The organism is Roseibium sp. TrichSKD4 (assembly GCF_000148725.1).
GTDB lineage: Bacteria > Pseudomonadota > Alphaproteobacteria > Rhizobiales > Stappiaceae > Roseibium.
In genome coordinates this window covers 184,257-240,881 of sequence record NZ_GL476300.1, presented here as the reverse complement: position 1 = coordinate 240,881, position 56,625 = coordinate 184,257, and the positions used below count along the sequence as shown (strand labels likewise).

The following is a 56,625-nucleotide window of genomic DNA, read 5'->3' as shown; positions in this document are numbered from 1 at the left end:
CACTTCCTGCCAGTTGGTCGATGCCGCGAACGCAGAGGTTCCGGTCAGTGTTAGAAATGCGGATATCAGACAACCAAGGATATTTTTCATGATGGAGATAATCGGCACTTTTTGGAGGTTGAATGGCAGTTTATCGTAAGTCTCGATCACCCGGGCCTGACAGAATGGTGAACAGCGACAACTTGTACGTGCTCTGTGAGTTAACAAGTATGCAGAGAGACGCTAGCATGGAATACAGGCTGCACGGAACGACCGGCGCCGGAGAAATCGAGGAGTAATCCATGACTGAGACGGGACGAGCCAACTCGCTTGAAGGTCAGATGTTGATTGCCATGCCGAATATGGAAGACGGCCGGTTCGATCACTCCGTCATCTACATGTGCTCCCATTCCGAGCAGGGGGCCATGGGGCTGGTGCTAAATCAGGTCGCTCGGCACCTGTCTTTTGAAGACCTCCTCCTTCAGCTGGATATCGTCAATGACGAAACAGCCATTCGTCTGCCATCAGGTGTCCGTGAAATGAGCGTGTTCAAAGGTGGGCCGGTTGAAGTTGAACGCGGGTTCGTTCTGCATTCTGATGACTTCGTCATCGACCGTTCGACGTTGCCCATCGACAATGGCATTTGCCTTACAGCCACACTAGAAATTTTGAAGGCTATGGCTGATGGCAGCGGACCGGAGCATGCCTTGCTTGCGCTTGGATATTCCGGATGGGCTCCAGGTCAGCTTGAGAGCGAGATTCAGGCCAATGGTTGGCTGACAGCTCCGGCTGCTCCTGATCTGGTTTTTGATGCTGACACAGGAGAGAAGTGGCAGCGCGCCATGATGTCGATCGGAATTGATCCGGCTATGCTTTACGGAGAGGCTGGGCACGCCTGAGCAGCGGAAACTTCAAATCAATCAACTTCGCATAAATGCCGACGACAATGAGTTTAATTTGCCGTCAGTATAGTCTAGTGTGCGCCGGAATGGCCGTGTGGCCCAACAAGTTTAATTCCGGAGGCAATGAACGCGGTGAAATACTTCAGCACCCGCGGTGATGCACCTGTACTCGAGTTTTCCGACGTACTTCTTCAAGGCTTGGCCCGTGATGGTGGCCTTTATCTTCCAGAAAGCTGGCCGACATTTGATGCCGAAAAAATCGCATTCTTTGCCGGACGTCCTTACGCTGATGTCGCTTTTGAGGTGATACAGCCGTTCGTTGGCGGTGAAATATCAGATGCTGATTTGAAGGCCATGATCGATGATGCGTATGCAGGCTTTCGTCATGATGCCGTAACGCCGCTCGTTCAATTGGCACCGGGTCGATTTGTCCTGGAGCTTTTCCATGGTCCGACCCTGGCGTTCAAGGACGTGGCCATGCAGCTGCTTGGTCGGATGATGGATCACGTTCTGACTGAGCGCGGGCAGCGGGCAACGATTGTTGGTGCGACGTCAGGAGATACAGGCGGCGCAGCGATTGAAGCGTTCCGTGGCCGTGATCGGACAGATATCTTCATCCTGTTTCCTGATGGCCGTGTATCCAACGTCCAGCGCCGGCAAATGACCACGCCGACGGAAGACAACGTTCATGCTCTTGCCTTGACTGGTAATTTCGATGATTGCCAGCACATCGTAAAAGGCATGTTCAACAATTTCCCGTTCCGCGATCGTGTTGCACTATCCGGCGTCAATTCGATCAACTGGGCGCGAATTCTCGCGCAGATCGTCTATTACTTTGTGGCCGGGGCTGCTGTCGGCGCGCCGCATCGCAAGGTGTCATTCACGGTTCCTACCGGTAACTTCGGGGACATCTTTGCCGGATACGCGGCCAAGATGATGGGTCTACCAATTGACCAGCTGGTTGTCGCCACGAATGTGAACGACATTCTTGTGCGGTGTCTTGAGACCGGACGCTATGAAACGCGCGGCGTTTCTGCCACGACCTCTCCGTCAATGGACATTCAAGTTTCTTCCAATTTCGAGCGATTGTTGAGCGCAGCAAGCGGTCGCGACGGCGGAGCGGTGAAAACCATGATGGATCGCCTGCGCCAATCTGGAAGCTTTACAATTGAAGGACCGGTTCTGGAGAAAATACACCAGTCCTTTGCTGCTGGCCGCTGCTCGGAAGAAGATACGGCGAGCACAATCGCCTCAACCGTGACGGACAGCGGTTATTTGCTCGACCCGCACACGGCCATCGGTATTCATGTTGCCAAGGCGTATGAGACCGCGGATGTACCTATGATTGTTCTCGGGACTGCGCATCCGGCCAAGTTCCCGGATGCCGTTGAAGCGGCCTGCGGTGTCCGTCCGGAATTGCCAAGCGAATTGCAGCCGATGATGAGCGCTGAAGAACGCCAACATGTTGTTGCTGCCGAGCAGGGCGCAGTGGAAGCCTTTGTCGAAAAGCACGCGCGCGCCGTGCGTAGCGGAGTTTAAGTATGGATGTAAGAACGACGGTTCTGGATAATGGTCTGACGGTTGTGACAGACCGCATGCCGCACCTGAAAACTGCGGCGCTCGGGATTTGGGTCAAGACAGGCTCAAGATCCGAGCGGGTGGAGCAAAATGGCATCACCCACCTTCTGGAACACATGGCGTTCAAGGGAACAGCGCGCCGAAATGCACGGCAAATTGCCGAGGAGATCGAGGCCGTTGGCGGCGAGCTGAACGCTGCGACCAGCATTGAGCATACGAACTACTATGCGCGTGTATTGGCGGAAGATGTTCCACTCGCCGTCGATATGCTGTCGGACATCTTGCAGAATTCGGTGTTTGATGGCGAAGAGCTCAAGCGCGAGCAACATGTCATCCTTCAGGAAATCGGGGCAGCCGCTGACACGCCAGAAGACAAGGCGTTTGACCTTTTTCAATCAACCGCTTGGCCTGATCAATCCATCGGTCGTCCGATCCTTGGTACGCCCGAGGGTGTTCTCGGCTTCACACCGGATGCGCTCAATCAGTATCTTCACGAGCGGTATCGTGGTCCCGACATGGTACTCGCCGCAGCTGGAGCCGTGGATCACGATCAGCTGGTGGAATTGGCGGCGCAGAAATTTGGCGCAATTTCTCAAGAGGCCGCTGGGCAGGGCGAACATGCATCCTACAAAGGCGGCGAAGTTCGGATCGAGAAAGACTTGATGGAAGCGCAAATCCTGATCGGGTTTGAAGGTCGGCCTTACAAGTCCAAGGACTATTATGCGATCCAGATTCTCGCGTCCATCATGGGCGGCGGGATGTCTTCGCGCCTGTTTCAGGAAATCCGCGAGAAGCACGGCCTCTGCTATGCGATCTACAGTTTCCATTGGGCCTTCAGCGACACGGGCCTTTTCGGCCTGCATGCCGCAACCAGTCAGGAAGACCTGACAGCCTTGATGCCCATGATCCTCGATGAGCTTCGCTCAGCTGGAGAAACAATTAGCGACGCAGAGGTGAATCGATCTCGCGCGCAAATTCGGGCAGGGTTGATGATGGCCTTGGAAAGCCCGGCAGCACGTGCTGGCCAGATTGCCCGCCAGATACTAGTTCATGGCCGAGTTCTGCCCATGGATGAGGTGTCAGCCAAGATTGAAGCTGTGACTGCCGCGGAGATCAGACGTGTTGCACAGGAAACTTTCCTCAACGCAGTGCCAACGTTGACAGCCGTTGGGCCGGTCGACAAGCTGATGTCTGTAAATGACATTGCAAACAGTTTGACCTCTCCAGTCCTGAGAGCTGCATCTATATAGAGGTGGCGCGACATGGCACTCTTCAAATCGACCTTGTGCCCGGACAACGAGCCGCGGATTGAGGGTGCCACTCATTTTTTACGCTATCCCGTTATGGCCGACTTTACCGAATGGGCAGAGCTGCGCGAGCAAAGCCGTGCGTTTCTGAAGCCTTGGGAGCCTGTTTGGCCGCAAGATGACCTGACAAAGGCGGGTTTCCGTCGCCGGTTGCGCCGCTACGCAAAGGAAAGGCGTGAAGGAAGAACCTATCCCTTTTTGCTGTTTGAGCGGGAAGAAGAACGGCTTGTTGGCGGTTTGACTTTGTCGAATTTACGCAGGGGCGTCAGTCAATGCGCAACACTGGGGTATTGGATGGGCGCTCCTTTTGCCGGGGCTGGGCACATGACTGACGCTCTTTCGCTGCTCTTGCCATATTGCTTCAGCACGTTGCGATTGCACCGGGTCGAGGCAGCCTGCATCCCGACGAATCAGCGGTCGATCTCCTTGCTTGAAAAGATGGGGTTCAGACAAGAACGATATGCGCAAAAGTATCTGTTGATCGATGGCGCTTGGCAGATCATCTGTTGTTTGCCTGTTTACCTGAAGACCATGCTTCGGCCACATGGGCGCGCTCCATGAGAGCGGGGAGCAAACTGAAAGAGACCTTGTGACAATTCCCGCAACATTATACTGCTTCGTTTATGTCGTATTCGTGGTTTGATTTCTGTCGAGCTTCAAAAGGGCTCCTGTATTGGGTACTTGCGGTCTGCTGCGTCATCTTCAGCGCGCAAACTGTCCATGCAATTGAGCCGATCCCGGTGCCGCCCGATATAGATGCGCTGGAACTGACAGATTCAGTCGATCTCTACAGGGAAGCCGTCCCACGATTGCAGGTGTCCACAGCTCCTGGCGCTGACGGTATCGTGCGCCGGATCGAGGTGCCGTCACGAGATGGCAGCAGCCGAAGCTGGACCGTCTTTGCCTTGGCAAATACCAGTGATGAACAGGTTGACCGTCTGCTGGTCGCACCGTTTTTTCGCTTGGTTGGCTCCAAACTGTTTTGGCCGGAGCTTGGCTCGTCCCGCATCGTAGCAATTACCCCAAGTCAGGGATTGGCCCCTGTTCGCGAACACAGCCTTGAGGCAGATGTCTTCCTGATCACGCTGGACCCCGGAGCCATTGTGACCTTTGTGGCGGAGTTGAATTCTCCGGACTTGCCGCAGCTGCGGTTATGGAAGCCTGAGGTCTACAAGGAAACAATCAACGGCTATACGCTTTATCGCGGGATCATTCTTGGAATCTCTGGCCTGCTTGCCTTGTTTCTGACCATTCTTTTTGTGGTCAAGGGCACAGTCATGTTCCCGGCAACGGCTGCGCTTGCTTGGTCTGTTCTCGCTTATCTTTGCATCGATTTTGGCTTCTGGAGCCTGTTGTTCAAACTGGAGCACGGCGGTGAACCGCTTTACCGCGCTTCCGCAGAGGTCATGCTGACTTCCAGCTTGATCATCTTCCTCTATGCCTATCTGAACCTCAATCGCTGGAATATCCATTATTCCCATCTGGCGCTGACCAGCCTTGTCTTGCTGTTGGGGCTTTTGGGGGTGGCTGTGTGGGATCCGTCCGTTGCTGCTGGGATTGCCCGTTTGGCAATGGGCATTATTGGCATTTTGGGTTTCGTCACCATTTTGGTGCTCGCCTGGCAGGGCTATGATCGTGCAATTCTCCTGATCCCGAGTTGGTTCCTGTTGCTGGCCTGGCTTATTGGCGCAGCGATGACCGTGACCGGGACACTCGCAAATGACATTGTTCAACCCGCGCTCGGCGGTGGACTGGTTCTCATAGTTCTGTTGATCGGCTTCACAGTCATGCAGCACGCCTTTGCAGGCGGAGCAATTGCGCAGGGGCTAATCTCGGATGTGGAGCGCCGGGCGCTTGCATTGACCGGGGCCGGAGACATCATCTGGGATTGGGACATCGACCGCGACCGGATCTTCACCGGGAACGAGGTCGAAGATCTCTTGAACCTGCGTCGCGGAACGCTGGAGGGCCCGGCAAGAGATTGGCTTGACGTCCTCCACCCGCAAGACCGGGATCGGTTTCGGGCAACACTGGATGCGGTCATAGACAAACGCGGTGGCAAGATCGTCCAAACCTTCCGGCTGAGGTCGGAGGACGGCCACTTCCGGTGGTTCCGACTGCGCGCCAGACCTATCGTTGGAGCGGACGGTGAAGTTATTCGCTGCGTTGGCACCTTGTTGGATGTCACTGAGGAACGCACGGCAGAAGAACGACTCCTGCACGATGCGGTTCACGATAATCTGACGGGCTTGCCTAACCGCGAACTTTTCATGGACCGTTTGCGCACTGCAGTCATCCAGACAAATGCTGAACAATCAGGTGTCAAGCCAACTGTCATTATGCTTAATCTGGACCGGTTCAAGCAGGTGAATGACAGCATCGGAATTTCCGCCGGGGACAGCATTCTGCTCACAGTGGCGCGCCGACTGGGCCGCCTTATCGGTCGTCAGGACACGCTCGCTCGGCTGAATGGCGACCTCTATGGTCTGGTTGTTTTGTCCGAGAAGGAACCGGACCGCGTTGTTGCGTTGGCAGATTCCTTGCGCAAGGCCGTTCGGTCGCCGATTACCTTCGGGGAGCGTGAGATTTTTCTCACCTGTTCGGCCGGTATTGCACTGTTTGAAGGCGGCAAGCAGGACGTTGAAGACCTTATGGCCAACGCTGAAATCGCGTTAAACCATGCGCGGCGCCTCGGCGGTGATCGACAGGAAGTGTTCCGCCCGATCCTGCGCCCACTTGGCAAGAACGTTGTCGACCTCGAAGCGGATCTACGCGAGGCGATCAAGAAAGAAAATCTCGGCGTTTTTTATCAGCCGATTGTGCGCCTGGAAAATCAGAGCGTTGCCGGTTTTGAAGTCTTGGCGCGGTGGAAGCACCCGAAACGCGGACAGATCTCACCAAGCGAGTTTATTCCGATTGCCGAGCAATCTGGCCTGATTCATGAACTTGGCATGTATATGCTGGAAAAGGGCGCGCATCAGCTGGCTTACTGGCAACGGGAAATGAAAACGTCAACTCCGCTTTTTGTTTCGGTCAATCTGTCTTCTCGCCAGCTTCTCAATCACGATTTGATCAATGATGTGAAGGCGGTCCTATCTCGCTCTTCTGTTGCTCCGGGAACGCTGAAACTGGAACTGACGGAATCGCTAGTCATGTCCAACCCGGAATATTCGGTGAAGGTTCTTGAGCGCCTGCGTGGGCTGGGGGCAGGCCTGTCCATTGATGATTTTGGCACAGGGCATTCGTCCTTATCGTATCTCCAGCGGTTCCCGTTCGACACGCTTAAAATCGATCAGTCATTCGTGAAGCCAAGCGCGGACAGTTCGCGTTCGATCTTGCTGCGGACGATCGTCGCCATGGGGCATGACCTTGGCATGTCAATCGTTGCGGAAGGGGCGGAAAGCGAAGACGAGGCGTTGGAACTTTACCAGCTGGGCTGCGAATACGCACAAGGCTTCTTCTTTGGTCAGGCGGTCTCCAGTGATGAAGCCACAAAGACCTTGCGCAAAATGCCGAAAGAAGAAGCCGTATCCTGATCAAGAGAAGCAGATCACCAGTGGGACGCAGGTGGTTTTGGGAGTTTGGTCAGGGAACGATCATTTCCAGTGTGATCGACGATATGGAGAGCTCAACAGGCGTCGCGCCAAAAGGGTCGCCGTCGATCTGAACCGCTGCAGTCGATCTGAACCGCTGCAGCCTGAGTGCTGTGCAGCCTCGCGCGCTCAAATGGAATTACACGCACCCCTTTTGTTTTGTGCATGCGGTTGCTGATGAGGGCCAGTGCGAAACGGATTACCGAAAGCACATCATCATTTTCCAGAACCAGTAAATGCAGGCCTGCGCGGCTGACACTCTCATTTGGAGCCACACAAAACGGGCCACCATAAAAACGGCTGTTCGTGGCGACAATCAGCTTGCCTCGATAGATCTCGCCGTCCACTTCTGCCTCAAGGTCCACAGGCTTGCGGGTAAATGCAAGCTTCAGGGCGGTCACTACATAGGCAAGCTTGCCCAAGCGCCGCTTCAACGCCAGCGGAATGGCATGGACGACCTCGGCATCAAATCCGGACGAGGCCATCAGCACAAACGGGTGTCCATTTGCGAGACCAGCATGAAGCGGAATGGTCTGGCCAGCAGTTAGCATTTCAATGATTTTATGTGGCTTTTTCGGAAGCTTGAGCTCGTGGGCCAAAACATTCGCTGTACCGCAGGGAATGATTGCGAGTTTTGGAGTGTTCAGCTGCGCTTGCAGACCGGCCAGCGCATTGTTCACCGACCCATCCCCGCCAGCAATGACCAGAGTGCCAGCATCGAAAGTGGGAGCACTGCAGATCTCGCCCATCTCGCCCGCCTGCGAGGTCAGATGCAAGGTCACATGGTAGCCTGCTTTTTCCAGACCAGCGCGAACCGCTTCCAAAACAGTTCGATCGTAGCCGCCAGCCGTTGGATTGGCCACAATGAGAAGTTTGTCCGGTTTAAGCATCGGGTGTGGGTCGAACCTTGAGCCGTTGAGGCTTAGCTGCCTGATTTGAACGGTGCCATACCGCCCCGCGCCAATTCGTCGGCGCGTTCATTGTCGGGGTGTCCAGCATGGCCCTTAACCCAATGCCAGGTTACGTCGTGACGGTCCCTGGCTTCATCCAGTTCCTGCCAGAGGTCCGCATTCTTGACCGGCTTCTTATCTGCCGTTTTCCAGCCGCGCGCTTTCCAGCCTTTCATCCACTCGGAGATGCCGCTGCGCACATAGGTGCTGTCGGTATAAAGGTCGACTGCACATGGTCTTGTTAGTGTGTTGAGGGCTTTGATGGCTGCCGTCAATTCCATGCGATTGTTTGTGGTTTCGCCTTCACCACCAGAAAGTTCTTTTTCATGCTGGCCAAAACGCAAGATCGCGCCCCACCCACCGGGGCCGGGATTTCCCGAACAAGCGCCGTCTGTGTAGATCACGACCCGTTTTTCATCGCTCATAAGGAAATTCCATATGCTTCGGGGGAGGCGGCGGTTTGGTGGAACCTCAACTTCTTGACGTATTCGATCGGATCTTTCGGGATAACCAAGGCACCCTCGGGCACGTTCAACCAGTCGTACAGTCGTGTGAGCAAGAACCGGAGTGCGGCGCCTCTCGCCAATAGTGGTAGAGCAGAAAATTCCGCTTCGCTCAGCGGTCTGACTTCAGTGTAGCCATTCAATAACGCCTGCGCCTTTGTGACGTTGAAGGAGAGATCATTCTCAAAGCACCAAGCGTTCAGACAAATCGCGAGATCATAGGCGAGGGTATCAGTGCAGGCGAAATAAAAGTCGATCAGACCAGACAACTCGTCCTGCAAAAAGAAGACGTTGTCCGGAAAAAGATCAGCATGAATGACACCGCGAGGAAGGTCTTTCGGCCAGTTGGTTTCCAGAATATCAAGGTCGTCGCGGATCAGCTTTTCAAGACCGGGGCACACAGTATCTGCGCGATCTGCACTCAGGTTAAAGAGTGGCCGCCAACCGGAGACATCCAACGCATTTTTGCGAGACATATCAAAATCCGCCGCAGCCAGATGCATCTTGGCCATGGCCTGTCCGAGCATGTTGCAATGCGGGGCCTGCGGGCGCTTGATCCACATGCCGTCCAAAAACGTGATGATCGCAGCGGGGCGCCCGGCCAGCGTGCCCAGAAGGTTTCCATCTTTTGCAGGCACCGGCTTGGGGCAGGATAGCCCCTTTGCAGCAAGATGTTCCTTGAGTTTCAAAAAGAATGGAAGATCCGCAGGGTCGACGCGCTTTTCATAAAGGGTAAGGATGTTAAACCCACCCTCCGTGTGCACCAGAAAATTGCTGTTCTCAACTCCCTCGGCAATGCCTTTGAAGGAGAGCAGGCCGCCAATGTCATAGCGGTCGATGAAGGCTCCGAGTTCTTCATCTGTGACTTCTGTGTAAACGGCCATAAAAGATTACTCAGCTGCGCTGGCAGGTGGAGGGGCGACGTCCCGCAATTCACGTGGCAGATTAAATGCAATTGTCTCTTCGGCAGTGCGGACGAGATCAACCGAGACGTCAAAGCGTTTTGAGAAGGCTTCAATAATCTCTTCAACCAGTTGTTCCGGCGCAGAAGCCCCAGCCGTCAAACCCAGACTGCTTATGCCTTCAAACTTCGGCCAGTCGATATCGGTCGCCCGTTGTACCAATGCGGAAACACGGCATCCCGAGCGCTCTGCGACTTCTCTCAGGCGTTGCGAGTTGGACGAATTGGGCGCACCGACCACGACCATCGCTTCCACCTGCGGTGCAACAGCTTTGACTGCTTCTTGCCGGTTTGTGGTGGCGTAACAGATGTCTTCCTTGTGGGGGGCGACAATGTCTGGAAACCGGTCTTTCAGGATCGAGACAATCCCGTTGGTATCATCCACCGACAAGGTTGTCTGGGTGATATAAGCCAACTGCCTGACGGTCTTTGGTTCAAAGACTTGGGCGTCTTCTTCGGTTTCAATCAAGGTCACTGCGCCGGGCTCAAGTTGACCCATCGTGCCAATGACTTCCGGATGTCCCTTATGACCAATCAGAAGAATTTCGCGGTCCCGACGATGATGGATTTCTGCTTCCTTGTGCACCTTGGAAACCAGCGGGCATGTCGCATCCAGATAAAACATGTTGCGGCTTTGGGCATCCGCGGGAACAGACTTCGGCACCCCATGAGCTGAAAAGATCACCGGGCGTTCGTGATCAGCAGTTGGAATTTCGTCCAGTTCCTCGACAAAAACAGCACCTTTAGCGCGTAGGCCGTCGACAACAAATTTATTGTGAACGATTTCGTGGCGCACATAGACCGGACGCCCAAACTTCTCTAGCGCCAACTCCACGATCTGGATGGCGCGATCAACGCCTGCGCAGAACCCGCGCGGCGCACAGAGTTTAAGGGTCAATGGCGGTTTTTTGTCTTTAAATTCAGTCATACTTACCCTTGAAGCAGCAGTCTTGCGCAATAAGGGTTGTATGACCCCGTCTGTCAAGGGGAAAGCAGGCCCAGCATTTTTGCAAGCGTCAGCCCAAGTCTCGCCAAGTTTTACAAGACCTGATAAGAACCATCAAAATTGAAATCAAACCGGTTGGAATGCGGATGAAATCGGCAATGAGTGGTTGGGGTTTGCGCGGAGCGCTTGCAGTTGGGCTATTGGCCGGTCTCCTGTCAGGGTGCGGCAGCGTTGGTGAGTCGAGTTCCGAGTTCGCCAAGGATGTGATTGGAGGCGGGCAGGCGCCGCGCGATGTCAGCACAGAAGCCTTTGCAGGCCCGGTTTATTGCCCTCCGATCCAGCTGCAGCGCAACAGTTTCCTCATCATGAAATATGCTCGCGGTCAGCAGGACGACCCGGCAGGCCTGCTCTATCAGGCGACGATTGATGATTGGGCTCGCAGCTGTAAGGCAGATGTCAACGGTCAAACCCGGATCAAGATTGGATTGAAGGGCGATGTAACACCTGGTCCAGCCTGGAAGGGCGGCGAAGTGGTGTTGCCGGTCCGCGTTGCAATCTTGCCAAGCGAAGAAGGTGCAAAGACACTGCTGTCGGAGCTGACGAATGTTCCGGTGACGATTGGCGAAGGGGCTCCCAGCGAGGTCTGGGCGATCGTCGATGACAAGTTTTTGGTGCCGTCAAACACCGAGATGAAGATCGTGTTTGGCTTCGACGAAGGACGTCACAGACGCTGATTCTGCGGCGCGGGTTTTGGGTGAAAAGGTAACAGTGGTTCAAATTCACCTTTAAGCTCAGTGCACTATCGCTGCGTTTTCAATGCCAGTTGCACTGCATGAATGTCTTATATTGACAAGATGAAGCCGCGCTCACACAATCCGCTCCGTCAGGGTCGTCCCCTGACAGCCGTGGGCAGCCACGGTGATGCATATGCGGGAGAGGCCGGGTGAAAAGGATCCTGGCGCCGAAGGAGCAACCGCCCCGGAAACTCTCAGGCAAAAGGACCGCATGGGCTCAACGCTCTGGAAAGCAGTGCTCCGCGTGAGGCGGACTGCTCACCGAAGGAGTAACCTCTGGGCAGGTCCTTGGGCTTGTCAGCGGGAAATCTCTCAGGTTCTGGGACAGAGGGGGCGCGCGCAGGTCAGTCGGCTTGCGTCTAGCGCTAACCCGAGCCCAAGGACTATAAATGGCCGAGCAAGCCACTGCGTCAGACCTTTTACAAACACCGCTAAATGACCTTCACGTCGAGCTCGGCGCTCGCATGGTCTCGTTTGCGGGTTTTTCCATGCCAGTCCAGTATCCGACGGGCATCATGACCGAGCATCTCCATACGCGTGAGCATGCCGGCCTGTTCGACGTCTCCCACATGGGACAGGCGTGGTTAATCGGTCCGGACCATGAAACCACGGCCCGTGCGCTGGAAGCACTTTGCCCGTCTAACATGGTGGAACTGAAGCCGGGGCGTCAGCGGTACACGGTCCTCCTTAATGAAGATGGCGGCATCGTCGACGATTTGATGGTGACCCGTCCGCTGGCCGCAGAGCGTGACGGCCAGCTGTTTATCGTGGTCAACGCCTCGCGCAAGGACGTCGACTATGCGCTTTTGCGCGACAAGCTGCCGGACAATGTGCGTCTGGAGTTGGTCGAAGATCGTGCATTGATCGCCCTACAGGGGCCAGAAGCTGTGGCCGTTGTCGCTTCTCACGCGCCGGCCGCTGCCGAGCTCGGTTTCATGGACGCCGACTTCATGGAACTTGACGGAATTGACTGCCACATCTCTCGCTCCGGTTACACTGGCGAAGATGGTGTCGAAATGTCTGTTCCAGCCGGAGCCGCTGAAGCCATTGCGAAAGCGCTTCTGGCAGATGAGCGCGTCAAGCCGATCGGTCTGGGCGCACGCGACAGCCTGCGTATGGAGGCAGGCTTATGCCTTTATGGCCATGATCTGGATGAAACGACCTCGCCGGTCGAAGGTTCAATCACCTTTGCCATGCAAAAACGTCGCCGCGAAGAAGGCGGATTTCCGGGTGCAGCACACATTCAAAAGGAACTGGCTGAAGGACCGTCCCGTGTTCGGGTCGGCTTCAAGCTGGACGGCAAGGCACCAGCGCGTGAAGGCGCTGAAATTCGCCTGCCCGATGGCACGGTGATTGGCACTGTCACCTCTGGCGGCTTTGCGCCGACCATGGGGGCACCGATTGCCATGGGCTATGTGGATGCCGCCCATTCCGAACTTGGAACCAAGGTCAACCTTGTTGTCCGCAACCGGGAACTCCCGGCTCAAGTCGCCGCGATGCCGTTCGTGCAGCAGCGTTATTACCGCAAACCAAAAAACTAACATTCCAGAGACTGGACCAGACCCATGACGACTTATTATTCCAAAGACCACGAGTGGATTTCTGTTGACGGCGACGTCGCAACTGTTGGCATCACCAACTACGCTCAGGAACAGCTCGGCGATGTTGTGTTTGTGGAATTGCCGGAAGTTGGCAAGACCGTTTCTCAGGGCGATGAAGCCGCTGTCGTGGAATCCGTTAAGGCGGCGAGTGAAGTCTATGCACCGCTCGATGGTGAAGTCGTTGAAACCAACGGCACGCTGGAAGATGAGCCTGCCAAGGTCAATGAAGACCCGGAAGGCGCTGCCTGGTTCGTCAAGATGAAATTGTCCAACACCAATCAGTTGTCCGAACTGCTGGATGCTGACGGTTACAAGGCCTTCATCGCAGAGCTTTAAGGCATTTCAGGATTAGACATGAAAAACCACCTTTACACCGCAGACGTGCATTGGGAGCTCGATGGAGAGTTCCCGCGTGGCAAATATTCCCGAAAACACGTCTGGCGGTTTGATGGCGGTGTTGATGTGCCTGCATCCTCATCTCATCTGGTCGTTCCGCTGCCTTGGTCAGACAAGGCTGCGGTCGATCCGGAAGAGGCGCTGATTGCCTCCATCTCGTCCTGTCACATGCTGACGTTTCTCGATATCGCCCGCCGGGCGAAGCACAAGATCGTCAGCTACAGTGACAAAGCCGAAGGCATCATGGAGGAAATCGCTCCAAAGCGCATGGCGGTGACAAAGGTGACCCTCAACCCCGAGATCGTGTTTGAGGACCAAGCACCGTCTCAGGAAGAGCTAGATGCCTTGCATCACGAAGCCCATGAAATCTGCTTCATCGCCAATTCCGTAAAATGCGAAATCACTGTGGCGCCCGATATCGTGCGCGTCGCTTCACAGTAACAGCAACCGAGGGTTTGATCTCCCGATGCGTTATTTGCCTTTAACTGACACCGACCGCGCCGATATGCTGGCGAAGGTTGGCGTTGACTCAATCGACGATCTTTTTGCCGATATTCCGGAAAAGGTCCGCCTGAAGGACCCGGTGGATCTGCCCAAGCGCGCCAGCGAAATGCAGGTAGAGTGTCAGCTCTCCTCAATGGCCGCCAAGAACACACCGGCCAGTTCCGTGCCGTTCTTTGTTGGGGCAGGCGCTTACAAGCACTATGTGCCGGCAACGGTCGATCACCTGATCCAGCGGTCGGAGTTTCTCACCTCTTACACACCGTATCAGCCGGAAATCACCCAAGGCACGCTGCAGTACCTGTTTGAGTTCCAGACGCAGGTTGCCAGCGTTACCAACATGGATGTGGCCAACGCCTCTATGTATGACGGCTCTACGGGCACTGGCGAAGCCGTGCTGATGGCGCACCGCGTGACCAAGCGCAAGAAGGCAGTACTGTCCGGCGGCTTGCATCCGCAATACCGGGAAGTCGTTGAAGGCCTGTCCAACATGGCCGACGATCAGGTTGTCAGCCTGCCCGCAGACCCGACCGGCACCGAAGACATTCTGTCCCAGATCGACGATGAAACCTCCTGTGTTGTGGTTCAGTCTCCGTCCTTCTACGGCCAGATCATTGACCTGAAGCCGATTGCAGAAAAAGCTCATGAAAAGGGCGCGCTGCTGATCGCCGTCTTCACCGAAGTGGTTTCCCTTGGTCTCATCGAGGCTCCGGGCACCCAAGGCGCGGATATTGTGGTGGGCGAAGGCCAATCCATCGGCAACGGCCTGAACTTTGGCGGTCCTTACGTCGGTCTCTTCGCCACACGTCAGAAATATGTGCGCCAGATGCCGGGTCGCCTCTGCGGTGAAACCGTGGATGCGGAAGGCAAGCGCGGTTTTGTGTTGACGCTGTCCACCCGCGAGCAGCACATCCGCCGCGACAAGGCAACATCCAACATCTGCACAAACTCCGGTCTGTGCTGTCTGGCCTTCACGATCCACATGTCCTTGTTGGGGCAAACAGGCTTGAGCAAACTTGCGCGGATCAACCACGCCAATGCGGTCAGCCTGAAGAAGCAACTGGCTGCCGTCCCCGGCGTTGAGGTGCTGAACAAGGCCTATTTCAACGAGTTCACCGTCAAGCTGCCGAAACCGGCAAACGATGTTGTCGAGGCTCTGGCTGCCAAAGGCATTCTGGCTGGCGTACCGGTGTCCCGCCTGGAGCCGGGCAAGGCAAGCCTTGAAAACCTCTTGGTTGTTGCTGCAACCGAGGTGAACACCGACGAAGACCGCGCAGCCTTTGCCGCTGCCCTGAAGGAGGTGCTGGCATGAGCTTGAACAAGCAGGGTCGTCCGACCCAAGCAGGTGATGCGGGCGACAGCTTCCGCCCAACAACCTTTACCGGAAACCGTGCGCTCGACATGGAAGAGCCGCTGATCTTCGAATTCGGCCGTCTGGACTACACAGGCGTCGATCTGGATGAGCCGGATAGCTTTGAGAGCGAACTTGGCGGTCACGAGCGTAAAACCGAAATCGGTTTGGCCGGTCTCGCCGAGCCGGAAGCCATGCGGCACTATGTGCGTCTGTCGCGCAACAACTACGCGATCGACAGCGGCCTGTATCCGCTTGGCTCATGCACCATGAAGCACAATCCGCGCCTGAATGAAAAAATGGCGCGTTTGCCGGGCTTCGGTGACATTCACCCGCTGCAACCAGCCTCTACTGTTCCGGGCGCGCTGGAGCTAATCGATGAGCTGGCTCATTGGCTGATGGTCACCACCGGCACGTCCGCCGTTGCCATGAGCCCGAAAGCCGGTGCGCATGGTGAGCTCTGCGGGATGATGGCCATCAAGGCCGCGCACACGGCCAAGGGTCGCAAGCCGGAAATCGTTCTGGTCCCCGAAAGTGCGCACGGCACCAACCCGGCAACCGCAGCTCTTCTCGGTTACAAGGTTGTCTCCATCGGGGCAAAGGACGACAGCACCGTCGATCTGGGCGCTTTGAAGGAAACCATTGCCAAGCACGATGGCAACATCGCTGGCATCATGCTCACCAACCCGAACACATGCGGGTTGTTTGAGCGCGACATCATGGAAATCGCGGATCTGATCCACGATGCGGGAGGCTACTTCTACTGCGATGGTGCAAACTTCAACGCCATCGTAGGCAAGGCGCGTCCGGGTGATCTTGGCGTTGATGCCATGCACATCAACCTGCACAAGACCTTCTCCACGCCGCATGGCGGTGGTGGCCCAGGTTCTGGTCCGGTTGTCTTGTCGGATCGTTTGGCGCCCTATGCTCCGCTGCCGTTCATCCGCAAGACGGATGCTGGTCTGGAGCTGGTGGAAACAGAAGATCAGACCACAGACGGCGAACAGCCTTTTGGTCGCATGACTGCGTTCCACGGTCAGATGGGCATGTATGTTCGTGCGCTCAGCTATATGATGAGCCACGGATCAGACGGCCTGCGTCAGGCGTCCGAAGATGCTGTACTCAATGCGAACTATGTTCGCGTGGGTCTGCAGGACATCATGACGCTGCCGTTTGGCGAAAACCCGTGCATGCACGAAGTGTTGTTCGACGATTCCTTCCTGAAGGACACAGGCGTCACCACGCTCGACTTTGCCAAGGCGATGATCGACGAGGGTTATCACCCGATGACCATGTACTTCCCGCTGGTGGTGCATGGCGCGATGCTGATCGAGCCGACGGAATCGGAAAGCCGGGCGGCGCTCGACCTCTTCGTGGCAACTATGCGCGATCTGGTCATGAGTGCCAAACGCGGCGAGACCAAGCGCTTCGAAGGAGCACCTTACCTTGCTCCGCGTCGTCGTCTGGATGAAACCGGCGCCGCCCGCAAGCCGGTCCTGAAATGGACCGAGCCGGCTCCGGCAGAAGTCACCCCAGTCGCAGCCGAGTAATCTCGGCACACTGGAATGAGACAGGAAAGGGCGACCCGATTGGATCGCCCTTTTTCTTTTCACGCGCGTCTTTGTCCTGCGTCTTCCAGTCAGAAGAGTAAAAACCAAAAAGCAATATGCAGGAGGCCCCATGTCCACGACCCCGCGCAACATCATCTATGCTCTCAGTCAGGAAGCGCCGATCAGCGGCATTGTCGGCAGTGATTTCACCCATGTCATCCTCTCGTTTCTGCTGCCCAACCCGGATGGAACAGTGACGCCGAGCAGTGAGCTTGAGGCTCTCCTGCCGTCGCTCGACGACATCTGCGAAGGCGGGAAGCGAAAAGTCTTGGTCTCGCTTGGCGGGGGCACGGCAACGCCGGAAGGCTGGGCCGGAATGGCGGCCAATGCTGATCAGGCGGCTGCCTCCATCATGGCGTTTGTCCGGCAGAACAAGCTCGACGGTGTTGATATCGACTACGAGATCACCGAGGCCTTCTATAGTCCCTCAAGTTCCGAGTATCCTTATGATCCGGTGGTCTTTCTCACCGATCTCTCAACCGCCCTGAAATCCAAGGCAGGAATTGATGGAACACTGGTGTCCCACGCCCCGCAACCGCCTTATCTTTATCCCAATGAATATGCCCAATTTCCCACCGGTCCCTATTGCGAAATTCTTCAAAAGGCAGGGCGGGGCATCGATTGGCTGAACATCCAGTACTACAACAATCCATCCTTCGTGGGTACATCGGCTGAGGAGCAGGCGAGCCTTGTCGCCGGATCGATCGATCCTTCCGCCTTCGCGTCCAGCATTTTGGCTCTGAGCAAGGCTTTCCCGGCTGAAAAACTGGTTCTGGGAAAGATCTCTTCATCTGAAAATGGGGGAAGTGGCTATCTACCCGCAGAAGAAGTAGCTGCCAATTTGGTGGCTCCAATTGTAGGGGAACTCGGCTCGAAATTCGGTGGGGTCATGGCGTGGCAATATGCGCTCAACAATGGCACCAACCAAAACGCCAATGACTGGGCAAGCACCATTCAATCCGCGTTGAATGGACCATCAACTTGATGCTGACCTTTGAGACGGTTTGTGAGAGCGGGATGTGGAAAGGCCCGCTCTACGGTAACGGCATAAAAGGCCTCGAAAATCTGAAGGTCATAAGGCGCGCTTTGAACGAGGCCTGATTTGATTTCATCCGCCAGAACCACCGATGGCGCAATGGCCAAGCCGACATTCTCGCGCGCCAGCAGGCGCACCATCGCCATATCATCTACATCGGCCACGATATGAGGCACGATCTCAAGTCTGGCGACGAGGCTGTCAAATCCGGTGCGGATGGAGCTTTCCGTCGGGACGATAAGAGGCTCGTTCGCCAATAGTGTGGGAAGATCTTTAGTCTGCAGCCGGGAAGGGCAACCATGCAAAAACACGGGCTGCTCTGCCAGGCGGTGCGCCTTATATTCGCCCAAAACGGCGCCTTCTGGCGGTGTTGTGGTCAAGACGACATCGAGGCTCAAGGATTTCAAACTGTCGAGCAAACCACTAGACCCACCTGAGCGCAGGGTGAAAGCAGCCTCTTGGTTTTTCAGTAAAGGTCGTAGGAAATTCAGCTGAAAGTTTCGCGATAAGGTTGATTGTGCCCCGATGCGCAAGGGTGGTGCGGATTGTTTTGAGCGCTGCAAGGTGGCGATCAAATCCTCCCCAGTTGAGAAAATCCGGTCCGCATAGTCGAGAACGATTTGACCGACTTCGGTTAAGTGAAGTGCCCGCCCTGAGCGGCGAAACAGGTCGTGGCCAAGCCGGGATTCCAGCTGCTTGATCTGGGTTGAAAGCGCGGATTGGGAAAGGTTCACCCGTTCCGCATTGCGCGTCAGGTTCCCTTCATGAGCAACTTCCCGAAAATACCGGAGGTGATGATAGTTGAGGTTATCCATGCAAGATCCGTTGCGTGCAAATCGTTCTAATAAATAGAACAAAATTCAGCATAAAATATATTTTTAGAGGATTTCTCGGCGATCCAGCAAAGTGGCGAAGCTGAGATGCCCTTAAGCTTGGACCAGATTGATCGCGTGGCGACGGACTGCCCGACCATGCACACCGACCCGAACTTTTATGAATGAAGATTGCCCCCTGCACCCCAACGATCTGAGCCTCTGCCAGAGCGACGCGCGGGCTTATGAACACCTCTCCATCACCGCTTAGAATTTTAAACCCGGATAAGCCCGAAGGCTCGTTTGTCAATTTCGTAAAAAAATATGCGGCGCGCAACGGCTCTCAACATGCCAGATTGTTGTAATGTCATCATGATGACATGTCATCATGTTGTGTATTTATCAAAGAGCATTTGAAAAGATTCTTCAATCATATCATTGACCGAGCGGCCTTGTTCAATCGCCAGCATTTTAAGCTTACGGCGGGTTTCATCCGAAACAAACGCCCCAACCTGTACCTTGTTGGCACGGCTTGGCGGTTTTCCTTCGGCCTTGGCTTCAAGTTTGCGTATAGGTGTAACGGTCTGTCCTGCTGCGGATTCCAGTGCTGCAATATATAATCGGATATTTCCCAAGTAACTGTGTGTTGCGACGAGGTTGACCGTTTTCACGGACGTTTGCAACTCTGACGGCAGCGTTGTCGGGGCGATTATCGATTTTGACGGTTACGTAAGCGCGGTTTTTGAGCTTTTCGTGGACTTTATCCCGTTTGGGCTGCGACAAGACACAGCTGTGGAGCCGCATTTGTGTTGGTTTCGTTGTTTGGAGCGTCATGCAGGCCTCGGCGGGGGCTTGAGGGCGCGGATTGCGGCGAGGATTCGTCCGAAGACGTAGCCTGATACAGCCACCTCTGCCAGTTGGAACGTGATTTTGCGCGCATGGCGTACGACCTTTGCCCCGATTTTGATGAGGCGGCTCTGGATACTTGTCAGCGACCAGTCGGCGACCTCTTCCGGGAGGTCTAGCCCTTGCAGGAAGACACCAAGGTTATACGCCAATGCGTGAAGCTGAAGCCGGACCTCATTGTCACAGAACCGCTTGCAGGACAGGCGGGTCCAAGTGATGGCGTTCTTGCCTTCTTTGATGTGCTGTTCGGCTGTGCCGCGCTGATTGTAGAAGCGGATGATCCATTCCGGCTCCATCGGCAAGTTGGTGACGACAAAACCCACGCGAGGGAATAGATCACCGGGATACCATTCGATCTTGGCAACCACCTGACGGGGCTTGCTCCATGAAGCAGCCTGATACTCAAAAACCTCATAGAAGCGCTTGATCTTTGTCTTTGAGGGACGTCCCACGGGGCGGGTCAGCTGATGGCTGATCTTCTCTTCCAGCACAGCGTTCTTTTTGAGGCGGATGGCGTAGCGGTACCCTTCAGCCTCTAAAGTCTCGTAAAGTTCCGGAATGGCAAAGGCGGCATCAGCGCGAAAGAAGCGCATGATGTCGCGCTCTGCATAGCGCGCAATGACGGGTATCAGAAGAGCCTTCCAGTCATCCGCGCTGTGGACGCTGCCATTGCGCAGGGCACAGCGTTCCAAGTGGCCAAACTGATTGAAGATGAACAATGGGTGATAGCAGTTGCAGCCGAAATGCCCGTTCCATGCGGTTCCCTCCTGAGCGCCATGGGTGGGGCTGACAGAGCTATCCATGTCCAAGGTGATGTAGTTCAGTCCTTGGCGACCATGCACCGCATCAATCCATTGACCGGGCATATCGGCCAAGGCTTCCCTGTTGGCGGCAGTCGCGAGCACCTCAGTCTCAAAGCGGCCCATCTGGGAGGAGGATGCCGCCTGAGTGTCAACGGCACGGCCCCCGATAATCTGGCGCATTACCGGGTCACGCGACAGACGCACGGCATCATTCACATCTTCATAGCCCGCAAGGCGACCAAATATCGATTGGCGCAGCAGGCCCATCAAGGTGTGAACGCCATTCTTACCTTTGCGGGTATCCCGAAGGAACCGAACCGCTTTGCCGAAAAGGCCAAGGGCGTCATCAAGCTCCCGGTAAAGCAGAAGACCGCCATCAGAACTGATCTTTGAACCGTGGAATTCCAACCGCACCCGAGGGTCAAAATCCAGCCGAAAATCGCTCTCAGAACCCGCACCCGTTGGGTGTGCCATTTTTCAGCCCTCCGTCATCAAGTAACACGCTGTAATATAAAGAGAAAAATAGGATAGAAGAAGCTAAATCAGCTGACTACTTGGGAAATCCGGGATTTTTATTATTTTTCCGAACAAGGCATACAGGTCGCCAAATCAGGATTTTGGAATAGAAAGACGCGCAACATGGCGACGATTGTTGAAGTGGCAACAGTTCTTCTGTGGCAGCTGCAAAAGCCCACAATGGCCTTCTTGATGGGCGGCATGCTCTTGGCAGCGCTTGGCAGCAAGCTGGAAATACCAGCTCCCATCTACAAGTTTGTCGTCTTGCTTCTGCTGCTGAAGGTGGGGCTCGGCGCAGGGATTTCCGTCCGCTCGGCGGATGCGGTGGCCTTGATGGTGCCCGCTTTGGCTGCAGCGGCAATTGGCGTTTTGATTGTTGTGATGGGTGGGAAGCTGTTTTCCTACTGGAGCACAATTCCAAAGTCCGATGCCATGGCGACGGTCGGTCTGTTCGGTGCTGTGTCCGCTGCAACACTGGCCGCTGGTATGGCCATGCTGGATGCTGAAGGGGTCTACTATGAAGGTTTTATCGGCGCACTTTATCCCTTCATGGATGTGGCAGCGCTGGTCACAGCGGTTGTTTTGGCGCGGGTGAGTGAAACCCGGGTCGCGGTTTCTGCAGGGGGCGGAACAGCCGTTTTGGGGAAGGGCGGAATGTCTTTGCGAGGCGAAGGAGAGGGCTCCCTAGTCCGCAGCGTAATTGTCGACACCGCCAAGAGCCCGGCGATTTCCGCCTTGTTGTTGGGTATCGCAATCGGGCTCTTTGCCAGGCCGGAAAGTGTCTACGCCAGTTTTTATGAGCCACTTTTTCGGGGGCTTTTAAGCATCCTCATGCTTGTGATGGGAATGGAGGCTTGGTAACGGCTATCGGAACTGAAGAAGGTTGCGCATGCCTATCTGCTCTACGCGCTTCTGGCGCCACTTACCCACGGTCTTCTGGCCTTTGGGATCGGCTTTGCGGTTCACCAGATAACCGGGTTTTCCGCTGGCGGGGTTGTGCTGTTGTCAATCATGGCAGCGTCCAGCTCGGATGTGTCCGGACCACCAACCATGCGGGCCGCTCTGCCGGATGCGAATCCGTCTGCCTATATCGGCGCATCCACGGGTCTCGGAACACCGGTCGCCATCCTCAGCATTCCGCTGTTTATCATGCTGGCGGATTACACAATCGGCTTCTGAATAGTATCCGGATTGGTTTAGAGCGAGGCGTGGGCAAGCAGCCCGCGCCTCAGCTAGCAAGATCTGTGAGTTCGCCATACATACGGGTTTGATTGCGGCCATGTTCCTTGGCAGTCGAAAGAGCCTTTTCTGCTTGGCGGACTGTCTCGTCGATCCCGCTGGTCGGATTGTCAGGTGACCATTCCGCGATGCCGATGCTGACAGTCACGGCCAGCATTTCGTCCATATATTGAATGACAGTCGTACCAAGGCGCTCACGAATACGTTCGGCCAGAATAACCGCACCGTCAGCGCGGGTCGAAGGCAGAATGAAGCCAAACTCTTTACCATCGGTGCGCGCAACCTTGTCCACATTGGTCCGCACTTGATCTTGCAGGAACTCGGCAACAAATCTCAAAACCGTATCACCTGCCTCCTGACCGTAGTCGGTATTGATTGATTTAAATTGGTCAATATCGAGCATCATGATGGAGAACACATGACCATACCGGCGCGAGCGGTGGAACTCGTGGTTGGCCACTTGCAGGAAGCGATGGCGATTGGGCAGCTCCGTAAGTGAATCGGTAGCTGCCAAATGTTCTAGCTTCCGGCGAAGGGCCCGCTCTTCCGACACATCAACCACCGCAGACACAATTGACGGAAAGGCCTCTCCCTCAACTCTCATCGGCGCTTTGTAGACTATGAAGTCGCGGTCGTTTCGCTCGCCAGGAACGCGGTATTTGATGTCAAAGGCATGCGGCGTACCGGAACCGTTGGCAACCTCGCGATCAGAATCTTCTACCCAGTTCGCAAAGTCGCTGTCGTGGAGATCTCTGGCACTCTTGCCCAACATGTCCTCTGGCTTGATTCCAAAAAGGTCTGCGCTCGCGATGTTGGCAAGATCGGTTTCGCCATGGCAGTTCCTGCGGAATATTCCGATTGGAACAACATCAAGAAGTGTTTGCAGAGAATATCTATCGACCTGAGCCTGTTTGCGAACCTCCGACATCTCAGCCTCGGTCTGGCGCAATCGGGCGGTCGTTCTGAAGTACAAGAAAGTCATCATGCCCAAAAGCAGGGAAATGACTCCAACAATGAGAGCAGTCATGTTGTAGATTTCTTCCTGATAGGATTGGAATAGGGGGTGAGACGGAAGATAGGCAATCTCCCAATTCGAGTTTCTGATTGGAACTCGCGGAACCATTTCGGCCAGGCGTGCCTCGGAAACGGTATCGCCGGTCTCGAAGCTGGCCATCCATCTGTTTGATGTCAGCTGCACTAGATCAGGGCGGCTTGCGTGAAACAGGATCAGCTGATGGGGTTGTAGTTCTTGCGCGGCAATGATCCGGGCAAATTCGGTATTGTTGAACGCAACGAACAGTCGCCCTTGTTCTCCTGTGGAATCAACCCAGTGGGCGTCTAGATCAAAACGGAAATTGCGAGGTTCCAATGAAACATAGGTTTCATTGTTTTCAGCTTCTTTCCAATTTTGGCGATAAGACGCAAAGGAAGCATCGGTGCTGGCCAAGCGGTGTGCACTTGTTTGGCAGGTGCCACGCCAGAAACGGTCGTATTGTTTCGGAACAAAGTTAGTGTCCGTACCGCAAAGAGCAAAAGTTACATGGCCAGGGAAATAGGCCTTCAGTCGCTGAGCAATGAATGTCGCAGTGTTCGCTTCGTGTTCTTTGGACTGAACCAGTTCGGCAAGCTGGTCTGCATGGGCATTAGCAAAAGCTTCAACCAGCGCCCGCTTTTCCTTGATGAAAAAACCGATATGCCGTGCCGCTTCGTCGCTAGAGCGAACGAGAGCAGCATGTTGCTCGTCTTTAAAGGACTGAACATGATGTCGCGCGCCGAATATTATCAGCGAAATTGCAGTCAAGCCGCACAAGTATGAGAGTAAGAGGACTGAATTAAACTTAAAACGCATCAGCTGACCCATTGCCTTCCCATGAGTAAGTGTAAGTGAAAATCGTTACTTATTTGCAATTAAAAAGTGTTAATGATAATTATACAATTAATACTTGGAGGTGTGTTGTGCGGCGTTAGCAGTCATACCTTCCGGTTTTTGCGGTTCAACATAGGTGCTTGACACCTGCCGTTGTTTGCTGGATGTTTGGCACCATGAACACATGGGCAACCACATCCTTCGCGTATTTTTATTACGTCACCGACATATCGGCGGGTGCGTAGGATCTTGTTCTGACAAATCAAACCTCACAAAAGCCGCCGCGTCAGGCGGCTTTTTGGTTTGTGGGCTCCTGGCGCTGCCACCAGGAAGCTGAAAATGACCAAACACATGCTCGAAGCCGGAAAACCGGCAACACCCCTTAAATCCGAAACCCTGCAAGTTCTGCTGGAACGCGGACTGGTAAATCAGGCGAGCGACCTTGAAGCGCTAGACGCCCGTCTCGCGGAAGGACCGGTGACAGTTTACGCCGGCTTTGATGCAACTGCTGCAAGCCTGCATGTCGGGCATCTGATGCCACTCATGACGCTGCGTTGGATGCAAAAGCTCGGTCACAGGCCAATTGCAGTGCTCGGCGGTGGGACGACCCAAGTCGGCGACCCCAGTTTCCGCAATGAAGCGCGGCCGCTTTTGGATGAACTCAAGATTGCGTCAAATGTGTCCGGCATTCGCCGTTGCATCGAACGTCTCGTCTCCATGGACGGGGATGACGGCGCACTGCTCGTTGACAATGCAGAATGGTTGACCGAATTCCGGTTTCTGGAGTTTCTGCGTGACTATGGCTCCCAATTCACGGTCAATCGCATGGTCACGTTTGAAAGCGTGAAGTCGCGTCTGGATACGCAGTCGCCTCTGACGGTTCTCGAGTTCTGTTACATGATGTTGCAAGCTGTTGACTTCCTTGAACTCTCCCGCCGCTACAACTGCGAAATGCAAATCGGCGGGTCTGATCAATGGGGGAACATCGTCAATGGGATCGAGCTGGGTCGAAAGGCTGACGGTCGCAAGCTTCACGGTCTGACGGTGCCGCTACTAACGACAGCTTCTGGTGCCAAAATGGGCAAGACCGCTGCTGGCGCTGTCTGGCTTCATCCCGAGCACCTGTCTCCGTTTGTATTCTGGCAGTTCTGGCGCAACACCGCGGATGCAGATGTTGGGCGTTTCCTAAGGCTCTTCACCGAGCTTCCCATGAATGAAGTTGAGCGCCTTTCAGCCTTGGAAGGGCATGAGCTTAATGATGCAAAGAAAGTGTTGGCAACGCAGGTCACGGCAATCGTGCATGGCCCGGAAGAAGCCCGGAAGGCTTTGGAGCAGGGGGAAGCCTTGTTCGGCGGCGCGGAAGAGCTTCTGGAACCAACGCACGTGTTGCCGCGCATTCGTCTGTCTGAAGGCCTTGGTTTGCTGGAACTCCTGGTGCTCGTTGGCTTTGCAGGCTCAAACGGCGAGGCCAGACGCCTCGTTGAAGGCGGCGGAGTCCGCTTGAACCGGCAAGTGGTTGATGATGCGCGCCGCCAGATCACAGCTGGTAACCTCCAGGCCGACGACCGTTTAGCGCTCGCTGTCGGAAAACGCCGTAAAGCGCTTGTCGGATTTGACTAAAGCTGGCTTCGGATGGTCGTCTGCGGCTTGACATGCAATGGCCTCCGTTACGTCACAAATTCGCCCGTCTATCCTATGACTCTCGTCCTTCAAAGGATGAGGGTATGATGGATAGACGGGCTTTTTTTCTTCTGGGAGGTGCTGCGCTAGCCGCTAGCGCGACCAGATCGTTCCCTTCAAATGTTTGGGCAGATCAGCCTCCGCAACTTGGTTTGTTGGATCCAAGGGCAGCAAATTTAATCGCGGCAGCAAAACGCCAAATTGGCGTTACGGTCATCTATGACCCGGCCTATGTTGGTCTGACATATACAAATGGCGATGTTCCGCGAGATCGCGGTGTTTGTTCAGATGTCATCATTCGCGCCTATCGTGATGCTTTTGACTTTGATCTGCAACAAGCAGTCCATCTGGATATGAAAGCCCATTTCTCTGCTTACCCGACCCGCTGGGGGCTGAAACGGCCTGATCGCAACATCGACCACCGGCGTGTTTTGAACCTTGCAAGATATTTTGAGCGGCAAGGCGCAGATTTGCCGGTTACCGATCAACCAGAGACCTATCTTCCCGGTGATGTCGTCGAGCAGGTTTTGCCCGGCAACCTCCCGCATATGTCCATTGTCAGCGATGAGGTTTCCCGCAGCGGCAATCCGATGGTTGTTCACAATATCGGCGGTGGAACCCGGCTTGAAGACAGATTATTCGCTTTCAAGGTTGTCGGGCATTTCCGCTTTTTCCCAAAGCAAACACCGCGCAGCTAGCGTCACCCGTCACGACGGAACGCGGGATTTAGGGCTAGACCCTAAGCTTCCTCGACTTCAAGCAGGTCGGAGAAAGTCAAAGCGGTCATGCGCGCAGCCTCCCGAATTTCGGCTGAAAGCTCGGGGTTATCGATTGTTCGGGACAGGACCATGCCGCCCACACACATTGCTGAAAGTGCGAGGGCTTTTTGTCGGTTTGCAGCAGCGGCAGCATCGGGAAGGTTGTTTTCAAAGAGCCAGGTCATGGCCTTGAGCAAGGTTTCATAAGAAGAACGCACTTCCGGCGTTGCCCGAGCGACATCTGAAGGCAGGGCAATCATAGGACATTGGCCGTCCAGATCGCCGAGATGCCTTGAAGACAGGTAACTGTCGATCATGGCGCGCACCGAATCCGGTCCCCATTTTGAGCATCCAACCCGGCTTCGTCTCGCCACGCTTTGCCACGCCCATTCAAAAAACTCTGAATAGCCTCCGCATAGACCTCATCTTTGTTTTTAAAGTGATTGTAAAACCCGCCCCGCGTGAGGCCCACTTCGGCCATGATGTCATCGATGGAGACCTCAGAAAATCCTCTTCGGTTGAAAAGGATGCGTGCCTTTTCAACAATTTGCGCACGAATTCGTACCTTGTGTTCTGGACTGTAGGGCATAGGACCTCGCTGTTCTAAGGCACGAATGATAGCCAATATCTAAATATGTTCTTGAACATATTTAGATCGCCGTCACCTTGGAAAAATCACCAAGGCAAGGAGCAAGGTCACGAAGCTTTATAATGGAATGTCTCCAAACGGCGCGCGCGTGTTTGTTTTCCTGCAGGAAAAGGGCATCGAAATTCCGGTCGAAATGATCGACATCCCAGGCGGCGGGACTCGAACGGAGGCGTTCAGTAAACTCAATTCGCTGGGGCAAGTCCCGGTTCTGGAGCTGGATGACGGAAGTCATCTGGCAGAAAGTGTTGCAATCTGTCGATATCTTGAAAGTCTCTACCCGGAGCCCGCGCTCTTTGGGCAAACCGACAAGGAAAAAGCCTTTGTCGACATGTGGTGCCGCCGTATGGAATTGTGGCTCTTTAACGTGGCAGGCGATGTCGGCTTGCACGAAATCCCGTTTTTTGCAGAGGTGGTCAACCAGAACGCTGACTATGCAGCCGACCGCCGTGAAGTCTATTTACACCGCCTTAAATGGCTGAATGACGAATTGGCAGACGGGCGGACCTACCTGGTCAATGACAGGTTCTCCATGGCCGATATCATCGGTATGGGCATGCTGCTCGTGGCAGCCTTCGTCAATCTTCACGTTCCGGAGACCCTGGTCCACGCCAAACGTTGGGAAGCGGCCCTTATGGCGAGAGGGAGTTTCCCCAAAATGCCCGGTTCGGCAGACGCCTCTTAAACTTCAAACTTGCTAGAGGAGCAACCCTGAATTGTCTTGCCAGTCACGTTTACATTTGTCAGTTGCTACGCCATCGTTCTGGTCTGTCTTACGGCATGGATTGGGCTTTACAGGGGAAAGACCAATACCCTTCGAGGGGAGGGGCAGGACCCAGTTCTATTCAAGCGTTCTCGGTTTTATGGCAATCTGATTGAAAATGGGCCTGCCATGGCACTGGTATTAGGGGCGAGTGAGGCGATGGGTTTGTCAGCAATCTGGCTTTGGATTGCGGTCTCCTCATTTGTCGCAGGACGCATCTTGTACTTTGTCCTTTACGATCAAAAAGTCCGAGCAGTTCCGATGATTATGACCCAGTTTCCGGCAGCTGCAATTGGTGTTTGGGTTATCCTGACCATTTGGTCGTGAGGGAGGTGCTGGTGGCCTATGATGAAGAATTGACCAACCGGTTTCGGGATTATGTCGATGGTCTGCCGGGTCTTTCTGAAAAACGCATGATGGGCGGTGTGTGTTTTCTCCTTCATGGCAACATGGTCGGCGGCGCCGATCGGTCAAAGGATGGCGAACCGCGTTTCATGTTCCGGGTTGGAAAGGAAAACGAAGATCGGGCGCTCTCGATGCCTGGCGGTGAACCCATGGTACAGGGAGGACGACGAATGACCGGTTTGTTTTTCGTCAACGCTGAAGACCATGACACGCTAGTGATCGAGGAGTGGGTTCGCCTTGCCGTCGCGCATGCAATGACCCTGCCAGCCAAATGAGCGGTTTCACTTCGCAAACGATATGATTTTTGTGCCGCTGGTAACGGCCTTGGAGGAGGTATTCGGCCAATCAAACTAAAAAGCCCCCGGCGTTTCGGCTGAAACATCCGGGGGCGAGACTTTCGCGGGGATCGCGAAGGCCGTCCTGCTTATGATTGCAGGCGGGATCGTAAATCCTGTCGAAGGCTGTCAATCGGTGTGCGGGTCTTGCCGGACCCCACATGCCAGAAGGTCCAACCATTGCAGGATTGCTGACCTTGCACCAGGGCTCCAACCTTATGAATGGAGCCGGTGTGGTTGCCGCATTTTAAAGAACCATCTGCACGAACCACGGCCAAATGCTGGCCCTTGGCACAGGAAAGCTCCGTGCCCGGTTTCATAAGGCCGGTTTCGAGCAAGCTGCCAAACGGAATGCGTTTCTCCGCCCGTTTTCCCTTTTGCATTTCAAGGGTTTCGGCATCCCCCGGGGTGATTGCTGCAAGGCGAGCTTCCGCATGGCGGATATAATCTTCCTCACGCTCTACACCGACATAGTTTCGGCCGAGTTTCTTGGCGACAGCACCCGTTGTGCCGGTGCCGAAGAAGGGATCAAGAACAACGTCGCCCGGTGTCGAGGACGCTGTCAAAACCCGGTAAAGCAGCGCTTCAGGCTTTTGTGTCGGGTGGACTTTCTGACCAGCCTCATCCTTCAGCCGCTCCCCGCCAGTACATAGCGGAAGCTGCCAATCAGAGCGCATCTGCAGATCGTCATTAAACGTTTTCAGGGCGTCATAGTTGAAGGTCGGCTTGGCGTCCTTCGACTTGGTTGCCCAGATAATCGTTTCATGCGCGTTGGTGAACCGTTTGCCCCGGAAATTCGGCATCGGATTGGACTTGAGCCAAATGATGTCGTTCATGATCCAGAAGCCGAGATCCTGAAGGATCGCGCCAACGCGAAAGATGTTGTGATAGGAGCCGATCACATAAAGAGAGCCGTCCGGCTTCATCACCCTGCGAACAGCCAAAAGCCAAGCGCGGGTAAAAGCATCATAGGCCTCAAAGCTTGCGAACTGATCCCAGTGATCGTCGCAGGCGTCGACCTTTGAATCGTCCGGTCGCATCAGATCCCCGCCCAACTGAAGATTGTAAGGGGGGTCGGCGAATACCAGGTCGACTGATTTTGACGGCAGTCTTTCCAGCGCGGAAACACAGTCTCCGCGGTGAATGGTGTTGAGCCAGGATGGTTCCGGGTTGGAACCTTGGGATTGAAGGGGTGCCGCGAAGGACACCCCAGTACGCTGTACACTCATTGCGACGCAAAACCTCACGCAATTTCGAGTGTCATGGTTACCGGGTTTGGTAAATCAGGAGTTAAGTGGGATTCAGAAAAGAGTCCTATGAATCAATGCTTTGTTTACCAAAGTAAAGCGATGACCTAACGGTATTCATAACTGGCTAACCAAAACTTGCAGAAAACAGCTGTTTTCCTTTGTCCGGTTATTCTTGGGAGGACTCCAAAGGTTAAGGGTATTTTCGAGCGTTGATTCAAAATTTTTCGCCTGTTTGGCATAATTTGCAATCAAAAGAAGAAAATTGAAGCTGTTCATACTTATTGAGTGGGCAGATTTTGCCGAGGTGATTCGAAAATCGCTCCGTCAAACAGCGGCCGTATCTCGATTTCGAAGCGCTGGGGCGGCGTATGACAGCCTCTTCCCAACGTCTAAAACAGCGTTTTTAAATCACCGGACGTGTCTATATGTGCCGTGTACTTGAGGCGAGGACCCGCAGAAATCACTGGCGGGCGATCAACGGAAAGCGCGGCATATCGTTTGCCAATGTCTAATGGCTCAGCATGCTGCATCGCGAAGTTGACCAACCGCGCGCCCAGGTCAGGAATTTCCGCCATGGAGGTCGGCACACCACAATGATCGATTAGTGAAGGAAGCGAACCGTCAAGGGGAAGAGAGCCGTCCTCCGGTATAGCGAATTTGAATTCCGATTTGTCCGGAGGGAGAGGCACTGCTTCGCCGAACAGGCCTAGGAAATGCATCAAGAAGCGTTCTAGACCATCAACATTGGCAACCCACCCCCGCAATCGGAAACCTTCTTCCCAATCCCTTCTGACTTGTTTCTGATTATCCAGACCAAACCAGCGTGCCCGGCCAGGAGTTATACCGTCTGGATCAAGCGCCACGATCTCCAGATAGACATTCGCGCCAAGCTGGAGCCGATGATTATAGGTACCCATATATTCATGGTGTGTACCGAAAGGAACATTCAGGTCGAGGCAGTTTTGGACGTGGGTGACACCTTCTGCCAATGTTGGAGCAATGACAGTTAAATGATCCAGCTTCAACATATGCAACCCTCCCTTAATCACCTAGCGCTCTTCGATCCGTGTCTTGCGTTCGAACTTTCTGAGAGCAAGAGACAAGGTGACGGTCATCGTGAGATAGATGAAGGCGACGACATTATAAGTCTCGAAAAACCGGAATGATCCGGCTGCATAGACTTTGCCCAGCTGGGTGATATCGGCAACACCCAGAACCGAAACCAAGGAGCTGTCCTTGATCATCGCGACGAAGTCATTGCCCAGTGGGGGCAGGATCGTGCGAAGAGCTTGAGGGAATACGATCAGTCGAAAGCGCAGCCACCCGCTCATGCCAAGCGCCTTGGCTGCTTCAATCTGACCTTTGTCGACGGCCTGAATGCCGGCGCGGAAGACCTCGGCAATGAAGGCTGAATATCCGATGGTGAGCGCGAGAATGGCTCGCCAGATCAGCGGAAAGTCGCGCGTCCGCAGCGGATCCATCCCCAGCGGTTCGATAATGGCATTGATGAGCGCGATGACCAGCGGGGCTGCCACAAAAGCGATATAGAGCAGCAAAACGAGTATCGGCAGGCCGCGGACCACTTCAATATAGAACCGGGCAACCTGACGAACTGCGAGGAAGCGGGACAGTGAGGCAACCGCGAGAACCAGCCCAAGCGCCGAGGCGAGTGAAAACCCCACCAGGGTCACAAAAATGGTGATGCCGGCACCCTTGGCGACAATGGCGAACACCTGACCATAGATATCGTTGGAATAGGCGTAGGCTGCGAACCCAAGGCCAAGAAGGCTCAAGGCGAGAAGCCAATAGGGGAAATCGGTATCGGAGGAAGAATTGGGTTGAGCCATGAAATGTAAAGCCCCGCCTTAGGAAAGGCGGGGCTCTTTGTCCTTATTGACCAAGCTTGTAGTCGAGGAACCACTTTTTGTTCAGGGCATCAATCGTACCGTCTTCTTTCATGGAGGCGATTGCAGCATTGATTGGTGCGACCATGTCGGACCCCTTCGGGAAAATGAAGCCGAAGTCTTCGCTCCCTAATGGATCGCCGATGAGCTTGAACGTATCCGGATTTGCTGTGACATAGCCTTGGCCGGCGGTTCCGTCGGTAAGCACGAGATCGACATCGCCTGCACGCAGCGCCTGAACCGACGCACCAAAGGTCTCAAACAATTTGATGCGCGAGTTGGCTTCGTTGCCATCAAGCACTTCATAAACTGCAACATAGAATGGCGTTGTTCCCGGCTGTGCGCCGACCAACAGGTCATCATTTGCCGCAAAGCTCTTCGCATCGGTGAACCGGTCTTCCTTGGCGCCGACGAGCATGAACATTTCCGAGCGCATATAGGCGTCAGAGAAGTCCACCTTCTCCTTACGATCATCACGGATGGTGATGCCAGTCATGCCAACTTCATACTGGCCTTCGGAAACAGCTGGGATCATGGCATCCCAGCTGACATTCTCATAGGCCACGGTCATGTTCAAACGCTTGGCGATTTCCGCCATGGCATCATATTCCCAGCCAATGGCGTTGCCGCTCTTCGGGTCGATGAACTGAAGAGGCGGATATGCATTTTCCGTCACAACAACAACTTCGCGTCCCTCAAGATCAGGCAGTTCGGCAGCCTGAGATTTAGCGCCAAGGGCGATTACGCCAATGGCAAAACTGGCGGCTTGTAAAAACGGCGTGAAGCGTGTCATCGATTTCTCCAGAATTCACGGATGGGGAACCGCGGAAAGACAATGCATCTGCAGTACTCCATTGCCCGGGTTGTTTCAATCAAGTTGGGCAGGACAAAAAATGCGGAGATCAATCTGAAAAAGTTTTCGAATTGTGAAAAAAACTTCAAAAAATGTTACTAACCATATTGACGCGACGTCTCAGGCCTCCGATTGTGTTCGGTTAACAACAACAATAAGGAGAAACACATTGCTTGATCATACATCTGTATTGAATGGCCAGTCCGTTCGCCCGGTAAAATTGGCACCCGCACATCCGCTTGAAGCTTTTACGGATGCGTCAGCTGCGGTTGATAGCCTGATCGAGATCTTTGAGGCCAACACTGCATTTTTAAGGAACGCCTTTCAGGACCTTCTTGAGGGAAAGGAAATGGAAGGGCGTGTCCGCGCGTATTATCCGCAGGTTCACATTGTCACCGATAGTCACGTTCGTCTCGATAGTCGCCTATCCTATGGCTTCGTTTCAGGCCCCGGAGCCCATGGAACCACGATCACACGACCGGACCTTTTTAAACATTATCTGGAAACGCAGATTTCGCTCCTGATGAAGAACCACGATGTGCCGGTTCACGTCGGTGACAGCGACATGGCGATCCCGCTTCATTTTGCGTTTTACGATGGCACCCATGTCGAAGGTGGTGCAGCAGCCGCCAAGTTGGATCGCCCACTAGCTGATACGTTTGATCTTCCTGATCTTTCGGTTATGGATGACGCCATTGCGAACGGAACCTATGAGCCGCCGAACGGTGTGATGCCGCTGGCATCCTTCACCGCACCGCGGGTGGACTATTCCCTACATCGTCTGCAGCACTACACGGCCACAGCTGCAGAGCATTATCAAAATTATGTTTTGTTCACGAACTATCAGTTCTATATCGACGAGTTCTGCCGCATGTCCTACGAGCTGCTGGCAGACCCAGATAGCGGCTATGAGGCGTTTGTCGAACCGGGGAATCTGGTGACGCTTGCAGGAGAGACAGAACCCAGCTCCGGGGCCGCGCCCGCAAAACTGCCGCAAATGCCAGCCTACCATTTGAAGCGCAAGGGGCAGTGCGGCATCACCATGGTGAACATTGGTGTTGGGCCTTCCAATGCCAAAACAATCACAGACCATATCGCTGTGCTGCGGCCTCACGCGTGGCTGATGCTTGGTCACTGCGCCGGACTTCGGAACAGTCAGACCCTTGGTGACTACGTTTTGGCACACGGTTATGTCCGTGAGGACAACGTTCTCAATCAGGACCTGCCGACATGGGTGCCCATTCCGCCACTTGCAGAGGTTCAAGTGGCCATGGAAGAGGCAGTCGCCGAGATCACCGGATATGACGGCTATGAACTCAAAAGTGTCATGCGGACAGGAACCGTAGCCTCAATAGACAACCGCAACTGGGAACTTTGGGATCAAAAAGGATTGGTGCAACGCTTTTCGCAATCGCGTGCGATTGCCCTGGACATGGAGTCGGCCACCATCGCTGCAAACGGTTTCCGTTTCCGGGTGCCTTATGGAACCCTGCTGTGCGTTTCAGACAAGCCACTACATGGCGAACTGAAGCTGCCGGGAATGGCGACCGATTTCTATAAGACTCAGGTGGCGCAGCATCTGAAGATCGGGTTGCGGGCTCTGGAAAAACTGCGGGAGATGCCAAGCGATAGATTGCATTCGCGCAAGCTCAGAAGTTTCGCGGAAACTGCTTTCCAGTAATCCTCAGATAGCAGGCAAAACAAAAAACGCACGGCCAGCCAGCCGTGCGTTTTCTTTTTCAAGCAGTATATCAGATCGGGCTTATTCAGCCTCGTCCGCCGGGTGTGCGTTCAGGAGACCGTAGCGCTCTTCGCCAATGTTGTTGAGCAGCTCCAGCTGGGTTTCCAGAAAGTCGATATGACCTTCTTCGTCCTTGAGGAGTTCTTCAAAGATCGCCATGGAGACATAATCGCCTTCGTCGCGGCAGACATCACGGGACTTTTTATAGGAGGTCCGTGCCTCATATTCACCCGCCAGATCGGCTTCCAGGACTTCCTTGATGTTCTGGCCGATTTTGAGCGGTGCCACCTTCTGCATGTTTGGGTGGCCTTCGAGGAAGATAATGCGATCCACCAGCTTGTCGGCGTGCTGCATTTCCTCGATGGATTCTTCGCGCTCTTTCTTGGCTAGGCGTGTGTAGCCCCAATCAGCGCAGAGGCGATAATGGAGCCAATATTGGTTGATGGCTCCAAGCTCCAAAAACAGAGCTTCATTCAAGCGTTCAATTACTTTTTCACTACCCTTCATGGCACAGTGCCTCCGGCTGTATGATTTTACGTGCGCACATTAGAATGATTCTAGATTCATTGATAGTGCGAAATATTGTCACCGAAAAAATTACTAATCACATTTTTGTGGCACCTGCCGCAAGGGCGACAGGTGCTTGTGTTTGGTCAGTTAAGCGATGGCAAACAAGTGCCATTGCGGAATTCAGGACTGAGGCAGAATTACAGTATCGATAACGTGAATCACACCATTGCTGGCTTCGACATCGGCAGAAACAACAGTCGCATTGTTGATTTTTACCCCGTCTGTTGCGTCGACGGAAATGTTGCTTCCTTCAACGGTTGCGACTTCGGCAGTCTTACCAGCGATATCAGAGGACATCACTTTGCCCGGTACAACATGGTAAGTCAGGATGCGAACAAGCTGATCCTTGTTTTCTGGCTTCAAGAGATCCTCAACGGTTCCGTCCGGCAGCTTGGCAAAAGCTTCGTCGGTTGGGGCAAATACCGTGAATGGGCCGTCACCCTTTAATGTGTCTACCAGCCCGGCAGCTTGGGCTGCCGCGACCAGTGTTTTAAAGGAGGCGGCACCAACGGCAGTGTCCACGATGTCTTTCTGAGACGCTTGCGCAGCGCTGAAAGGCAGAACGAGAAGGAGAACTGCGACGAATTTCTTCAAGATTTGCATGTGAAACTCCCTGATAACGGATGCAAGACAAGGTGTTCGAAGAAATCATCTTCGAGTGCGAAAAGGTTAGGTTGTCTTGCTGAGGAAGCTTACGGAGTTCTACTCAAGGTAGATCTTGCAGTGGAGCTAAATTAATAAAAATTAATTTATGATCCAAAGGGTGTATTTTGCGTAAGGGCGCTCTGGTTGAGCTGCTGTCAGGAAAACTCAAAGGCATTCGAGATGATTTTCTTCATGACTGTTGGCAACGCTTCTTCGTCAATTTCATTTTGCGCCGACCACCACTGTCCGGGTCCCGGAACAAAGTCATCTGTCGCTTCGGCGACTAGAACTTCTACGTCCAGATGAAAATGAGTAAAAGTGTGACGGACGATCCCCGGTGTCTTCCGCCAAGGCCTTACCGCAGGAGCGTTCTCAAAATTCTGTTTTTCCAAGCGGCTCTCGCTCCACTCGGTTCCGGGGACTTCGCTCATTCCCCCCAAAAGGCCTTTGGGAGGACGTCTTTGCAGAAGAACTGCGCCGTTCTTGGGGTGTCTCAAGACATAAGCAAAGCCGTACCGTGTTGGCTTGGTCTTCTTCGGTGCTTTTCGCGGCAATGTTTCGGCAGTGCCCGATTGTCGGGCCTTGCAATTGTTCATCCATGGACAAAGGGCACAGGCCGGGCGTTTGGGAGTGCAGATTGTCGCGCCAATATCCATCACCGCTTGGGCAAAATCACCCGGCCGGTCGGAGGGCGTCAGCCGGGCCATCTCGGCCTTTATCGGAACTTTTGCAGCTGGAAGCTGCTCGGTGATTTCGAAATAGCGGCTGAGGACCCGCTCAACATTGCCATCTACAACCGCCGCTCTTTGATCAAAAGCAATGGCTGCGATCGCGGCGGCTGTGTAAGGCCCAATCCCCGGCAGCTTTAAGAGCTCGGCTTCAGTGGATGGAAACTGTCCCTCATGCTCGCTTGCGACAACTTCTGCGCACTTCTTCAAATTGCGAGCTCGGGAGTAGTAGCCCAATCCGGCCCACGCCTTCATGACGTCTTCCTCAGTAGCGGCCGCCAGATCAGAAACAGTCGGCCACAGCCGAACAAATTTCAGAAAGTACTCCTTGACCGCAGCAACAGTGGTCTGTTGCAGCATGACCTCTGATAGCCACACTTGATAAGGATCAGGTATGACCCCGACCGCGCGATCTGATGGCGAGACACGCCATGGTAAATCTCGTGCGTGATGGTCATACCAGGTGAGGAGAGAGTGGGTTTCTTGAGCGTCTGACATTGCTCCAAACCTGTGTTTATTGCGGCCAGATTCAAGCAACAAATGCCAATATCTGGGGAAAAATAGGGGAAAAGGCGGGTACAGCTTGTGCCCAAAGGGTGGAGACTTGCTTTTGTCGCAATCCGGAAAGAGTCTTTGTCACAAAGACTACGCTTAAATTTGCGAAACAACTTTTTGCAAAACCGAAGGTGCAGCTTTGACACCGAATGCAAATCGCAAGGGGCCGCGTTCAAAGAACGCACGTAACCTCGCCGACCTCGTTGGCGATGCGGTTTCTGCTGTCTGCAAGAAGCGGGGCTTTGCCTCAGCCGATCTCATCGCTGCCTGGCCAGATATTGCAGGTGGCAGATATGCTGAGCGCGTTCAACCAGTGCGGTTGATTTGGCCGCGGCAGAACGAGATGGATGCGATTGAGGCATCTGGCGATATCCCTTCGGCAACCCTTCTTGTTTATACAGATGGGGCCACAGCAATGATGCTAAGCCACGAGACCGGTCAGATCATTTCGCGCATCAACACGTTCTTTGGCTGGGCTGCCGTGTCCAGAATCAAGATCGTGCAAAAGCCGGTCGCACGTCCGCAAGATGAGCAGCGCCCGAAACTGCGCGAGCTGACACAGGATGAGCAGCAATCCCTCGATAGCAAATTGGCCGACGTTGAAAATGATCGCTTGAAAGCCGCTCTCAAAAAGCTGGGCGCGCAGGTAATTGCGCGAAAAACAGCCAATTAGGGGGCTGTTCTGATCCTAGCTGAGGCAGACACCGCCAATGGTCACCATTGTTTGATGAACGCAGCCTCCCACATACCGCCATATTTTGCGCTATTGGTTGACGGTGAGACGTTTAAGGGGCAAATCCCTTCCCAAGCCGCATCGGCAAAACCAACGCATGACAGGAACCTGACACGTGACCGTATCCCGTAGAACGTTTTTGAAAACCTCTGCTGCCATGACCGCCGCTGCCGGGCTAGTCGGAGCGCCTGCACTGGCGTTCGCCGAGAGCGTGGACATTGATGAGCTGCTGACACCGGGCCCGCTGGGCGACAAGGTCCTTGGCAGTGAAGATGCGCCGGTCACGATCGTGGAGTATGCCTCCATGACTTGCGGTCATTGTGCCAACTTTCACAAGCGCACCTATCCGGAGCTCAAGAAGCAATATATTGAGACCGGAAAAGTGAAGTTCATCTTCCGTGAATTCCCGCTCGACCCTGTGGCCGCTGCCGCCTTCATGCTGGCCCGTTCTGCTCCGGCGGACAAATATTTCGACATCATCGACACCATGTTCGAAAACCAGAGCACATGGGCGTTCAGCGACAATCCCTATAGTTCACTGCTGAATTTTTCCAAGCAGATCGGATTTACACAGGAGTCTTTCGAGGAAGCCTTGAAAAACCAGAAGCTTCTTGACGCAATAAACGCAGTACGGGAACGCGGCTCCAACGAATTCAAGGTAGGCTCGACCCCGACATTCTTTGTTAATGGCGAGAAGCACGCAGGAGCCCTGCCTTTTGATCAAATGTCCGAACTCATCGACGCCGAACTATAAGGCTTTGACCTGCTGCAACTGCAGCGGCCAGATGAGTTTTCGTGACATGGTTATTATATCGGCGCGTCCAGCCAGAGGCAGGGCGCGCCGATGAAGTTTTCAAAGCTCCGTGTTGTCGGGTTCAAATCTTTTGTCGAGCCGATGGAGTTCATCATCGGCGACGGTTTGACCGGGGTTGTCGGGCCGAATGGCTGTGGCAAGTCCAACCTGGTGGAAGCCCTGCGTTGGGTGATGGGAGAAAACTCCTACAAAAACATGCGCGCGTCCGGCATGGACGACGTGATTTTTTCAGGAAGTCTCAATCGTCCGGCTCGCAACACTGCCGAAGTCACCCTGTTTCTCGAAAACAACGACCGCACCGCACCACAAGCGTTTAACGAAGCCGACATTCTGGAAGTCAGTCGCCGAATTGAGCGGGAGTCGGGGTCCAACTACAAGATAAACGCCAAGGATGTGCGTGCACGAGATGTGCAGCTTCTGTTTGCCGATGCCTCCACGGGCGCTCGATCCCCGGCGATGGTCCGGCAAGGTCAGATCGGTGAGCTGATTTCTGCAAAACCGACCTCTCGCCGGAAAATTCTGGAAGAGGCTGCCGGCATTTCCGGTCTTCACTCCCGCCGACATGAAGCCGAGATTCGCTTGCGCGGGGCTGAGCAAAATCTGGAACGGCTCGAGGATGTGCTTGTTCAAATTGATGGTCAGCTCGACAGCCTGAAACGCCAATCCAGACAGGCAACCCGGTATCGAAATCTCTCTTCTGAGATCAGAAGTGCGGAAGCCGGTATCCTTTATTTGCGCTGGGCAGATGCGCGCGATGCGCTTGAAAGTGCTCAAAGTCAGTTTTATGAAGCGCAAAAGGCGGTGAACGAGGCAACCGCAGTTCAAGCTGAAACGGCTCGCGTTCAAGCGATTGCTTCGCACAAGCTGCCCGAACTTCGCGACAATGCGGCAAAGGCTGCAGCGGCCTTGCAGCGGCTGGTTCTTGCCCGAAACGATCTGGATTCGGAAGAGCGCCGCATCAAGGAGCGCCTGCAGGATATTGACCGGCGTCTTGCGCAGCTGGCTGAAGACATCACCCGCGAAGAGCGGATGGTCAGCGAAAATGACGAGGTGCTTGAACGCTTGGCCGAAGAACGGGCTGAACTTCTGGAAGAAAACGAGACTTTTCTGGAGCGAACGGAAACGGCGCGCGAAAAGGTTGCAGGCGCTGAAGAAGCTGTGGGCGAGCTGGAAAGCAGCTTGTCGGACAAGACCGCGTCGCAAGCTCGAGCTGTGGCCGAGCGTCGCCAGCTTGAGCGCACGGTCGCAGATGCACGCCAGCGCGCTGAACGCCTTTCCGGGCAAGCTTCAGATGCTGAAAACGTCTTGAACGCACTGAACACCGAGCTGGATCAGGTCGACGGAGTTGCAGAGCGCCGGGAAGCATTGGAGCTGGCCGAAGAAACCCTGACTGAGTTTGAGCTGGCTGTTGAGACGTCAGAAGAACAGACCGCAAGCGCGCGCGATGAGGAGCAGGTCGCCCGCGAAGCACTCAGCGCAGTGGAGCGGTCCTTCTCGAGCCTTGAGACGGAGGCCCGGACCCTTGAGAGCATCCTGTCTGCTGTAAGCAGCTCCGATTGGCCGCCATTGGTGGAGGCAATGAAGGTTGCACCGGGGTATGAGACGGCCCTCGGCGCCGCTCTCGGAGAAGATCTGGAAGCGCCAGACAATGAAGACGCACCAGTTTATTGGGGCGGTGTGCTTGTATTGAAGGACGATCCGTCCTTGCCCGCTGGCGTGCAGGCCTTGTCCGAGGTGGTGGAGGCTCCTTCCAAACTGGCTCGGCGGCTGGCGCAAATCGGGCTGGTGGATAAGGAAACGGGGGCAGAACTTCAAAAACAACTAAAGCCCGGACAAAGACTGGTCTCCCGTGACGGCGACCTCTGGCGCTGGGATGGTTTTGTGATACGCGCCGATGCTCCAACGCCGGCAGCACAGCGCTTGGCACAGAAGAATCGATTGGCTGAACTGCACGACCAGATGGATGAGGTGTGTGGGTCAGTTGATGAAAAACAACAGCTCATGGAACAAGCCGCAGCGACTGTTCGGCAAGCCGTAGAGCAGGAGCAAGCTGCGCGAGGCCGCGTCCGCGATGCACAGCGGACTGTTTCGGCTGCCCGTGAAGCTTTGACGCAGGCCGAACGGGCTCTGTCTCAATTGGCTGCAAAAAAGGTCAGCGCAGAAGAGCGGCTTGACCAACTCAAAGAGCAGGCAGCTGAAGCTCGGGAGTTTCAGCTGGAGGCGGAAGAGCAGTTGGAGAGTGCGCCCGACATGTCGGGGCTGGCCGAAGAAATCGCAAAACTACAGCAAGATGTTGCCGCCGCACGCATGGCGCTGGCCGAAGCGCGGGCTGTGGCTGAAGGGCTGGCACGCGAGCAGCAGATGCGTGATCGGCGCCTGGAAGCAATTGCGCGCGAGCATGACAGCTGGCGCACACGGGCCTCCAATGCGGCTGAGCAAATCGAAACGCTGGTTGCGCGCCGTGAAGAAGCTGCCGAAGAGCGGGAAGAGCTGATCGAAGCACCGGAAGAAATTGAACTGAAGCGCCGGGACTTGTTCTCCGCCATTTCAAAAGCGGAAGAGGAAAAGAAACAAAAGGACGATGAACTACAACAGGCTGAACTGGATCAGTCTGATGTTGATCGTCTGGCGAAAGACGCATTGGAGGGTTTGTCCGGTGCGCGGGAACAAAAGATTCGGGCCGAAGAGCGCCTGGAAGCTGCGCGTGAACGCAAATCCAATCTGGAACGGCGGATAACTGAAGACCTTGAAGTTGCCGTTTCCTCCCTGCCGGAAATGGTGGGCTTGAAGGAGGGGGCACCGCTGCCGGATGCAGATGCGCTCGAAAAGAGGCTTGATCGATTGAAGGCGGAACGCGAACGTCTTGGCGGCGTGAACCTGCGCGCCGAAGAAGAGCTGAAGGAAATTGACGAGCAGAAAACGACGCTGACCAGTGAGCGTGACGACCTGATTGAGGCTATCAAGCGACTCAGGACCGGGATCTCCAATCTCAATCGGGAGGCACGCGAACGGCTACTGGCCTCGTTCAATGTCGTGAATGATCACTTCCAGCGCCTTTTCACCCATTTGTTTGGCGGTGGCATGGCTGAACTGCAGCTGGTTGATTCGGATGATCCGCTTGATGCGGGGTTGGAAATTATTGCCCGCCCGCCCGGTAAAAAGCCTCAGACGATGACGCTTTTGTCCGGTGGTGAGCAGGCACTAACGGCCATGGCGCTCATTTTCGCGGTCTTTTTGACTAATCCAGCACCTATTTGCGTACTTGATGAGGTCGACGCGCCGCTCGATGATGCCAATGTGGAACGCTATTGCGATCTCTTGGACGAAATGTCGCGGCGGACTGATACCCGTTTTGTTGTCATCACGCATAACCCGATCACCATGGCACGAATGAATCGCTTGTTCGGTGTAACCATGGCTGAAAGAGGGGTCTCTCAGCTCGTTTCGGTTGATCTGGAGACCGCGGAACGATTCCGCGAAACGGCCTAGAATGCACGCTTCCGCTGGGTAGGAAGTGCAAAGCCTATGCGACTATGGTCTCTCGCAGTCGTTGAAAAGTCGAATAATTCAATAAAATCAATAATGTAAGAACTTATTACCCCTTCTTGACAGGGGCAAGGGTGCCGACTATGGTGCGCGCGGCTTACGGGGGCATTACCGGCTGCCGAAACTGACACGACAACCGGTGCGAGGGGCATGATGACCGGCTCTGCACAAAATGGTGGCGGATCAGAAAACGGACGGCAAACCTCCGAAGCGGAACTGTCTGAACGGCGGGACCGGTTAAACCAGTTGCTGGCAACGCGGGATGAAGCAGAGCAGTCTGCCAAAACCGCAGAGAGCGGCAACAAGTCCGGATACGCTCAGGCAATGAAGCTCTCGTCAGAGTTCATTGCCGGGATCGTAACCGGAATTGGTATTGGCTGGATCCTGGATCAGTGGCTTGGGACGACACCTTTTGGGCTAATCGTCTTTTTGTTGCTGGGATTTGCAGCAGGGGTCTTGAATGTTCTGCGCTCGGCGGGGTATGTCGCTGAACCAGAAGCAAGCCTCAATCGCAAAAGGCCGGATGATGGCAGCTCTGAAAAGAATTGAACGCGCATATCGCGCATAGGCATGTACAAACGAAGAAGGCTGACCGGTGGCGAACGATCCGATCCATCAGTTCCAGATCCAGAAGATTTTCCCGATTGAAGTCGGGGGTATGGACCTCTCTTTCACCAACTCTTCGTTGTTCATGGTGCTGACCGTAGCATCCGCAGCGGCTTTCCTGATTTTCACGACCAGCGGTCGCGGCCTTATTCCGGGTCGGATGCAGTCAGTTTCTGAAATGGCCTATGAATTCGTAGCGGGAATGCTGCGAAGTTCAGCTGGTACGGAAGGCATGCGCTTCTTCCCGCTGGTATTCTCGCTCTTCATGTTCGTCCTCGTTGCGAACCTTCTCGGCATGTTCCCGTACTTCTTCACGGTAACCAGCCACATCATTGTGACCTTCGCACTCGCGATGCTCGTTATTGGAACAGTAACGATCTACGGTCTGATGCGTCACGGAACAAAGTTCTTCCACCTCTTCGCGCCGTCCGGGGTTCCGCCGGTTCTCCTGTTGATCGTTGCGCCGATTGAAGTGGTGTCCTTTATATCCCGTCCGATCAGCCTTTCAGTTCGTCTCTTTGCGAACATGCTGGCTGGTCACATCACCTTGAAAGTTTTCGCCGGGTTTATCGTCTCCATGGGTGCTGCTGGTGGCTTGTCCGCTGTCGGCGCAATCCTGCCGCTGGGCATGACGGTCGCACTGACCGCTCTGGAGTTCCTGGTCGCGTTCCTGCAAGCCTACGTCTTCACAGTCCTGACTTGCATGTATCTGAACGACGCCCTTCACCCGTCGCACTAAGTTTCACTCATCAGGCGGTAGCATGAAGCTGCCGCATGAAACCTCTGCATAAACACTACGTAGGAGCACGTGTCATGGAAGCAGAAGCAGCAAAATACATCGGCGCTGGTATCGCATGCCTCGGCATGGGTGGTGCAGCAATCGCACTCGGCACCATCTTCGGTAACTACCTGAATGGCGCTCTGCGCAACCCGACTGCCGCTGACGGTCAGTTCGGTCGTCTGGTTTTCGGCTTCGCCGTTACAGAAGCTCTCGGCATCTTCTCGCTGCTGATCGCACTTCTCCTTCTCTTCGCTGTCTAATTCTCTGGATTTCTAGAGACTTTTGACGCGACTCCGAGGGCGGCAAGACTGCCGCCCAATCGGACTTTGGAGATAGGACATGGCAGGCGACACCCAATCCAACGCCGAACTCAACACGGAACTGCATATTCCGGCTGAAGAACATGGCGCGGGTTTCCCGCCGTTCGACAGCTCGACCTATGCGTCGCAGATCCTGTGGCTTGCGCTGACCTTTGGCGTTTTCTACTGGATCATGAAGAATGTGGCCGTTCCGCGGATCGCTGGCATTCTTGAAGATCGTAAGGATCGCATCGCAGGTGACCTTGCAGAAGCCAACCGGCTGAAGCAGGAAACCGATGAAGCGATTGCAGCTTACGAGCAGGCGCTCGCAGAAGCCCGTGCAAAGGCACATGGCATCGCAAGCGAAACTCGCGAAAAGCTTAAAGCCGAACAGGATGCTCGCCGCGAAAAGGCGGAAGCCGAGCTGTCCGAAAAGCTTGCTCAGGCTGAAAAGCACATTGCAGGCGTGAAATCAGAGGCCCTTGGCCAGATCGAGGAAATTGCCGGTGATACCACTTCAGCGCTTGTCGAAGCGTTGATGGGTAAGGCTCCGACAAAGACCGATCTGACAAAAGCCCTCAAGTCGGCGATGAATTGAGGAGACGAAGATGGACGCTAGTTTTTGGGCCCTCGTCGGTCTCGTACTTTTCTTCGCTCTGATCATCTATCTGAAGGTTCCGGGCAAGATCACGTCTGGCCTCGACAAGCGTGCTGACGATATCAAGGATGAGCTTGAAAAAGCTCGTCGTCTTCGCGAAGAAGCGCAGGCTCTTTTGTCCGACTATCAGCGCAAGCGCCATGAAGCAGAGGAAGAAGCAACAGCTATTGTTGCAGAAGCCAACGCTGAAGCCGAGCGTTTGACAGCTGAAACCAATCGGGCGCTGGAAGAGGTGATCTCGCGCCGGTCCAAGGCTGCGGAAGACAAGATTGCTCAAGCAGAAACGCAAGCAATCGCAGAAGTCCGCTCCAAGGCTGCCGACATCGCCGTTCAGGCAGCAGAAGGCATGTTGACTGCGAAGGTCAAGGACAAGGTGGCAGACGACATTCTTTCTGACAGCATCAGTCAGGTGAAGGCAAACCTCAACTAAGTTGAGAGCCCTCTCTAAACGACTTCAAAAGCGGCCTGCCGGGCCGCTTTTTTGTTGGCTAGACGGCGTTATTTGGCCGAAAGCTGTACAGGCTTGAAGCTGAACCGGTGATGGATTGAAGGTCCGTGCTCGCTGAGGGCGGCTTGGTGGGCCGGGACACCATAGCCCTTGTGCTGTGCAAAGCCATATTCGGGCGCAATCTGATCCAGCCGAACCATCATGCGGTCGCGCATGACTTTGGCAACGATGGACGCAGCCGCCACCGCCAGACAGCGGCTGTCACCCTTTACCAGCGCTTGTCCAGGAGCGCTGAGCCCAAAGGGAACATCTCGGCCATCAATCATGACATAGCGTGGCGGGAAGGCGAGGCCGCTTACTGCACGCACCATTGCGTTGAGCGTCGCTGTGCGTATGTTCTCCAGATCAATTGTCTTCGGGCCGGCGGAGGCGACGGAAACAAAAGCATGTTCGCAAATCTGCGGGAATAGTTCCTCGCGTTTTGCTTCCGACAGCTTTTTGGAATCAGTCAATCCGCTTGGGACCTTGTCGTAATCCAGAATGACCGCTGCCGTGACCACCGGACCGGCCCAAGGACCACGCCCCGCTTCGTCGACGCCAGCCAGTAAGCCACCAAAATGAGACGCGTGTTGACGTTCCAGCGCGGGATCGGCTTCTTTTTCCGGAAATACAAGGTCGAAGAGAGAAGGTGTTTTACTCATGCCAACTAAATGCCTTGCAGCTATCAGCAAGGCAAGAGTTGAATGAAGGGGTTAAAACAGGTTCAACTGGACACCCCCTTTTTGTGGTCGGATGAATTGATCTGCCGAAAGCTTATGCTGGCGCAGGTTGAGCCCGTGCCGTTTGGCCGCAAGCGAAAAACGTTTTGCGATTTGGTCGGCATAGGGACCGCGCCCGCGCATTCGCTCTCCCCATTTGGCATCATAGTCTTTCCCGCCGCGCATGGAGCGGATGAGGCTCATTACATGCCGGTACTTTCCTGGCTCTGCCCTCAGAAGCCAATCGCGGAACAATTCAGAGACTTCCAGTGGGAGGCGAAGCAGGATAAAGGCCGCCGATCGCGCCCCATGCTCAGCTGCTTGCTCCAAAATGGCTTCAATTTCACTGTCATTTAGGGCCGGTATCACCGGTGCAACCATGACTGAGGTCGGTATGCCGGCTTCTGCAAGTGTGCGGACAGCATCTAACCGTTTATGAGGCGCAGAAGTCCTTGGTTCCATGGAGCGGGAGAGTTTTCGATTAAGCGTCGTCACAGATACAGCCACCTTGGCCAAGTTCCGCTCTGCCATACGGCTCAGAATATCTGTGTCGCGAGCCACAAGGGCAGATTTGGTCACAATCCCGACGGGATGATTATACCGATCCAACACTTCAAGTATCTCGCGCATGATCTTATGCCGGCGTTCCAGAGGTTGATAAGCATCAGTATTCGTGCCAATCGCGATTGGGCGAGGCGTGTATGCGGGACGTGCTAGCTCCCGTTCCAAAAGCTCTGCTGCATTGGGTTTAGCAAAAAGCCGTGTTTCAAAATCCAGCCCTGGTGACAAACCCATAAAGGCGTGGCTGGGCCGGGCGAAACAATAAACGCAGCCATGCTCGCAGCCTCGATAGGGATTTATCGAACGATCGAAGGAAATATCAGGCGAGTCGTTCCGGGTAATGATTGTCCGAGCGCGTTCTTCCTGCACCTCTGTTTTCAGCGGAGGTAAATCGTCGACGATGTCCCAACCATCATCACATAGCTCGGAGCTTAGTTTTTCAAATCGCCCGCTCTTGTTCGTTGCAACCCCTCTGCCGCGCCGCTGATCTTCTGGAAGTGGCACACCCGGGTCGGGCATGGGACCAACCTTGAGGTCCGGATCAATACGTGTCGGAAGTCTGGAATCCATTGTCAGCTGCGCTTGAATAGAGAGAACATAACAGGAACATGATCGAGAATCGGGTCATGGGCAAGGGTCTCTCTCGCCAAACGCACTAAATTCTCCTAAAAGCAGGTTCCATGCTCAGTGTGATAGTACCGACGAAAAATTCTGAACAGGCGCTGGCCTACAGCCTGTCTGCGCTGGTGTCTGCGGCAGCTGAAGGTGTGGTTCGCGAGGTTCTGGTTGTTGACAGTGGGTCGACAGACGGAACAGAGCGTGTGGCGGATGCTGCAGGGTGTGACTGGCTTTCTCACCAAGGGCCGCGCGGGTTGGCGCTGGCTGATGGGGCAAAGAAAGCCGGGAAGGGAGAATGGCTTTTGTTTCTCCCGCCCGAGGCTCATCTTGAAGCCGGTTGGCACCACGAGGCGCAAGCTGCTATCGAGCGCGTCATTCGCAGCGGCAAAGCCGATTCTACGGCCTTTTCTTTCGCAGCAAAAAATGATGCATTCGGGATTGCCGCCCGGGCTTCTGAATGGATGTCAGCTTTTCGCTCACATGCACTTGCCATGCCTTCAAAAAATCAGGGTTTGCTGATTTCGCGCAGGTTCTACAAGCAGCTAGGTGGACACCAGCCACTTACGGAACTGGAAGACCTGGATCTGGTTCGTCGTGTCGGGCGCTGGCGTTTGGTATTTCTTCGAGCTGCCGCGATTAGTCCTCAGCTTACATCGGAAGCAAGTATTCTCGGAAGGATACGCAAAGGCCTGGCGCGCTTTTGTGTGGCCATCTTGCGCATCCCGCCGCAGTTTGTTCTCAAGCTGCACGGCTAACTCACGAGAAACTGGATTGGTCAGGCGTCCTGAAGCTATCCACGCTTCAGATGTTCGTCAAGCCGGGTCATGATTTCCACGAAATTGCAGGGCATGTGTCGATAGTCCAGCTGCCATTTTAGAATGCCGTCCCAAGCGTCTTTACACGCCCCTGGAGAGCCGGGAAGGACGAAGATATAGGTGGCGCCGGCAACACCACCGGTCGCGCGGCTCTGGATGGTGGAAGTGCCAATCTTGTCATAAGAGATGCGGTGAAACACCTCTGAGAACCCATCCATCCGTTTTTCGAAAAGTGGCTCAATGGCCTCTGGGGTCACATCCCGGCCGGTAAAACCGGTGCCACCTGTGGTGATGATCACATCAATTGTTTCATCGCTGATCCAGCCATTTACGACGCTTTGAATAGCAAGGACATCGTCGCTCACGATTTTACGGTCGGCCAGTTCGTGGCCTGCGTCGCTGAGGCGTCCTGCAAGGGTTGAGCCTGAGCGATCTTCCTCAAGAGATCTTGTGTCTGAAACTGTCAGAACAGCGATTTTCAAAGGAATGAACGGGCGGCTTTCATCAATGCGATTCATGACGGTACTCCATTTTGCAAAAGACATAAGTGCCTCTCGCCTAGAAAGCCAGCCTGCAAGCGAAGTTCAGTCGTTGACCGCACAATAGAAAGTTGCAGAAAAAATAAAAATGCCAAAATGACGCAGAGAAAACAAAATTCGAAAAGAAAATAGTCGATACAGGTTCCAATTTGTAAGATAGTTTGGTCTCAAGCGTTTGTAAGTAAGGTGGCTGACGCTTGGATGAGGGTGGGATGAACGAGCAGGTCGACCTATATTGCGAGCGTATGGGGCCTGAATTCTGGGCAGAACCGATCAATGCTTGGTCCAACTTGGCGTTTATTGTTTCTGGACTTGTCTGTTTTTATCTTTGGCGCCGTCACACACCGGACGATCGCTTCGCGCTTGTCCTCGTACTACTGATTTTCGTACAGGCGGTCGGGTCATTTCTGTTCCACACATTTGCGACACGGTGGTCGGGTATCGCGGATGTCTTGCCGATCGTCATTTTTATCCTGAGTTACATCGCAATTTCCCTACGCCGTTTTCTTGGACTTGGCTGGCTGGCTTGTGCGGCGTTCCTCCTTTTGTTCATCGGTATAGTCCCGGGCTTGAGTCGGTTCTTGGAGCCGGTTGTAGGAGGCAGTTCAGTCTACCTTCCAGCGCTCTTCACTGCCTTTATTGTCGGCTTCTTCTGCTTTCCGAAAAACCGGACAGTATCGATCTGGATTTTCAGTGCAGGATGCGTGTTCGCCGCCTCGCTCTCATTCCGCATTCTGGATGAGCCGATTTGCTCTAACCTTACCATTGGCACACACTTTTTATGGCACATCTTCAATGCGATAACAGTCTTCCTGTTACTGCGCATTCTAATCTGGCATCGCGCTGGATACGCAGTGGATGAAATAGAAGTCAGGTGACCTTTCGCATGAGTTCCGGTTATGGTGCCTTACCCAAAAGAACAATATAGGACGGGACATGAGCGACGAGAAAACCACCGGTAGTGATTTGGCGGAGTCCGCCCTTTTCTTCCACGAGCACCCTCGTCCCGGAAAGCTCGAAATTCAGGCGACCAAGCCGCTTGGCAACCAACGCGACTTGGCGCTGGCTTATTCTCCGGGGGTTGCCGCGCCTTGCGAAGAGATCGCAAAAGACCCTTCTAAAGCGGCAAATTACACCAGCCGCGGTAACCTTGTAGCCGTCATCTCCAACGGAACAGCCGTTCTTGGATTGGGCGCAATCGGTCCACTGGCCTCCAAGCCGGTGATGGAGGGGAAGGCAGTCCTCTTCAAGAAATTTGCCGGGATTGATGTATTCGATATCGAAGTTGATGAGTTCGACGTTGACCGGTTTGTGGATGCGGTCGCAGTACTGGAACCAACTTTCGGCGGCATCAATCTGGAAGACATCAAGGCGCCAGAGTGTTTTCAGATTGAAGAAAAACTCCGCGAACGGATGAACATTCCGGTCTTTCACGATGATCAGCATGGCACTGCGATCATTGTGGGCGCGGCGGTTCGAAATGGCCTTGCCCTTGCGGGCAAAAAGATTGAAGATGCCAAAATTGTGGCATCTGGTGCTGGAGCGGCTGCTCTGGCCTGCCTCAATATGCTTGTGTCGCTGGGTGCCAAACGCGAAAACATCTGGGTTACGGATATCGAAGGCGTTGTCTATGAAGGGCGTGAAGCTCTGATGGATAAGTACAAGGCTGTTTTCGCTCAAAAAACAGACCTTCGCACGCTGTCAGAAGTTATCGACGGGGCGGATGTTTTCCTTGGATTGTCTGCCAAGGGTGTGCTGAAGCCGGACATGGTTCAGAAAATGGGCAGCGGCCCACTTATTCTGGCTCTGGCTAACCCGAATCCGGAGATCATGCCGGAAGACGCGAAGGCAGCGCGCCCGGACGTCGTCATGTGCACTGGCCGGTCTGATTATCCCAATCAGGTCAACAACGTCCTGTGTTTCCCTTATATTTTCCGTGGTGCGCTGGATGTTGGCGCGACAACAATCAATGAGGAAATGAAGCGCGCCGCAGTCGAGGCAATCGCAGCTCTGGCTCAGGAAGAGCCGTCAGATGTAGCGGCAAGGGCCTACAGCGGAAAAACCGAGACCTTTGGTCCAAACTATCTGATCCCGTCGCCTTTTGATCAACGCCTGATTTTGCGAATTGCCCCGGCTGTTGCAAAGGCTGCAATGGACACCGGCGTAGCAACGCGGCCTATTGAGGATTTTGACGCTTATCAAGACACCTTGAACCGGTTTGTTTTCCGCTCCGGATTGATCATGAAGCCGATCATTCAGGCGGCTACACAAGATCCAAAGCGGATCATCTTTGCAGAAGGGGAAGATGAGCGCGTTCTTCGTGCTGCACAGGTTCTGATGGAAGACCGGATCGCACATCCAATTCTGGTTGGCCGTCCTGATGTTTTGGAAGCGCGCTGTGAGCGATATGGACTCAAGATCCGGCCAGGAACTGATTTTGAGTTCATCAACCCGCAGGATGACCCCCGCTATCGCGAATATGCAGACGAGTATTTTGCATCTGTTGGTCGCAAAGGACTGCCGCCGGATGCTGCCCGTACAATTGTTCGCACCAATTCCACGGTCATTTCCGCACTTGCTGTCCGGCGTGGCGATGCGGATGCGCTCATTTGTGGTCTCGAAGGGCGCTACAGTCGTCATATGAGGGACATTCGACAGGTGATTGGTGTGCGAGAGGGAACAAGGGATCTTTCTGCCTTGTCGCTTCTGATCAGCAGTCGCGGTGCGTTGTTTCTATCCGATACATTCGTGACTGAAGATCCATCTTCAGAAGAACTGGCTGAAATGACCTGCCTTGCAGCCCGTGAAATCCAACGCTTTGGCATTGAGCCAAAAGCAGCGCTGCTCTCCATGTCGAATTTCGGTTCGCGAGATACCGCGTCAGCGCGCAAAATGCGGGAAGCACTGGAGTTGATCTGGGACCGTTTGCCCGAGCTTGAGGTGGACGGCGAAATGCACGGGGATTCTGCTCTCAACGACGTGCTGCGTGAGCGGGTGATGCCGGACAGCAAGCTGAAAGGAGAGGCGAATTTGCTGATCTTCCCGAACCTTGATGCCGCCAACATTGCATTGAACCTTTTGAAGGTGGCAACAAACGCATTGCATGTCGGACCAATTCTGCTTGGAGCTGCGCGCCCTGCGCATATTCTGACACCATCAGTGACGTCACGTGGTGTGGTCAACATGTCTGCTCTTGCCTGCGTGGAAGCTCAGACAACAGAAGAAGCCTAAGGCGCATTTTCGCCTGAGGATCAAAATATTACTCTGTCAGTCGGGCGACCGACTGGCAGAGGTGTTATATTTTAGCGAAGGTAGAAACCTGTGCTTTCCGATTTAAAGCAGCCATCTGATTGCCAGAGTAAACCGGATATTCGTGAGGCAATCGACTCTATTGACGATCAGTTGCTGCAGCTCTTTGTCAGGCGTCAGGGGTACGTGCGCCGAATGGCCGAACTCAAAACTCATCCTGATCAGGCGTTTGATGCCGAGCGGATCGAGGCGATGGTTCAGCACTTAAAAAACAAGGCCGAGACCATGGGTTTGGAAGCAGATCAAGTGGAAACGGTCTGGCGCGCTCTGATCGACTGGAATGTCGCGTTTGAGAAAAGGACCATCGCCAAACGCATAGAGTTTATCGACCAGCCACCTGACACCACTGGTTCCTGACAAAAGGCGGCCATATATCAGGAGTATTCTGTCTTGAAATGAGCGGAGGAAATGATGGCCCGACTTGCAAAACTCAAAGCGTCACTGATTGTGGGATTGGCATCCGTCTTGGGTGGGCTTGGCCCGGTCAGCGCTCAAACCGATTTTCAAATCGAGATAGTCGCCGATGATCTGCTTTATCCCTGGAGTGTCGCGTTTCTGCCAAGTGGGGGTTATCTTGTCACAGAGCGTGACGGGACGCTGCAGTTTGTCGATAAGACTGGGAGGATGTCAGCGGTTACTGGAACGCCCGACGTTTTTGCAAATGGTCAAGGCGGGCTGCTGGATGTGGTGCTGACACCGGACTTTAGTTCATCGCGAGAAGTGTTCATCAGCTATTCGGAAGGCTCCCCAGGTGGGGCTGGAACGTCTGTTTATCGCGCCCGCCTGATGCCTGAAGGAAATGGTTTTCAGCTTCAGGACGGCGTCACCATTTTTTCAGGCAATAATCGCTCCCACGGCGGCCGTCATTTTGGCTCCAGGCTCGTTTTTGCCAAAGACGGAACCTTGTTCGTGACAACTGGTGATCGCGGGGACGGCCCACGAGCGCAGGACCCGTCAGATCATGCCGGCTCCGTCTTGCGGATAGCCCGAAACGGCAACGCCCCTGCCGATAATCCCTTTATTGGGGCAAAGGACCATCAGCCCGAAATCTGGTCAATTGGCCACCGCAATCCGCAGAGCGCAACCTTGCATCCAACAACCGGAGACCTCTGGACGGTTGAACATGGTGCGAAGGGTGGTGATGAAGTGAACAAACCCGAAGCGGGAAAAAACTATGGCTGGCCGATCATCTCTTACGGGCGCCACTATACCGGCGGCAAGATCGGGGAGGGGACGTCGAAGGCAGGGTTGGAGCAGCCGGTTCACTACTGGGATCCGTCGATAGCCCCGTCCGGCATGACCTTCGTCGACAGTTCCCGCTATCCTGAGTGGCAAGGCAATTTATTGGTAGGCGCCTTGAGGGGGCGCCACATTTCAGTTCTTGAAATGGACAACGACACCGTCGTTAGAGAAACAAAAATCCTGCAGGAACTGGAAGAACGCATTCGGGATGTCCGTCAAGGCCCCGACGGATATATCTATGTTTTGACTGATAGTGACGAAGGGCGCTTGCTGCGGTTGCTGCCTGAGTAAATTATTTGGCTTGGCGGGCTGCCTCGGCCACTTTTATTGCTGCCAGCTCAGGCTGCAACGTTGTATCCGTATTTTCGAAAAGCTGACCGATCTTATGGCTTGGTACCGCTCGAGAGAAGTAGTAGCCCTGACCAAACTCGCAACCAAGATTGAGAACAGCGTCACGTTGCTCAGCTGTTTCAACGCCTTCCGCGATGGTGGTGACACCCAACCGTGTCGCCAGATCTATCATGGTCTGGACAATCGCTTGTTGGGTTTCATCGCGCACCGCGCGATCCACAAACTTCCGGTCGATCTTGATTGTGCTGAACGACAGTTCGGACAATTGCAGAATGTTTGAATAGCCGGTTCCAAAGTCATCCAGAGCAATGCGAACACCGCCAGACACAAGGTCATTGATCACTGTTGTCGCAGCTTCTGTTTCGCGGAGCAGAGCCCCTTCAGTGAATTCGACCTCTAGCCGGGAGGCAGGGAAGCCTGTTTCATTCAGAACCCGTTGAATGCGTTTTCCAAGCAGGCGGTCGGACAGCATCGTTGGCGCAATGTTGAACGACAAAATGACATCTTCCGGCCAACCCAAGGCATCCGTTGCGGCTTTGCTGAGCAGTTGCTCGGACAATGCCACCACGCCGCCAATCTCCTCGGCAACGGGAATAAACACATCTGGCGGAAGCATCGACCCATCTCTGGCGGACCATCTTGCCAGAACCTCTGCACCGACAATCTTGTTCGACTTCAAATCAACAATCGGTTGGTAGTAGGGGGCGATTGATTTTTCCTGAAGAGCTGTGCGAACCCTCGCTTCCAGTTCGGCGCGTTTGGCAACGTCCTGATGCATGGACAGCTCAAAAAAGGCCGCAGTATTCCGGCCTGATCGCTTCGCGAAGTAAAGTGCAACGTCGGCAGCGTGAAGCAGTTCCCCAATATCCTCGCCATTGTCCGGGAAAATGGCGATGCCCACAGAGGCTCCGACCTCGACCTGAACATCGGAAATCGTGAGTGGTTCGCACAAGGTAGTGATCAGGTTCTTGGCTGCAGCCATACCACTGGCTCGCCCAAACTCTTCTGCATCGACGATGACCAGAAACTCATCCCCACCCAAACGGATAACCACTGCGTTCGGATACTGAGAACTAAGACGCTCCGCAGTCACCTTCAGCAATTCGTCCCCGCCTGCATGGCCGATAAGATCATTAATCCGCTTGAAGCCATCAAGGTCTATCGCAAGGAAAGCAAGGTGGGAGGTGCCAAGAGTACCTTTCAGCCCTTGAACTTTTAAACTGGATAGATATCGCCGATTGGGAAGAGCTGTGAGTGGGTCGTGGATCGACAACCAGTCGGCTCGCGCTTGTGCTTCGCGTCGGAGGAGGAGTTCCTGTTTACTTTCTTTTAGGCGTCGCATCCCAAAAATGAAGCCACCCAATCCCATCAAGACCAAAGCAACAAGGATTTCGTCCAACTCGTAGTCTTCATTGGCCATCAAAAAGTCGTGGAATGCCTCATAAGCATCGTTTTCAATTGCGAACGCCCACACGCCAAGTCCCACAATTGCGAGCACCAGCGCGTCGATGTGCGCGGAAGAAAGATACTTTGAAAACTTCACCTGAAACTCCGTACAAAGTGACCAGCGAGCGTGAGTTTGGATGCTATTTCGATTTTTCGAAATAATATAGATTTAAATTAGAGATTTACAGAGCGTATAAAATGCAATGTCTAGGTTGCGAAGGGCGGTTCCCCTTGACATATCCGCAGGAAGAGCAGATACACGGGCACTCCGTCATGGGACGGAGACGTGCCGCCTTCTGACAGTGTATGAATAGCGGCAAACTGGATAATTGGTTTCCGGAGATCTCCGGCCCGCTCCAGATCATTACGCTGAACGAGAAGAGACAGGCTGAGCTTCCAGGCGAATTGAGCCGGAATGCGACCCTAATAGGCGTTTGTCGGATTGTCCGACCTGAACACGCCAAAAGGAAACACTTTGACAGAATTTAAATCGCTGGGCCTTTCCGATACGCTTTTGAAAGCTATCGAGGAAATCGGGTATGACACACCAACCCCGATCCAGAAAAATGCAATCCCGCTGATCCTGAAGGGTAACGACCTGTTGGGTCTGGCGCAAACCGGCACGGGAAAAACGGCAGCTTTCGGTTTGCCTTTGGCGCATCGCTTGCTTGAAGAAGGTCGGACGCCTGAGCCGAAAGCTGCTCGCGCCCTGATCCTTGCGCCAACGCGCGAACTCGTCAATCAGATCGCCTCAAACCTGACCTCATTCATTCGCAAGACACCGCTCCGTGTGACATCTGTTGTGGGCGGCGTCTCGATCAATCCGCAGATCAAGCGCCTCGGGCGGGGAACAGACATACTGGTGGCAACTCCGGGCCGTCTGCTTGATCTGGTCGATCGGAAGGCAGTTCACCTCAACAAGGCGTCGTATCTTGTCTTGGATGAAGCGGATCAGATGCTTGATCTCGGCTTTATTCACGCATTGCGGCGGATCGCAGGTCTGGTGGCCGAAAAGCGCCAAACCTTGCTGTTTTCCGCAACAATGCCGCGGCAGATCGAAGACCTTGCCCGGACCTATTTGCACAAACCGGAACGGGTCGAAGTGGCACCGGCGGGTAAGACTGCCGAAAGGGTGGCGCAATCTGTTCATTTCATGGACCAAAAAGCCAAGTCAGGTTTTCTGGTCGACATGATTTGTGAGCGTGCTGACGACACATGCCTTGTCTTTTGCCGGACAAAACATGGCGCTGAGCGCTTGATGAAGCGGCTGGTGGCAGCCGGCGTTTCTGCTGGCTCAATTCATGGCAACAAAAGCCAGAACCAACGCGACAGGGCCATCAAAGGCCTGCGTGAAGGAACGCTCAAGGTACTTGTTGCAACAGATGTAGCAGCCCGCGGAATTGATATTCCTGGCGTGAGCCACGTTTACAATTTTGAGTTGCCCGAAGTTGCCGAAGCTTATGTGCATCGCATTGGCCGGACAGCGCGAGCAGGTGCGTCAGGTGATGCAATTTCGCTCTGCAGCGCAGAAGAAGTTGCCCTGTTGCGCCAGATCGAAAAACTGACCGGAATTGAGATCGAAGTTGCCAGCGGTGAGGCTCCAGCACCCGTGAAGCTGGTGCGCAAGGGGCGTAATCAGAGATCCGGCCAGCGTCCTGCTCAGCACAAGGCGCGGGGAAATGGTGGTCAGCGTTCAGGTGAAAAGTCCGGGCCAAAGGCATCCGCCAACGAAAATCGTAAGAATAGGCCAAAAAGACGCCCGCGTCGGGAAAACAGGGCAGCATAGTTTGTTGCGGTAGGAGTTGGTTTTCGGATCAAAATGGAAAGTTGTACGTGGTTTTCCTTATCTCTTATTTTAAACCGCAGTAATCAGCCGTTTTTTGCTTGCGAATGCTGCAGCGGATGATTAGACGGCGCATTGGTAGGTGCAAACAAGCAGTCCGGTTCCTCGGGGGAGGAACGCTGTCATAAGAACAACAAGACAGTTGGGAATTTGCGAGTTTGTCGGGGGCATGAGGCGTTTCTTGGACGCCTTGTGGCCGCTGGCGCAGCTTTAAATTTGCTGCTTGCCAATCGCCACGTCTCCCCACAGGACGTGTGCACATGGTCCCCATCGA

Annotated in this window: 53 protein-coding genes, 2 pseudogenes, 1 riboswitch and 1 other annotated feature (2 of these 57 running past the window's edge); of the genes and pseudogenes, 33 read left to right on the top strand and 22 right to left on the bottom strand. The window is 54.4% G+C overall.

What is annotated here, in order from left to right; genetic code table 11:
* Positions 1–150, bottom strand: partial view of a protein-disulfide reductase DsbD domain-containing protein gene (locus tag TRICHSKD4_RS01130; protein ID WP_009758865.1) — the 5' end (the start) only. Its footprint begins 744 nt before the window's first position; the window shows 150 of its 894 coding nt (coding positions 1–150); the start codon lies at positions 148–150; its stop codon lies beyond the left edge, outside the window.
* A gap of 131 nt (positions 151–281) precedes the next feature.
* Here TRICHSKD4_RS01130 and TRICHSKD4_RS01125 point away from each other — a divergent pair, with 131 nt between their 5' ends.
* The 5 genes and pseudogenes from TRICHSKD4_RS01125 (at position 282) to TRICHSKD4_RS01105 (ending at position 7,302) form a co-directional block, all read left to right on the top strand.
* On the top strand, positions 282–878 hold the full coding sequence (locus TRICHSKD4_RS01125) for a YqgE/AlgH family protein (RefSeq protein ID WP_009758864.1): 597 nt from the start codon (positions 282–284) through the stop codon (positions 876–878).
* 135 nt (positions 879–1,013) lie between these two features.
* Entirely contained in the window at positions 1,014–2,420 is a 1,407-nt protein-coding gene (thrC, locus tag TRICHSKD4_RS01120; protein ID WP_009758863.1) for a threonine synthase, read from the top strand.
* 2 nt (positions 2,421–2,422) lie between these two features.
* Complete coding sequence (locus tag TRICHSKD4_RS01115; RefSeq protein ID WP_009758862.1) at positions 2,423–3,709, top strand: pitrilysin family protein; 1,287 nt, start codon at positions 2,423–2,425, stop codon at positions 3,707–3,709.
* Between the two features lie 12 nt (positions 3,710–3,721).
* Positions 3,722–4,359, top strand: a pseudogene (locus TRICHSKD4_RS01110) (GNAT family N-acetyltransferase).
* 30 nt (positions 4,360–4,389) lie between these two features.
* The gene (locus TRICHSKD4_RS01105; protein ID WP_040615832.1) at positions 4,390–7,302 is read left to right on the top strand and encodes an EAL domain-containing protein; all 2,913 of its coding nucleotides are present in this window, start codon (positions 4,390–4,392) and stop codon (positions 7,300–7,302) included.
* A gap of 92 nt (positions 7,303–7,394) precedes the next feature.
* On the opposite strand, the gene TRICHSKD4_RS01100 is transcribed toward TRICHSKD4_RS01105, so the two are convergent.
* The 4 genes from TRICHSKD4_RS01100 to ispH are packed head-to-tail and all read right to left on the bottom strand — an operon-like array spanning position 7,395 to position 10,701.
* Positions 7,395–8,249 carry a diacylglycerol kinase family protein gene (locus tag TRICHSKD4_RS01100; RefSeq protein ID WP_009758859.1) on the bottom strand — a complete coding sequence of 285 codons (855 nt, stop codon included), beginning with the start codon at positions 8,247–8,249 and terminating at the stop codon, positions 7,395–7,397.
* 32 nt (positions 8,250–8,281) lie between these two features.
* Positions 8,282–8,734, bottom strand: coding sequence for a ribonuclease HI (gene rnhA / locus TRICHSKD4_RS01095; protein ID WP_009758858.1), 453 nt, complete (start codon positions 8,732–8,734; stop codon positions 8,282–8,284).
* Positions 8,731–9,696 (bottom strand): homoserine kinase, encoded by a 966-nt coding sequence (gene thrB / locus TRICHSKD4_RS01090; RefSeq protein ID WP_009758857.1) that lies wholly within the window; start codon positions 9,694–9,696, stop codon positions 8,731–8,733. The genes rnhA and thrB overlap by 4 nt, the downstream gene beginning before the upstream one ends.
* 6 nt (positions 9,697–9,702) lie before the next feature.
* Positions 9,703–10,701, bottom strand: coding sequence for a 4-hydroxy-3-methylbut-2-enyl diphosphate reductase (gene ispH, locus TRICHSKD4_RS01085; RefSeq protein WP_009758856.1), 999 nt, complete (start codon positions 10,699–10,701; stop codon positions 9,703–9,705).
* A 164-nt stretch (positions 10,702–10,865) separates the two neighbouring features.
* On the opposite strand from ispH, the gene TRICHSKD4_RS01080 reads away from it, so the two are divergent.
* The 7 genes from TRICHSKD4_RS01080 to TRICHSKD4_RS01050 all read left to right on the top strand — a co-directional run bounded on the left by TRICHSKD4_RS01080 (position 10,866) and on the right by TRICHSKD4_RS01050 (position 17,957).
* Positions 10,866–11,453: a hypothetical protein gene (locus TRICHSKD4_RS01080; protein WP_009758855.1), complete on the top strand. Its 588-nt coding sequence runs from the start codon at positions 10,866–10,868 to the stop codon at positions 11,451–11,453.
* A 186-nt stretch (positions 11,454–11,639) separates the two neighbouring features.
* A riboswitch (glycine riboswitch) is annotated at positions 11,640–11,733 on the top strand.
* A 169-nt stretch (positions 11,734–11,902) separates the two neighbouring features.
* Positions 11,903–13,054 (top strand): glycine cleavage system aminomethyltransferase GcvT, encoded by a 1,152-nt coding sequence (gene gcvT / locus TRICHSKD4_RS01075; RefSeq protein WP_009758854.1) that lies wholly within the window; start codon positions 11,903–11,905, stop codon positions 13,052–13,054.
* Positions 13,055–13,078: 24 nt separating this feature from the next.
* Positions 13,079–13,450 (top strand): glycine cleavage system protein GcvH, encoded by a 372-nt coding sequence (gcvH, locus tag TRICHSKD4_RS01070; protein ID WP_009758853.1) that lies wholly within the window; start codon positions 13,079–13,081, stop codon positions 13,448–13,450.
* An 18-nt stretch (positions 13,451–13,468) separates the two neighbouring features.
* Entirely contained in the window at positions 13,469–13,951 is a 483-nt protein-coding gene (locus TRICHSKD4_RS01065; protein ID WP_009758852.1) for an OsmC family protein, read from the top strand.
* 25 nt (positions 13,952–13,976) lie between these two features.
* Positions 13,977–15,323 carry an aminomethyl-transferring glycine dehydrogenase subunit GcvPA gene (gene gcvPA / locus TRICHSKD4_RS01060; protein ID WP_009758851.1) on the top strand — a complete coding sequence of 449 codons (1,347 nt, stop codon included), beginning with the start codon at positions 13,977–13,979 and terminating at the stop codon, positions 15,321–15,323.
* Positions 15,320–16,912, top strand: a complete 1,593-nt coding sequence (gene gcvPB, locus TRICHSKD4_RS01055) for an aminomethyl-transferring glycine dehydrogenase subunit GcvPB (protein WP_009758850.1) — start codon at positions 15,320–15,322, stop codon at positions 16,910–16,912. The genes gcvPA and gcvPB overlap by 4 nt, the downstream gene beginning before the upstream one ends.
* Before the next feature lie 130 nt (positions 16,913–17,042).
* Complete coding sequence (locus tag TRICHSKD4_RS01050) at positions 17,043–17,957, top strand: glycosyl hydrolase family 18 protein (protein WP_009758849.1); 915 nt, start codon at positions 17,043–17,045, stop codon at positions 17,955–17,957.
* Here TRICHSKD4_RS01050 and TRICHSKD4_RS01045 read toward each other — a convergent pair.
* From TRICHSKD4_RS01045 to TRICHSKD4_RS01035, 3 genes are all read right to left on the bottom strand, one after another.
* A complete protein-coding gene (locus TRICHSKD4_RS01045) occupies positions 17,927–18,823 on the bottom strand; it encodes a LysR family transcriptional regulator (RefSeq protein ID WP_009758848.1) in 897 nt (298 codons plus the stop codon). The two genes, TRICHSKD4_RS01050 and TRICHSKD4_RS01045, sit on opposite strands and share 31 nt — an antisense overlap.
* Before the next feature lie 383 nt (positions 18,824–19,206).
* On the bottom strand, positions 19,207–19,491 hold the full coding sequence (locus tag TRICHSKD4_RS01040) for a ribbon-helix-helix domain-containing protein (RefSeq protein WP_040615830.1): 285 nt from the start codon (positions 19,489–19,491) through the stop codon (positions 19,207–19,209).
* A gap of 159 nt (positions 19,492–19,650) precedes the next feature.
* Entirely contained in the window at positions 19,651–21,003 is a 1,353-nt protein-coding gene (locus TRICHSKD4_RS01035) for an IS1380 family transposase (RefSeq protein WP_009466009.1), read from the bottom strand.
* Positions 21,004–21,168: 165 nt separating this feature from the next.
* Here TRICHSKD4_RS01035 and TRICHSKD4_RS31465 point away from each other — a divergent pair.
* Positions 21,169–22,224, top strand: a pseudogene (locus TRICHSKD4_RS31465) (sodium-dependent bicarbonate transport family permease).
* Positions 22,225–22,273: 49 nt separating this feature from the next.
* Here TRICHSKD4_RS31465 and TRICHSKD4_RS27810 read toward each other — a convergent pair.
* The gene (locus TRICHSKD4_RS27810) at positions 22,274–24,133 is read right to left on the bottom strand and encodes a GGDEF domain-containing protein (RefSeq protein WP_208992963.1); all 1,860 of its coding nucleotides are present in this window, start codon (positions 24,131–24,133) and stop codon (positions 22,274–22,276) included.
* A 357-nt stretch (positions 24,134–24,490) separates the two neighbouring features.
* On the opposite strand from TRICHSKD4_RS27810, the gene tyrS reads away from it, so the two are divergent.
* Entirely contained in the window at positions 24,491–25,771 is a 1,281-nt protein-coding gene (gene tyrS / locus TRICHSKD4_RS01020; RefSeq protein WP_009758842.1) for a tyrosine--tRNA ligase, read from the top strand.
* Between the two features lie 104 nt (positions 25,772–25,875).
* Entirely contained in the window at positions 25,876–26,529 is a 654-nt protein-coding gene (locus TRICHSKD4_RS01015) for a DUF1287 domain-containing protein (RefSeq protein ID WP_139051910.1), read from the top strand.
* 41 nt (positions 26,530–26,570) lie between these two features.
* Here the strand turns inward: TRICHSKD4_RS01015 and TRICHSKD4_RS31460 are convergent, their stop codons facing one another.
* Entirely contained in the window at positions 26,571–26,906 is a 336-nt protein-coding gene (locus tag TRICHSKD4_RS31460; protein WP_009758840.1) for a hypothetical protein, read from the bottom strand.
* Entirely contained in the window at positions 26,903–27,214 is a 312-nt protein-coding gene (locus TRICHSKD4_RS31455; RefSeq protein WP_247642758.1) for a TetR/AcrR family transcriptional regulator, read from the bottom strand. The genes TRICHSKD4_RS31460 and TRICHSKD4_RS31455 overlap by 4 nt, the downstream gene beginning before the upstream one ends.
* Before the next feature lie 49 nt (positions 27,215–27,263).
* On the opposite strand from TRICHSKD4_RS31455, the gene TRICHSKD4_RS01005 reads away from it, so the two are divergent.
* From TRICHSKD4_RS01005 to TRICHSKD4_RS00995, 3 genes are read left to right on the top strand one after another with little or no spacing between them, the layout of a single operon-like run.
* Entirely contained in the window at positions 27,264–27,920 is a 657-nt protein-coding gene (locus tag TRICHSKD4_RS01005; RefSeq protein WP_256377381.1) for a glutathione S-transferase family protein, read from the top strand.
* Between the two features lie 36 nt (positions 27,921–27,956).
* A complete protein-coding gene (locus TRICHSKD4_RS01000; RefSeq protein ID WP_040615828.1) occupies positions 27,957–28,325 on the top strand; it encodes an MAPEG family protein in 369 nt (122 codons plus the stop codon).
* An 11-nt stretch (positions 28,326–28,336) separates the two neighbouring features.
* Entirely contained in the window at positions 28,337–28,678 is a 342-nt protein-coding gene (locus TRICHSKD4_RS00995) for a TfoX/Sxy family protein (RefSeq protein ID WP_009758836.1), read from the top strand.
* A 149-nt stretch (positions 28,679–28,827) separates the two neighbouring features.
* On the opposite strand, the gene TRICHSKD4_RS00990 is transcribed toward TRICHSKD4_RS00995, so the two are convergent.
* From TRICHSKD4_RS00990 to TRICHSKD4_RS00975, 4 genes are all read right to left on the bottom strand, one after another.
* Complete coding sequence (locus TRICHSKD4_RS00990) at positions 28,828–29,967, bottom strand: site-specific DNA-methyltransferase (protein ID WP_040615827.1); 1,140 nt, start codon at positions 29,965–29,967, stop codon at positions 28,828–28,830.
* Positions 29,968–30,377: 410 nt separating this feature from the next.
* The gene (locus TRICHSKD4_RS00985; protein WP_009758833.1) at positions 30,378–31,016 is read right to left on the bottom strand and encodes a VOC family protein; all 639 of its coding nucleotides are present in this window, start codon (positions 31,014–31,016) and stop codon (positions 30,378–30,380) included.
* A 21-nt stretch (positions 31,017–31,037) separates the two neighbouring features.
* Positions 31,038–31,835, bottom strand: coding sequence for an amino acid ABC transporter permease (locus tag TRICHSKD4_RS00980; RefSeq protein ID WP_009758832.1), 798 nt, complete (start codon positions 31,833–31,835; stop codon positions 31,038–31,040).
* A 43-nt stretch (positions 31,836–31,878) separates the two neighbouring features.
* Positions 31,879–32,685 carry a transporter substrate-binding domain-containing protein gene (locus TRICHSKD4_RS00975; protein WP_009758831.1) on the bottom strand — a complete coding sequence of 269 codons (807 nt, stop codon included), beginning with the start codon at positions 32,683–32,685 and terminating at the stop codon, positions 31,879–31,881.
* A gap of 280 nt (positions 32,686–32,965) precedes the next feature.
* Between TRICHSKD4_RS00975 and TRICHSKD4_RS00970 the strand changes: the two genes are divergently transcribed.
* A complete protein-coding gene (locus tag TRICHSKD4_RS00970) occupies positions 32,966–34,426 on the top strand; it encodes an AMP nucleosidase (protein WP_371256656.1) in 1,461 nt (486 codons plus the stop codon).
* Positions 34,427–34,507: 81 nt separating this feature from the next.
* Here TRICHSKD4_RS00970 and bfr read toward each other — a convergent pair whose 3' ends face one another.
* The 3 genes from bfr to mutY form a co-directional block, all read right to left on the bottom strand.
* Positions 34,508–34,993 (bottom strand): bacterioferritin, encoded by a 486-nt coding sequence (bfr, locus tag TRICHSKD4_RS00965; RefSeq protein ID WP_009758828.1) that lies wholly within the window; start codon positions 34,991–34,993, stop codon positions 34,508–34,510.
* Positions 34,994–35,176: 183 nt separating this feature from the next.
* Complete coding sequence (locus TRICHSKD4_RS00960) at positions 35,177–35,659, bottom strand: fasciclin domain-containing protein (RefSeq protein WP_009758827.1); 483 nt, start codon at positions 35,657–35,659, stop codon at positions 35,177–35,179.
* 197 nt (positions 35,660–35,856) lie between these two features.
* Positions 35,857–36,927 carry an A/G-specific adenine glycosylase gene (mutY, locus tag TRICHSKD4_RS00955; RefSeq protein WP_040615912.1) on the bottom strand — a complete coding sequence of 357 codons (1,071 nt, stop codon included), beginning with the start codon at positions 36,925–36,927 and terminating at the stop codon, positions 35,857–35,859.
* A gap of 196 nt (positions 36,928–37,123) precedes the next feature.
* On the opposite strand from mutY, the gene TRICHSKD4_RS00950 reads away from it, so the two are divergent.
* The 8 genes from TRICHSKD4_RS00950 (at position 37,124) to TRICHSKD4_RS00915 (ending at position 44,851) form a co-directional block, all read left to right on the top strand.
* Positions 37,124–37,657 (top strand): DUF721 domain-containing protein, encoded by a 534-nt coding sequence (locus tag TRICHSKD4_RS00950; RefSeq protein ID WP_009758825.1) that lies wholly within the window; start codon positions 37,124–37,126, stop codon positions 37,655–37,657.
* 175 nt (positions 37,658–37,832) lie between these two features.
* The gene (locus tag TRICHSKD4_RS00945; protein ID WP_009758823.1) at positions 37,833–38,471 is read left to right on the top strand and encodes a thioredoxin domain-containing protein; all 639 of its coding nucleotides are present in this window, start codon (positions 37,833–37,835) and stop codon (positions 38,469–38,471) included.
* A 90-nt stretch (positions 38,472–38,561) separates the two neighbouring features.
* The gene (smc, locus tag TRICHSKD4_RS00940; RefSeq protein ID WP_009758822.1) at positions 38,562–42,020 is read left to right on the top strand and encodes a chromosome segregation protein SMC; all 3,459 of its coding nucleotides are present in this window, start codon (positions 38,562–38,564) and stop codon (positions 42,018–42,020) included.
* 207 nt (positions 42,021–42,227) lie between these two features.
* Positions 42,228–42,626 carry an AtpZ/AtpI family protein gene (locus tag TRICHSKD4_RS00935; RefSeq protein WP_009758821.1) on the top strand — a complete coding sequence of 133 codons (399 nt, stop codon included), beginning with the start codon at positions 42,228–42,230 and terminating at the stop codon, positions 42,624–42,626.
* 46 nt (positions 42,627–42,672) lie between these two features.
* Positions 42,673–43,422 carry a F0F1 ATP synthase subunit A gene (locus tag TRICHSKD4_RS00930; RefSeq protein ID WP_009758820.1) on the top strand — a complete coding sequence of 250 codons (750 nt, stop codon included), beginning with the start codon at positions 42,673–42,675 and terminating at the stop codon, positions 43,420–43,422.
* A 74-nt stretch (positions 43,423–43,496) separates the two neighbouring features.
* The gene (locus tag TRICHSKD4_RS00925; protein WP_008191441.1) at positions 43,497–43,724 is read left to right on the top strand and encodes a F0F1 ATP synthase subunit C; all 228 of its coding nucleotides are present in this window, start codon (positions 43,497–43,499) and stop codon (positions 43,722–43,724) included.
* Between the two features lie 79 nt (positions 43,725–43,803).
* Complete coding sequence (locus TRICHSKD4_RS00920) at positions 43,804–44,361, top strand: F0F1 ATP synthase subunit B (protein WP_009758819.1); 558 nt, start codon at positions 43,804–43,806, stop codon at positions 44,359–44,361.
* Between the two features lie 10 nt (positions 44,362–44,371).
* Positions 44,372–44,851, top strand: a complete 480-nt coding sequence (locus tag TRICHSKD4_RS00915) for a F0F1 ATP synthase subunit B (protein ID WP_009758818.1) — start codon at positions 44,372–44,374, stop codon at positions 44,849–44,851.
* 68 nt (positions 44,852–44,919) lie between these two features.
* On the opposite strand, the gene TRICHSKD4_RS00910 is transcribed toward TRICHSKD4_RS00915, so the two are convergent.
* Positions 44,920–45,570, bottom strand: coding sequence for a ribonuclease HII (locus tag TRICHSKD4_RS00910; RefSeq protein ID WP_009758817.1), 651 nt, complete (start codon positions 45,568–45,570; stop codon positions 44,920–44,922).
* Positions 45,571–45,621: 51 nt separating this feature from the next.
* The gene (locus TRICHSKD4_RS00905) at positions 45,622–46,707 is read right to left on the bottom strand and encodes a PA0069 family radical SAM protein (RefSeq protein WP_139051923.1); all 1,086 of its coding nucleotides are present in this window, start codon (positions 46,705–46,707) and stop codon (positions 45,622–45,624) included.
* A gap of 161 nt (positions 46,708–46,868) precedes the next feature.
* Here TRICHSKD4_RS00905 and TRICHSKD4_RS00900 point away from each other — a divergent pair, with 161 nt between their 5' ends.
* A complete protein-coding gene (locus TRICHSKD4_RS00900; protein ID WP_009758815.1) occupies positions 46,869–47,561 on the top strand; it encodes a glycosyltransferase in 693 nt (230 codons plus the stop codon).
* A 35-nt stretch (positions 47,562–47,596) separates the two neighbouring features.
* Here the strand turns inward: TRICHSKD4_RS00900 and moaB are convergent, their stop codons facing one another.
* A complete protein-coding gene (gene moaB / locus TRICHSKD4_RS00895; RefSeq protein ID WP_009758814.1) occupies positions 47,597–48,139 on the bottom strand; it encodes a molybdenum cofactor biosynthesis protein B in 543 nt (180 codons plus the stop codon).
* 233 nt (positions 48,140–48,372) lie between these two features.
* On the opposite strand from moaB, the gene TRICHSKD4_RS00890 reads away from it, so the two are divergent.
* The 4 genes from TRICHSKD4_RS00890 (at position 48,373) to TRICHSKD4_RS00875 (ending at position 53,002) form a co-directional block, all read left to right on the top strand.
* Positions 48,373–49,038, top strand: a complete 666-nt coding sequence (locus TRICHSKD4_RS00890; protein ID WP_009758813.1) for a ceramidase domain-containing protein — start codon at positions 48,373–48,375, stop codon at positions 49,036–49,038.
* A 58-nt stretch (positions 49,039–49,096) separates the two neighbouring features.
* Positions 49,097–51,391, top strand: a complete 2,295-nt coding sequence (locus TRICHSKD4_RS00885; RefSeq protein WP_009758812.1) for an NADP-dependent malic enzyme — start codon at positions 49,097–49,099, stop codon at positions 51,389–51,391.
* 90 nt (positions 51,392–51,481) lie between these two features.
* Entirely contained in the window at positions 51,482–51,826 is a 345-nt protein-coding gene (locus TRICHSKD4_RS00880) for a chorismate mutase (protein WP_009758811.1), read from the top strand.
* A 51-nt stretch (positions 51,827–51,877) separates the two neighbouring features.
* The gene (locus TRICHSKD4_RS00875) at positions 51,878–53,002 is read left to right on the top strand and encodes a PQQ-dependent sugar dehydrogenase (protein WP_247642757.1); all 1,125 of its coding nucleotides are present in this window, start codon (positions 51,878–51,880) and stop codon (positions 53,000–53,002) included.
* A 1-nt stretch (position 53,003) separates the two neighbouring features.
* On the opposite strand, the gene TRICHSKD4_RS00870 is transcribed toward TRICHSKD4_RS00875, so the two are convergent.
* Complete coding sequence (locus TRICHSKD4_RS00870) at positions 53,004–54,605, bottom strand: bifunctional diguanylate cyclase/phosphodiesterase (RefSeq protein ID WP_009758809.1); 1,602 nt, start codon at positions 54,603–54,605, stop codon at positions 53,004–53,006.
* 378 nt (positions 54,606–54,983) lie between these two features.
* On the opposite strand from TRICHSKD4_RS00870, the gene TRICHSKD4_RS00865 reads away from it, so the two are divergent.
* Entirely contained in the window at positions 54,984–56,294 is a 1,311-nt protein-coding gene (locus tag TRICHSKD4_RS00865) for a DEAD/DEAH box helicase (protein WP_009758807.1), read from the top strand.
* A 207-nt stretch (positions 56,295–56,501) separates the two neighbouring features.
* Positions 56,502–56,625, bottom strand: a sequence feature (16S ribosomal RNA rRNA prediction is too short) (it continues 543 nt past the right edge of the window).

What these genes read in the sequence shown, in the direction of transcription:
- TRICHSKD4_RS01125 (WP_009758864.1), top strand. Translation starts at nt 282, where the DNA reads ATGACTGAGACGGGACGAGCCAACTCGCTTGAAGGTCAGATGTTGATT.
- TRICHSKD4_RS01115 (WP_009758862.1), top strand. Translation starts at nt 2,423, where the DNA reads ATGGATGTAAGAACGACGGTTCTGGATAATGGTCTGACGGTTGTGACA.
- TRICHSKD4_RS01105 (WP_040615832.1), top strand. Translation starts at nt 4,390, where the DNA reads ATGTCGTATTCGTGGTTTGATTTCTGTCGAGCTTCAAAAGGGCTCCTG.
- TRICHSKD4_RS01100 (WP_009758859.1), bottom strand. Translation starts at nt 8,249, where the DNA reads ATGCTTAAACCGGACAAACTTCTCATTGTGGCCAATCCAACGGCTGGC.
- rnhA (WP_009758858.1), bottom strand. Translation starts at nt 8,734, where the DNA reads ATGAGCGATGAAAAACGGGTCGTGATCTACACAGACGGCGCTTGTTCG.
- thrB (WP_009758857.1), bottom strand. Translation starts at nt 9,696, where the DNA reads ATGGCCGTTTACACAGAAGTCACAGATGAAGAACTCGGAGCCTTCATC.
- ispH (WP_009758856.1), bottom strand. Translation starts at nt 10,701, where the DNA reads ATGACTGAATTTAAAGACAAAAAACCGCCATTGACCCTTAAACTCTGT.
- TRICHSKD4_RS01080 (WP_009758855.1), top strand. Translation starts at nt 10,866, where the DNA reads ATGAAATCGGCAATGAGTGGTTGGGGTTTGCGCGGAGCGCTTGCAGTT.
- gcvT (WP_009758854.1), top strand. Translation starts at nt 11,903, where the DNA reads ATGGCCGAGCAAGCCACTGCGTCAGACCTTTTACAAACACCGCTAAAT.
- gcvH (WP_009758853.1), top strand. Translation starts at nt 13,079, where the DNA reads ATGACGACTTATTATTCCAAAGACCACGAGTGGATTTCTGTTGACGGC.
- TRICHSKD4_RS01065 (WP_009758852.1), top strand. Translation starts at nt 13,469, where the DNA reads ATGAAAAACCACCTTTACACCGCAGACGTGCATTGGGAGCTCGATGGA.
- gcvPA (WP_009758851.1), top strand. Translation starts at nt 13,977, where the DNA reads ATGCGTTATTTGCCTTTAACTGACACCGACCGCGCCGATATGCTGGCG.
- gcvPB (WP_009758850.1), top strand. Translation starts at nt 15,320, where the DNA reads ATGAGCTTGAACAAGCAGGGTCGTCCGACCCAAGCAGGTGATGCGGGC.
- TRICHSKD4_RS01050 (WP_009758849.1), top strand. Translation starts at nt 17,043, where the DNA reads ATGTCCACGACCCCGCGCAACATCATCTATGCTCTCAGTCAGGAAGCG.
- TRICHSKD4_RS01045 (WP_009758848.1), bottom strand. Translation starts at nt 18,823, where the DNA reads ATGGATAACCTCAACTATCATCACCTCCGGTATTTTCGGGAAGTTGCT.
- TRICHSKD4_RS01035 (WP_009466009.1), bottom strand. Translation starts at nt 21,003, where the DNA reads ATGGCACACCCAACGGGTGCGGGTTCTGAGAGCGATTTTCGGCTGGAT.
- TRICHSKD4_RS27810 (WP_208992963.1), bottom strand. Translation starts at nt 24,133, where the DNA reads ATGCGTTTTAAGTTTAATTCAGTCCTCTTACTCTCATACTTGTGCGGC.
- tyrS (WP_009758842.1), top strand. Translation starts at nt 24,491, where the DNA reads ATGACCAAACACATGCTCGAAGCCGGAAAACCGGCAACACCCCTTAAA.
- TRICHSKD4_RS01015 (WP_139051910.1), top strand. Translation starts at nt 25,876, where the DNA reads ATGATGGATAGACGGGCTTTTTTTCTTCTGGGAGGTGCTGCGCTAGCC.
- TRICHSKD4_RS31460 (WP_009758840.1), bottom strand. Translation starts at nt 26,906, where the DNA reads ATGATCGACAGTTACCTGTCTTCAAGGCATCTCGGCGATCTGGACGGC.
- TRICHSKD4_RS00990 (WP_040615827.1), bottom strand. Translation starts at nt 29,967, where the DNA reads ATGAGTGTACAGCGTACTGGGGTGTCCTTCGCGGCACCCCTTCAATCC.
- TRICHSKD4_RS00985 (WP_009758833.1), bottom strand. Translation starts at nt 31,016, where the DNA reads ATGTTGAAGCTGGATCATTTAACTGTCATTGCTCCAACATTGGCAGAA.
- TRICHSKD4_RS00980 (WP_009758832.1), bottom strand. Translation starts at nt 31,835, where the DNA reads ATGGCTCAACCCAATTCTTCCTCCGATACCGATTTCCCCTATTGGCTT.
- TRICHSKD4_RS00975 (WP_009758831.1), bottom strand. Translation starts at nt 32,685, where the DNA reads ATGACACGCTTCACGCCGTTTTTACAAGCCGCCAGTTTTGCCATTGGC.
- bfr (WP_009758828.1), bottom strand. Translation starts at nt 34,993, where the DNA reads ATGAAGGGTAGTGAAAAAGTAATTGAACGCTTGAATGAAGCTCTGTTT.
- TRICHSKD4_RS00960 (WP_009758827.1), bottom strand. Translation starts at nt 35,659, where the DNA reads ATGCAAATCTTGAAGAAATTCGTCGCAGTTCTCCTTCTCGTTCTGCCT.
- mutY (WP_040615912.1), bottom strand. Translation starts at nt 36,927, where the DNA reads ATGTCAGACGCTCAAGAAACCCACTCTCTCCTCACCTGGTATGACCAT.
- smc (WP_009758822.1), top strand. Translation starts at nt 38,562, where the DNA reads ATGAAGTTTTCAAAGCTCCGTGTTGTCGGGTTCAAATCTTTTGTCGAG.
- TRICHSKD4_RS00935 (WP_009758821.1), top strand. Translation starts at nt 42,228, where the DNA reads ATGATGACCGGCTCTGCACAAAATGGTGGCGGATCAGAAAACGGACGG.
- TRICHSKD4_RS00925 (WP_008191441.1), top strand. Translation starts at nt 43,497, where the DNA reads ATGGAAGCAGAAGCAGCAAAATACATCGGCGCTGGTATCGCATGCCTC.
- TRICHSKD4_RS00920 (WP_009758819.1), top strand. Translation starts at nt 43,804, where the DNA reads ATGGCAGGCGACACCCAATCCAACGCCGAACTCAACACGGAACTGCAT.
- TRICHSKD4_RS00915 (WP_009758818.1), top strand. Translation starts at nt 44,372, where the DNA reads ATGGACGCTAGTTTTTGGGCCCTCGTCGGTCTCGTACTTTTCTTCGCT.
- TRICHSKD4_RS00910 (WP_009758817.1), bottom strand. Translation starts at nt 45,570, where the DNA reads ATGAGTAAAACACCTTCTCTCTTCGACCTTGTATTTCCGGAAAAAGAA.
- TRICHSKD4_RS00905 (WP_139051923.1), bottom strand. Translation starts at nt 46,707, where the DNA reads ATGCCCGACCCGGGTGTGCCACTTCCAGAAGATCAGCGGCGCGGCAGA.
- TRICHSKD4_RS00900 (WP_009758815.1), top strand. Translation starts at nt 46,869, where the DNA reads ATGCTCAGTGTGATAGTACCGACGAAAAATTCTGAACAGGCGCTGGCC.
- moaB (WP_009758814.1), bottom strand. Translation starts at nt 48,139, where the DNA reads ATGAATCGCATTGATGAAAGCCGCCCGTTCATTCCTTTGAAAATCGCT.
- TRICHSKD4_RS00890 (WP_009758813.1), top strand. Translation starts at nt 48,373, where the DNA reads ATGAACGAGCAGGTCGACCTATATTGCGAGCGTATGGGGCCTGAATTC.
- TRICHSKD4_RS00885 (WP_009758812.1), top strand. Translation starts at nt 49,097, where the DNA reads ATGAGCGACGAGAAAACCACCGGTAGTGATTTGGCGGAGTCCGCCCTT.
- TRICHSKD4_RS00875 (WP_247642757.1), top strand. Translation starts at nt 51,878, where the DNA reads ATGATGGCCCGACTTGCAAAACTCAAAGCGTCACTGATTGTGGGATTG.